We start from the raw sequence: 56,592 nt of genomic DNA on the forward strand, positions 1-56,592 counted from the left end.
TTCAGGGTGTGGATCGCAGCTCAGGCGGAGGAATTAGCCCAAAAGCTCAGTTTGAACTGCGATCCACACCCTGAACTGCGGGCAAAAGTAGGAGCCGGGGCAGGGGTGAGGGGGCAGGGGGCAGGCGGCAGGCGGCAGGGGCAAGCGGGAGGGGCAAGCAGGAAGGGCAGGAATAGGAGAGTTGAGGGGAATAGGCAGACCGGGGCTTGAGTTGATGCAGGGCATACCCCTTAGGGGTATGCTGAGAAAAGCCGCAACGAGAGGACCCGCCATGACCACCGCACCCCGCACCACCGACTACCTCGTCACCGGCATGAGCTGCGGCCACTGCGAGCACGCCATCCGCCAGGAGGTCACCGCAGTGCCCGGCGTCGCCGCGGTCGAGGTCAGCGCCGGCACCGGCCTGCTGCGCGTCGAGCACGCCGAGCAGCTCGACGACGCCGCGATCCTCGCCGCCGTCGACGAGGCCGGCTACACCGCCGCCCGCGCCTGAGCCATGAGCACCAGCACCTACGAGCTCGAGATCGGCGGCATGACCTGCGCCTCGTGCGCGGCCCGCATCGAGAAGAAGCTGAACCGGCTCGACGGCGTCGAGGCCAGCGTCAACTACGCCACCGAGAAGGCGCGCGTCGAAGCCCCGGGCGACCTCGATCCGCAGCAGCTCATCGCCGAGGTCGAGAAGACCGGCTACACCGCGGCGCTCCCCGCACCCCCGTCCAGCGCAGCCGACGCAGCCAGCGCAGCCGACACCGCCGACCCCGAACTCGCCTCCCTGCGGCAACGCCTCATCGGCTCCGTCTGGCTCTCGGTGCCCGTGATCCTCATCTCGATGATCCCCGCCCTGCAGTTCGACTACTGGCAGTGGGCGGCCCTCACCCTCACCGCCCCCGTCATCGTGTGGGCGGCGTGGCCGTTCCACCGGGCAGCCTGGGTCAACCTGAAGCACGGCGCCGCCACCATGGACACGCTCGTGTCGGTGGGAACCTCTGCCGCGTTCCTGTGGTCGCTCTACGCGCTGTTCCTCGGCACCGCGGGTGAGAAGGGCATGACCCACGCCTTCGAGCTCACCGTGCACCCCCACGACGGCGCCGGCAACATCTACCTCGAAGTGGCCGCGGGAGTCACCATGTTCCTGCTGGCGGGGCGCTACTTCGAGAAGCGCTCGAAGCGGCAGGCGGGATCCGCGCTGCGCGCGCTGCTCGAGCTCGGCGCGAAGGACGTCGCCGTGCGGCGCGACGGCGTCGAGACCCGCCTCCCCGTCGAGCAGCTGAGCGTCGGAGACGAGTTCGTGGTGCGCCCCGGCGAGAAGATCGCCGTCGACGGCGTCATCGTCGAGGGCGCCACCGCCGTCGACGCCTCCCTGCTGACGGGCGAGTCCGTGCCCGTGGAGGCCGCCGCTGGCGACACCGTCACGGGCGGCACCGTCTCCACGAGCGGCCGCATCGTGGTGCGGGCCACCCGCGTCGGCAGCGACACGCAACTCGCGCAGATGGCGCGCATGGTCGAGGAGGCGCAGTCGGGCAAGGCCGAGGTGCAGCGGCTCGCGGATCGCATCTCGGGAATCTTCGTGCCGATCGTGCTCGTGATCGCCCTCGCCACGCTCATCGCCTGGTTCGCACTCGGCTTCTCGGCGGCGAGCGCGTTCACCGCAGCCGTCGCCGTGCTCATCATCGCCTGCCCCTGCGCGCTCGGGCTCGCGACGCCCACCGCGCTGCTCGTCGGCACGGGCCGCGGCGCGCAGCTCGGAATCCTGATCAAGGGGCCCGAGGTCCTCGAATCCACGCGCCGCGTCGACACCGTCGTCCTCGACAAGACCGGCACGGTGACGAGCGGGCGCATGGAGCTGGCCGAGGTGGTGCCCGCGCCGGGTCAGGATCGGGCCGAGCTGCTGCGCCTGGTGGGCGGGGTCGAGATCGCGTCGGAGCATCCCATCGCGCAGGCGATCGGGCGCGGCGCCGCCGCAGAGCTCGGGATCGCGACGGCGGATCTGCCGGCCGCGGAGTCGTTCCGGAACGTCGCCGGGCGGGGGGTGACCGCGATCGTCGCGGGCGCAGCGGTCATCGTGGGCCGCACCTCGCTGCTGGAGGACTGGGCCGTGGCCGTCGATCCGTGGCTGCTCGCCGAGAAGCAGCGGCTCGAGAGCACCGGCCGCACCGTCGTCCTCGCGGCGTGGGACGGCGCGGCGCGAGGCCTCCTCGCGGTCGCCGACACCGTGAAGCCCACCAGCCCCGAGGCGATCCGCGCACTCGAACGGCTCGGCCTCGAAGCTGTGCTGCTGACGGGAGACAACCGGGCCGTCGCCGAACGCGTCGCCGCGGAGGTCGGCATCGCGCGCGTCCACGCCGAGGTGCTGCCCGGGGACAAGGTCGAGGTCATCGCGGCGCTGCAGGCCGAGGGCCGCGTCGTCGCGATGGTCGGCGACGGCGTCAACGACGCCCCCGCGCTCGCGCGGGCCGACCTCGGCCTCGCGATGGGCACCGGCACCGACGCCGCGATCGAGGCCGCCGACATCACGCTCGTGCGCGGCGACCTGCGCAGCGCGGCCGACGCCATCCGGCTGTCGCGCCGCACCCTCGCGACGATCAAGGGCAACCTGTTCTGGGCCTTCGCCTACAACGTCGCCGCGATCCCGCTCGCCGCGCTCGGGCTGCTCAACCCGATGATCGCGGGCGCCGCGATGGCCTTCTCGAGCGTCTTCGTCGTGGGCAACAGCTTGCGCCTGCGCCGTTTCAGAAGCCTCTCCCGGTAGGGCGGCGACGGGTAACGTTCAGTGGAGACAGGTATTGGAGGAGCGATGCAGGACGAGTGCGAGCCCGAGTTCAGCGCCGGGCACCCGGAACGGCCCGATGCCGCCGACGGGGGCGGTCACGGCCACTCCCACGACCACGGAATCGGCAGCGGATCCGGAACTCCCGGCACCGCCACCGCGAAGCACCGCAAGCGGCTGATCCTCGTGCTCTCCATCACCCTCGGCGTCTTCGTCGTGCAGGTGGTGGGCGCGTTCATCTCGAACTCGCTGTCGCTGCTGGCCGACGCCGGGCACATGCTCACCGACGCGACCGGCGTCGCGATCGCCCTCATCGCGAGCCTCATCGCCGGGCTGCCCGCCACCTCGAAGCGCACCTTCGGCTATCTGCGCGTCGAGGTGCTCGCCGCGCTCGTCAACGGCATCGTGCTGGGCGTGATCGCGGTGGTCATCCTGGTGCAGGCGATCTCGCGCTTCGGCGCGGAGGTCGAGGTGCACTCGGGGCCCATGCTCGTGGCGGCGGTGATCGGCGCCGTCGCGAACCTGGTCTCGCTGCTGATCCTGCAGGCCGGCCAGAAGGAGAGCCTCAATGTGCGGGGCGCGTACCTCGAGGTGCTGGGCGACCTGCTCGGCTCGGTCGCGGTGATCATCGCCGGCGTCATCATCATGCTCACCGGCTGGAACACCGTCGACCAGATCGCGTCGATCCTCATCGCCCTGCTCATCTTCCCCCGCGCGATCAGCCTGCTGCGCGACGTCGTCGACGTGCTGCTCGAGGCCTCACCCAAGAACATCGACGTCGACGCCGCTCGCGACCACATGCTCGCCGTGCCCGGTGTCACCGAGGTGCACGATGTGCACGCCTGGACCATCACCTCGGGGGTGCCGGCGTTCTCGGCGCACGTCACCGTCTCCGACGCGGCGTGGAGCGAGCGCGACTACCACGCGATCCTCGACGAGCTGCGGGCGTGCCTGCACGAGCACTTCGACACCTCGCACGTCACCCTGCAGCTCGAACCCGCGAGCCACGGCGAGAACTCCTCACATGCACGTGCGTGACTGCGGGCCCCTCAGGTCGGCGAGGAGAGTGGAGCTCCGCGCGCCTCGGCGGCGCGCGGGGCGACGAAGGAGCAACGCGCGAGGGGTCCCCGTCCGGGCGCGGAGACCGGTCTCCGAACCGCGACACGCCCGGCCCTCCCCTCGCGCAGGCGCAGAACCGCGCCGATTCTTATTTTGAGTTATTCAAAACAAGTAGGCTGATGCCATGAGCGCGAACACCCCGGCCCCTCACGAACCGTGGAGCAGCCTGCTCCGCGCGCGCGGGCTGCGCGTCACCGAGGGCCGCCTCTCCGCTCTCGACCACATCGCCGCCCACCCGCACAGCTCGGCCGCCGCCATCCACACGGCCCTCACCGAGCAGCAGCCGTCGCTCTCCCCCCAGTCGGTGCACAACATCGTCAACGACCTCACCCAGCACGGCCTGCTGCGCCGCATCGACCCGCCCGACTCCGGCAGCGCCCTCTACGAGACCCGCCTGCACGACAACCACCATCACGTGCAGTGCATCGTCTGCCACCGCATCGAAGACGTCGACTGCGCCCTCGGCGCGGCGCCGTGCATGCTGCCCCCGCAGACCCACGGCATGCGCATCATCGAGGCCACCGTCACCTTCCGCGGCATCTGCGCCGCCTGCGAACGGCGGGCCGAGACGCGCGAGGCCGATCCCGAGGCCGCAACCGCGGCCGCCGGACCCGCACCAGCCGCCTGATCCGCGCCCCGCCGCGAGCTCGACGCCGAGCCCCTCCGCGGCTCCCCCATGCCCGAACACGTCCGACACACCCCCGAAGAAAGGAACCGGCATTGACTGACGAGCTCAAGTGCCCCGTCGACCACAGCGGCAGGGGCCCCGCCCCCACCGAGGGCACGGCGAAGCCCGCCGCAGGCGCGACCACCAACTCCGACTGGTGGCCCGACCGCCTCAACCTGAAGATCCTTGCCAAGAACCCCGACGTCGCCAACCCCCAGGGTGCCGACTTCGACTACCGCGCCGCCTTCGAGACGCTCGACCTGCCCGCCGTGAAGGCCGACATCGCCAAGGTGCTCACCGATTCGCAGCCCTGGTGGCCCGCCGACTTCGGCAACTACGGCCCGCTCTTCATCCGCATGGCCTGGCACTCGGCCGGCACCTACCGCGTCTTCGACGGCCGCGGCGGCGGCGGCACCGGCCAGCAGCGCTTCGCGCCCCTCAACAGCTGGCCCGACAACGTCGGCCTCGACAAGGCGCGCCGCCTGCTGTGGCCCGTCAAGAAGAAGTACGGCAAGTCGCTCTCGTGGGGCGACCTCATGATCCTCGCCGGCAACGTCGCGCACGAGCAGATGGGCATGCCCACCTTCGGCTTCGCCGGCGGTCGCCCCGACGTGTGGGAGCCGGACGACGACGTGTACTGGGGCTCCGAGGGCAGCTGGCTCGGCGACGAGGCCCGCCTCGGCGACGACGGCAAGGCCAAGCTCTCCGAACCGCTCGGCGCGACCATGATGGGCCTCATCTACGTCAACCCCGAGGGCCCGCGCGCGAGCGGCGACCCCCTCGCCGCGGCGCTCCAGATCCGCGAGACCTTCGCCCGCATGGCCATGAACGACGAGGAGACCGTCGCCCTCATCGCCGGCGGCCACACCTTCGGCAAGACCCACGGCGCCGCCCCCGAGGGCGACCACGTCGCGGCCGAACCCGAGGGCGCCCCCATGGAGCAGATGGGCCTCGGCTGGAAGAGCAGCTTCGGCACCGGCCACGGCAAGGACACCATCGGCTCGGGCCTCGAGGTCACCTGGACCTACCACCCCACGCGCTGGGACAACGAGTTCTTCCACATCCTCTTCGCCTACGAGTGGGAGAAGGTCGACGGCCCCGGCGGCCACCACCACTGGCGCCCGAAGGACGGCGGCGGATCCGACATGGTGCCCGAGGCCGACTTCAGCGGCCGTCGCGAGCCCCGCATGCTCACCACCGACATCTCGCTGCGCGAGGATCCGATCTACCGCGAGATCTCGATGCGCTACCGCGACGACCAGCGCGCCTTCACCGAGGCCTACGCTCGCGCCTGGTTCAAGCTCACCCACCGCGATCTCGGCCCGAAGTCGCGCTACCTCGGCCCCGAGGTGCCCTCGGAGGATCTGATCTGGCAGGATCCGATCCCGGCGCGCAACTACGAGCTGATCGACGCCGCCGACATCGCCGCCCTCGAGCAGCGCATCGCCGAATCCGGCCTGACCGTCGCCGAGCTCGTCTCGACCGGCTGGGCGGCGGCCGCCACCTACCGCGGCAGCGACAAGCGCGGCGGCGCGAACGGCGGCCGCATCCGCCTCGAGCCGCAGCGCGACTGGGAGGTCAACAACCCCGAGCGCCTCGCCCGGGTGCTGCAGGTGCTCGACGGCGTCAAGGCGCAGTTCGACGCCGAGAACGAAGCCACCGGCAAGCGCGTCTCGATCGCCGACCTCACGGTGCTCGCCGGCAACGTGGGCGTGAAGCAGGCCGCCGAGGCCGCGGGCCGCACGGTCTCGATCCCCTTCACCCCGGGTCGCACCGATGCCTCGCAGCAGCAGACCGACGTCGAGTCGTTCGACTACCTCAAACCGGCCGCCGACGGCTTCCGCAACTACGAGAGCCCGCGGGCCCTCGGACGCCCCGCCGAGCAGCTGCTCGTCGACCGCGCCAACCTGCTCACCCTGTCGGCCCCCGAGATGACCGTGCTCGTCGGCGGTCTGCGCGTGCTCGACGCCAACTGGGACGGCTCGAAGCACGGCGTGCTCACCGACCGCCCGGGCGTGCTCACGAACGACTTCTTCGTGAACCTGCTCGATCTGAACACGAACTGGCGCGCGATCGACCCCGAGTCGCGCACCTTCCAGGCCACCGATGAGACCACGGGCGAGGAGACCTGGACCGGCACCCGCGCCGACCTCGTGTTCGGCTCGAACAGCGAGCTGCGCGCGGTCGCCGAGGTGTACGCCAGCGACGACGCCGCCGACCGGTTCGTCGACGACTTCGTGCGCGCCTGGGTCAAGGTCGCGAACCTCGACCGCTTCGATCTGCGGTAGCCGACGCTCGGCCTCGGCGAGGGGATGCCTTCCTGTCGCGAGGATGCCTGAACACCCGTTCACCCGGCATCCTCCCGAAGGGGAGGCATCCCCTCGTCGCACGTCGACGGTGCGGGTGCGGCAATCGCCCCTCAGCCGAACCTCGGGCCGCCCTCCGGCTGCGCCAGATGCCGGGCCACGCGATGCTCGAGCCCGAGGCGCACGCCCGGCCACTCGGGTTGCGTAATCGAGAACACGACCGTGTCGCGCAGGTAGCCGGCCGGTTCCCGCAGGTGCGCGCGCAGGATCCCGTCCTGCCGCGCCCCGAGCCGGGCGATCGCCTCGCGCGACTGCTGATTGTGGAAGCCGGTGCGGAACTCGACGGCAGGGCACCCCCACACCTCGAAGGCGTGCGCGAGCAGCAGCAGCTTCGACTCCGGGTTCGTGCCGGTGCCGTGAGCGCTCTCGGCGTTCCAGGTCGACCCGATCTCGACGCGCGGTGTGGTGGCGTCGATGTGCATGAAGGTGGTCATGCCGATGACGCGGCCGGTGTCGGTTCGGCGCGCGGTGAAGGGGAGCATGGAGCCCTGCCGCTGCAGCTCCAGCCGGCGCTGGATCTCGGCGGCCATGCCGTCCGGGGAGGGCACGCGAGCGTACCAGCGCCGCCACATCTCGCCGTCGCGCACCGCCTCGACGAGCTCGTCGTGGTGCTCGGCGGCGAGGGGTTCGAGCGTGACGAGCCTGCCCCGCAGGGTGCCGGGGTGGTCGAGGGTCATCGGGGGTCTCCCGTCGGTCAGTCGAGCAGCAGCGCCGGCTCCTCGAGCACGGAGGCCACGTCGGCCACGAAGCGCGAGATCACGTCTCCGTCGACGATGCGGTGGTCGAAGGATCCGCCCACGGTGGTGACCATGCGGGGGCGCACTTCGCCGTCGACGACCCAGGGCTTCTGCTTGATCGTGCCCATCGCCATGATGGCGCATTCGCCCGGGTTGAGGATGGGGGTGCCGAAGTCCATGCCGAAGACGCCGATGTTGGTGATCGTGATGGTGCCGTTCTGCATCTCGGCGGGCTGGGTGCGGCCCTCGCGCGCGGTGAGGGTGAGCTGCTCGATCGCCTTCGCGAGGTCGAGCAGGCTGAGCTCTTGCGCATCCTTGATGTTGGGCACCACGAGGCCGCGCGGTGTGGCCGCGGCGATGCCGAGGTTCACGAAGTTGTGGCGGATGATCTCGGTGTCGGTGAAGGTCGAGTTGATCTCGGGGTTGCGGCGGATCGCCCAGAGCATCGCCTTCGCGAAGATGAGCAGCGGAGACACCTTGACCCCGGCGAAGTCGGTGGAGTTCTTGAGGCGCTTCACGAACTCCATGGTGCGGGTGGCGTCGACGTCGGTGAAGACGCCCACGTGGGGGGCTTCGGTCGAGCTGGTCACCATCGCCTTCGCGATCTGCTTGCGCATGCCCTTCAACGGGATGCGCTCCTCGCGGGCCTCGGAGGCCTCGGGCGTCGTGATGTTGCGGAAGAGGCTGGCCTGCGTGGCGTGCCGCACGACGTCGTCGCGCAGGATCTCGCCGGCGATGCCGGTGCCCTGCACCTGCGCGAGGTCGACGCCGAGATCTTTGGCGAGCTTGCGGATGGGCGGCTTCGCGATGATCGGAGCCGCCTCGGCGACGGGGATCGGCGCCTGTGCGCGGGGCGATCCGTGCAGCAGCGGCTCGCCGCCGCGTCGCCGCCGCGAGCTCACCGCACCGCCGGTGCCGTAGCCGACGAGCACGGCGCCGCCCTCGTCCTCGTGCTCGACGCTGGCGGCCGCGTCGGCGACGGCCGCGCGGGTCTCCTCGTCGGCACCGGCCGAAGCGCCGGCCGAAGCGCCGGCGGGCTCGGCGGGGGTGCCGGCCGGATCCTCAGCGGTCGCCCCGGTGGTGACGCGCAGGATGGGATCCCCCACGGGCACCGTCTGGCCGACCTCGGCGAGCAGCGCGGTGACGGTGCCGGTGAACGGCGACGGCAGTTCGACGAGCGACTTCGCCGTCTCGATCTCGCAGATGACCTGGTTGAGCTCGACGGTGTCGCCGGGCGCGACGTGCCAGGTGACGATCTCGGCCTCGGTCAGGCCCTCGCCGACGTCGGGAAGGGGGAACGTCATCTCGCTCATGGTTGCTCCTGGGGTTCGATGTGGTTCAGTCTAGGCGCGGCGGGCGGGGTCGCCGGCTAGTAGTGCATCGTGCGGTCGACGGCTTCGAGCACCCGGTCGGCGTCGGGCAGGTAGAGCCCTTCGAGCCGGGCGGGCGGGAAGGGCACGTCGTACCCGGAGACGCGCAGCACGGGGGCCTGCAGCGAGTAGAAGGCGTGCTCGGCCACGTGCGCGGCGATCTCGCTGCCCACGCTCGCGCCGCCCTGCGCTTCCTGCGCGACGACGAGGCGGCCGGTCTTGCGCACCGAGTCGAGCAGCGGCTCGTAGTCGATGGGCGAGAGGCTGCGCAGATCGACGACCTCGAGGCTGGTGCCCTCGCCCTGCGCGATCTCCGCGGCCTGCAGCAGTGCGGTGACCATCGCACCGTGGCCCACCACGGTGCAGTCGGTGCCGGGACGGGCGACGCGGGTGCGGTGCAGCTCGGCCGAGGGGGCTGCGGGATCGACCTCGCCCTTCTGCCAGTACTTCGCCTTGGGCTCGAAGAACAGCACGGGGTCGTCGCTCTGGATCGCCTGTTGGATCATCCAGTAGGCGTCGTTGGGGGTGGATGGCGCCACGACGCGCAGGCCGGGGGTGTGCGCGAAGTAGGCCTCGGGGCTCTCCTGGTGGTGCTCGACGGCGCCGATGTGGCCGCCGTAGGGCACGCGGATCACCACCGGCATCGAGATCTTGCCGTCATGCCGGTTGGTGATCTTCGCGAGCTGCGTGACGATCTGGTTGAAGGCCGGGAAGATGAAGCCGTCGAACTGGATCTCGATGACCGGCCGGTAGCCGCGCATGGCGAGGCCGATGGCGCTGCCCACGATGCCGGCTTCGGCGAGCGGGGTGTCGAGCACGCGGGCCGAACCGAACTCGGCCTGCAGCTTGTCGGTGACGCGGAACACGCCGCCCAGCGGGCCGATGTCCTCGCCCATGAGCAGCACGCGGTCGTCGGAGGCCATCGCCGTGCGCAGCCCCTCGTTGATGGCGCGAGCGAGCGGCAGGGTGGTGCGCTCGGTGAGTGTGGTGACGGGGCTCACTGCTCCGCTCCTTCCGCGAACGACGCCTCGTAGCGCGCGAGCCACTCCCGCTGCTCCTCGATGCGGGGGTGGGGCTCGGAGTAGACGTGGGTGAACATCGAGTCGGCCTCGGGCGCGGGGAGGGTCAGGATCCCGTCGCGGATCCGCTTCGCCTCGCGATCCGCGGCCTCGCGCGCCTCCTCGAAGAAGGCGTCGTCGACGCCGAGGGAGCGCAGGTGCTGTTCGAGGCGCACGATCGGGTCGCGCTGCTGCCACAGTTCGAGCTCGGCCGCCTCGCGGTAGCGGGTGGGGTCGTCGCTCGTGGTGTGCGCACCGATGCGGTAGGTGAGGGCTTCGATGTAGCCGGGGCCGTGGCCTTCGCGGGCGAGGCGCAGGAAACGGCGGCCCACGGCGTAGGCGGCGAGCGGGTCGTTGCCGTCGATCTGCACGGCGCGCAGCCCGAAGCCGAGCGCGCGGCGGTAGAGCGGGGTGCGCGACTGACGGGCCACGGGCACCGAGATGGCCCAGCCGTTGTTCTGCACCACGAAGACCTCGGGGGTCTGGTAGCTGGCCGCGAAGATCATCGCCTCGTTGGCGTCGCCCTGGCTGGAGGTGCCGTCGCCGTAGAAGACCATGGTGGCCTCGCCGGTCGCGGTGCCGGCCTCGCCCGCGTCGAGCGCCGTGTCGGCGGCGCGGCGCTTGGCGTCGAGCAGCTGGCCGAGCGCGTAGCCGGTGGCGTGCTGGGTCTGCGCGCCGAGCACGAGCGTGTAGAGGTGGAAGTTGCCGTGCGCGGGGTCGGTGACGTCCCAGCCGCCGTGGGTGAGGCCGCGGAACAGCGCGGCCACCTGCACGAGCGGCACGCCCCTGATGTGGGCGATGGCGTGCTCGCGGTAGGCGGGGAAGATGTGGTCCTGCGGTTCGGCGGCGCGACCGAGGCCCACCTGGCAGCCCTCCTGGCCGACGCTCGGCACCCAGAGCGCGAGCTGGCCCTGCCGCTGCAGGTGGGTGCACTCGGTGTCGAAGGCGCGGGTGGAGACCATGTCGCGGTACCACTGCTTGAATTCGTCGATCCCGACGGCTGCGAGCTCGTCGGCGAACTCGGCTGCGGTGGCCGAGGGCGCGTAGGCGCCCGCTTCGTCGAGGAAGCGGATCGGCTCGGGATCCGCCCCACCGTGCAGCGGGCCGTAAGTCGTCTGTTCGCTCATCCTGACCCAGTGTAATGAGCACCCCCGTCACCGCGCGGATATATCCCGGGGTTGGCGGGTCAGGCGTCAGTCGGCGGCGAGGAAGGCGCGCACGATGCGCAGCACCTCGGTCAGGCTTTCGCCCTCGCCGGCCGAGATGCGCACGCCGTGGCCGGCGAACGGTCTCACCAGAGTGCCGGCCTCCGCGAATGCGGCGGCGAGCGCCTGCGCGCTCTCTACACCGCCGCGGTCCCGCCCCTCGGGCACCCAGACGAAGTTGCCCTGCGCCTCTGGCACGGCGAGCCCGAGGTCGCGCAGTCCGGCGGCGAGCGCGTCGCGCCGTCGCGAGATCTCGGCGACGCGCTCGGCGTGCGCGGCGCGGGCCTCGGGGGTGAGGGAGGCGAGCGCCGCGCTCTCGGCGATGCCGGTGACGGAGAGGGGGATCCCCACGCTCGCGGCGGCGGACAGGATCGCCGGGTGCCCGACGCCGTAGCCGATGCGCAGTGCGGCGAGCCCGTACGCCTTCGAGAAGGTGCGCAGCACGACGAGGTTCGGGTGGGCGCGCAGCACGTCCTCGCCGCGCACGGCGTCGGGGGCGTCGACGAACTCGCGGTACGCCTCGTCGAGCACCACCAGGGTGTCGGCGGGGACGCGCGACATGAAACGGTCGAAGTCGGCGCGGCGGATCGCGGGCCCGGTGGGGTTGTTGGGTGTGCAGAGCAGGATCACGCGCGTGCGCTCGGTGATCGCGGCGGCCAGTGCCTCGAGGTCGTGCTCGGCGCCCGCGGTCAGCGGCACTGCGACGCCCGTGGCGCCGGAGGCGAGGCCGAGCGCCGGGTACGCCTCGAAGCTGGGCCAGGCGTAGAGGTACTCGTCGCCGGGGCCCGCGGCCGCGTGCACGAGCTGGTAGAGGATGGCGACGGATCCGGCGGCGAGGTGCACGTGGTCGAGGCTGACCCCGAACTCGCCGGCGAGCGCGGCGCGCAGTTCGGGCATGGCTGCGGCCGCGTACCGGTTGACCTCGCCCGCGCGCTGCGCCACGGCTTCGAGCACGCCCGGCAGCGGCGCGAAGGGGTTCTCGTTGCTCGACAGTTTGAAGCCCGGCTTGGTGGGGGTCGCGCCCTGCCGGTAGGCGGGGGTGGCGAGCACATCGGGGCGGATGCGAACGGGAGGCGCAGCGGTTTCGCTCATGGATCGCAATTCTAGTGAGCGGGTGCGGGGCGGCCCGTCGGCGACGCCGAATCGTCTCGGCCGCGGGGCCGTCACTGGCCGTCGAGGTCGGGGATCTCGGGCAGGTCCCACTGCAGCTCGGGCAACTCGATGGGAGTGGGCGTCGGCGCGGGCGCCGTCGGGATGATCGGCTGCTCGGGCCGCGTGGGCGACGGTTCGGGATCGGGTATCCGCTCGGACGGGACGGGCGGCGCGCACGCCATCACGACCGCGAGGGCGACCGAGGCGGCCGCTGCGGCGATCGCGAAGCGCATCGGCGCGCGGGCCCCGGCCGCCTCCCCGGAGACGGCCGCTCCCAGCTGCCGCTGTCGCAGCAGCAGGGAGAACGCGGGGGGCGCGGCCAGCACGAGCGCGATCACGCCGAGCAGCGGCCAGAACCGGCCCGTCGCGTCGCCCGCCCCGAGCAGGGCCACGAAGAGGGCCGCGAGCAGCGGCACCGGCAGCAGGCCGAGCGCCCCCGTGCCGAGCAGGGCGCCCATCAGCACCGGCCAGGCGGCCCCGACGAGGACGAGTACCACTCCCGCCCGGGCCCACGGAGGCCTCGACCACGTCTGGCGCAGGAAGCCGCGCGGCGCCGAGCGGGTGGTGCCCACGAGCAGCTGGAAGAGGTTCACGCAGATCGCGCCGATCACCGCGAACACCGCCGGGGGCACCGCGATGGCGACGAGCAGCCACGCGGCGAGGGCCGCCACGAGCCGGGTGCGCTCCCACACGGCCGAGGTCATCGCGAACGCGGCCTCACGCTGCTGCGGGTTCTGGGCGAGCACCCCGCTCAGCACCCGCATCGCCTGGGCGTCGGTGCGGGTGTGCACGTCGGAGGCGAGCAGCAGCAGGTCTTCGTGCTCGGGGTCGATCGCGAGCCCCTGCGCGACGAGGTGCGAGAGCTCGCCCTTGTCCGCGATCCCGCCGAGCATCTGGGCCGCCGCCGCGTAGACGCCGGCGTCGTGCGGAGCGAGCGCGACGGCCCGATGCACGTGCGCTCGGATGGGTTCGCGGTGGGACACGTCACCGCGCGGCTCGGCGCGCAGCGCCCACGCCGCGAAGAGGTGCGCGGCGGGCACCTCGGGGGCGAGCGCGAGCGCCCGGTCGATGTGGGGGCGCGCGAGCCGCGGCTGCTCATCCCTGAGCTCGAGCGCCGCGAGAGTGAGGTGCGCCCTCACGTCGTCGGGGTGCAGGGCGAGCGCGCGCTCCGCGGCGCTGCGCCCCTCCTCGGAGTGCGAGCACCGGTACTCGGTCCACCCGAGTTCGGACCAGAGCGCCGCGCTGTCCGGGAACGCGGCGACGCCGCGACGCAGCTCGGCGGCGGCCTCCTCGGCTCGCCCGAAATCCCAGAGCGCCGCGGCGCGCCGCAGATACCCGTTCGGATCCTCATCGGCGGACGAACCCGAAGGCTCCCGGCTCACGGAACCTCCGCGCCGTCGATCGGAGCCGCACCGCCCTGGCCCTGCGGCTGCTGGTTGCGCTGGCGGATCTCCTCGAGCGAGCGGTTCATCCGCTCGATCGCGTCGTCGTCGGGCAGCGAGCTGCGCCGCTCCTCCATCTCCTGCTGCAGCTGCTGAGTGCGCTCGCGCATCTCGAGCTCCATAGGGGTCGGCGGCGGATCGAACTCGGCGGCGTGCCGGTCGGCGAGCAGCCACGCACCGGCGATCCCCGCCGCCGCGCAGGCCAGCGCGGCGAGCACGAGCCACGGCGAGGTGCGCGACGATCCGCGTCGGAGGGAGACCACCCGGCCCGCGCGCAGCAGCAGGGCCACCAGGGGCGGCACGGCGAACGCCGCGGCCACCGCGGCGAGCGCACCCGCGGCTTCGGGCCGCATCTCGATCGGCTTCGCGTAGACCGGCATGAACGCGAGCAGCACCGCAACGCCGACCCGGGCGAGCCCCCACCATCCGTTGCGCAGCTCCTGCCGCGCCGCGGACAGGCCCTCGTCGTCGCGGGGGAACAGCCCCGTCCGCTGCTCCGAGCGGAACCGCGCGAACACGAACAGCACCTCGGCGATCATCAGCAGCCAAGCCGTGAAGCCGATGCCCATCGTGACGCCGCCGATGTAGCTGCCCTGCATCTCGAGATGGCGCTCACCGGATCGCACGCCGAGCGTCAGCGCCCACAGCAGCGTGCCGAGACCGCCGACGGCGGCGAGCGCGAAGCCGATCCACACCCACCACACCGGCGCGTAGAGGCGGCGCATGAAGCGTTTGGGCAACCCCCGCGTGCGAATGGTGAAAAGCAGCACGAACCACGCCATCGGCAGCACCAGCATCGCCTCGGCGAACTTGACCTGGGTGCGCCGGCTGCCGGGCGAGGGCTCGCCGAACACGAGGTAGGCGAATACCGTCAGCATCGCGAGCATCCAGAGTGCGAGGCCCGCGAGCAGCTGCGTGCGACCCCAGACCCGGTCGCTGATCTCTCTCGCGACCGAGCGCTGCACCGGATTGTCGGCGAGCACGCCCGCGAGCAGCCGCAGCGCCGCAGCCTCGTGCGCGGCGCCCATGCCGCCGATGCGCGGACTCGCCTGCCCGGCCCGCTCGCTCTCGCGCTCGGCGGCGAGCAGCCTCAGGCTCTCGGCGTCCGGATCGAGTGCGAGCGCGCGGCCGAGGGTGTCGGAGGCGGCGGCCGAGTCGCCGAGCTCGCGCAGCATGACCGTGGTGCGGCGCAGCGTCTCGACGTCTTCGGGCGCGAGCTGCAGGGCGCGGTCGAGGCTGGCGCGAGCCTCACGACGGCGCAGCTGCTTCGCCTTCCGCGGCCCCCGCGGGTCGGCGATCAGCGCTCGCGCCGCGTTCAGATGAGAGACGGGCCAGTCGGGATACGACTGCTGCAGCTCGCGGGCGTGGGCGAGGCCCTCATCGGCGCGGCCGTCGGCGATGGTCGTCTCGCACAGCGTGTTCAGGGCTCGGGGATCGCCCGGTCGCACCGCCAGGGTGCGGTGCGCGAGCTGCTCGGCCTGCTGCGGCTGCCCGGCGAAGAACAGCTGCCAGCCCAGATAGCCGAGCAGCTCGGAGTCGTCGGGGAACTCGGCGAGGCCACGCCTGAGCTCGGCGATGGCGTCTTCGACGCGGCCGAAGCCCACGAGCGCCTCGGCCCGCTCGAAGAAGCCGGCGGCCGTCTGCGACTCGGCCGCTCCCCCCGCGGGCGCCTCCATCAGAATCGCTTGTACTGCTTGAGCAGTTGCACGAGGTCGTCGTAGCGACCGTCGGTGTTCGCGTAGTTGGCGACGTTGCGCGCGCTGTCGAGCCAGGGCCCGATCGACGGTCTCACCTCTTTCAGGGCGCGGTTCATGTCGCCCATCGAGACCGGCTGCACCGCCCCTGACTTGATGGATGCGGCGAGCGCCTTCTCGGCCGCCGTGTCGCACAGGTGCTTGAGATCGGCGCCCGAGAAGCCCTCGGTCTTGCGGACGAGCACGGGGAGGTCGATGCCCTGGATGGGCCGCTGCTCGAGGTGGCTGCGCAGGATCGCCTCCCGCGCCGGCTCGTCGGGCGGGGAGACGAGCACCATGCGGTCGAAGCGCCCGGGGCGCAGCAGCGCCGCGTCGACGTCCCAGGGCATGTTGGTGGCCGCGAGCACGAACAGGCCGTCGTTGTCGCTGCCCACGCCGTCCATCTCCATGAGCAGCTGGTTGACGAGGTTGCGCAACCACTGCGAGCCCTGCGAGCTGCGCTTGCCGCCCACCGCGTCGATCTCATCGAGGAAGAGCACGGCGGGCGCCTTCTGGCGGGCCTCGGTGAAGGTCTTGTGGATGTTGCCCTCGCTCTCGCCCATCCACTTGCTCAGCACATCGGCGAGGGTGACCGAGATGAAGTGCGCGCCGAGCTCGCCCGCGATCGCGCGCGCCAGGTAGGTCTTGCCGCAGCCGGGCGGGCCGTAGAGCAGCAGGCCGCCGCCGAGGCTCTTCTTGAACGCCTTGGCGATCTCGGGGTGCGCGATCGGGTCGAGGAACGTCTCACGGATGCGCTGCTTCACCTGTACCAGGCCTCCGACGTCGGAGAGCCTCATCGTCTCGCGGCTGACCTCGACGGGCAGCGAGCCGTCGGGCGCCTCGGAGACGCCCACGTCGATCGTGCCGTCGGGGTTCTGGCCCGCCTGCTCGACGATGAACGGGGGCGGCAGCGGATTCTCGAACTGGTTCTCGAGCTGACGCCAGTCGACCCCCGACCCGGGCGTCTCGGGGTGCGAGTCGCCCTGGCCGTGCGGCTGATACGGCTGCGGCCGGGGCGTCTCGGTCGTGTACGCGGCGTGCTCGGGCGGCGACGAGGCACCGGCCGCTCCCTCGCCGGGGACGGTGTCGGACGGCGCCTCGCCGGTCAACCGATCGACGAGGGCGCGCGCACCCGCGTGCCCGGGCGCCTTCGAGAGCACCACCATGGCCTGCCCCAGCCCCTCGTCGCGCCGCCCCGCCTCGGCCAGTCGCTCGGCGTAGAGCGCGCGCAGCTCGGGGTCTTCCGGGGAGGCGGCCACCGCGGCAGCCAGACTGTTCAGCAGTGCGTCGGACATGGTTCGATGCTACCCGCGGCCTCCGACATGCACGGGGCGACGATCCCGCTCGAATGCGATCGCCGTCACTGAGGCGGTGCGCAGCCGAGGCTGTCAGACTGGAGGCATGCGTACCGTCATCCGCGTGCTCGTCAGCGCCTTCGCGCTGTGGCTCACCACGCTCATCGTGGGCGGCAGCGGCCGTCACGGGGTGTGGATCGACCCCATCAGCACAGACGATTACGCACCGATTCTCACCGTGCTGCTGGTCGCGCTCGTGTTCGGGCTCGTGAACGGCACGCTCGGCAAGGTCGTGCGTTTCGTCTCGATCCCGCTCTACATCCTCACCCTCGGCCTGTTCGGCCTCATCGTGAACGGCGTCCTGTTCGCGGTGGTCGCGTGGCTCTCCGACCTCGCCGGCTTCGGGCTGCGGATCGAGACCTTCTGGTGGGGCGTCCTCGCGGCGCTCGTGATGTCGGTCCTCTCGGGGATCCTGAACGCGCTGCTCGGCACCAACCGGAAGCGCGGCCGGGACTGACGGCGACGGCGCCCCGCCCGAAGCCGGAAGATACGGCAGACTGTCGAGCATGGACGCCGTCGATCCGATCCGCCCTTTCCGCATCAGCTTCGTCTGCACCGGCAACATCTGCCGCTCCCCCATGGGCGAGGTGATCTTCCGCGCGCTCGCCGAGCGGTCGGGGGTCGCCGAGCGCTTCCTGGTGTCCTCCCGCGGCACCCAGGGCTACCACGTCGGCGAGCCTGCGGATCCGCGCACCGTCGTCGCTCTGGCCGCAGCCGGCTACGACGGCGCAGCGCACCGCGCCGCTCAGGTCTCCCCCGCCGAAGTCGCCGACCACGACCTGCTGATCGCGCTGGACCGCGGCCACGAGCGCCACCTGCGGCGCCTCGGCGCCGATCCGCAGCGGCTCTCGCGGCTCACCGCGTTCGATCCTGATCGCCCCGCCGAGCCCGACGTGTTCGACCCCTACTACTCCGAGCAGCGGGCCTTCGACGAGGTGCTCGCCCAGGTCGAGCGCAGCAGCACGGCGCTGCTGGAGGATCTGATCCGCCGCCTCTGACCGCGCCCTGCGACGGCTCGCGCCCGCGTCTCGGCGTGCGCGGTCGAGCGCGCACGCGGCGGCGGAACCGCCCTCGCGCCCGCGTGGGAGAATGGAGTCCGGCCCGCGATCCCGAACCACCGAGAGGCACCCATGACCCCGCTTCCCCCGCAGCCCATCAGCCCCCTCGACGGCCGCTACCGCGCCGCAGTCTCCGGCCTCGGCGACACCCTCTCCGAGGCGGGGCTCAACAAGGCCCGGGTGCACGTCGAAGTCGAATGGCTCGCGTACCTCACCGAGCACTCGCTGCTGGGCGCGACGCCGCTGCCCGCGGCCGAGCTGCAGGCGCTGCGCGACTGGGCGGCGAACTTCGGCCAGGCCGAGATCGACCAGCTCGCCGAGACCGAGCGCACCACCCAGCACGACGTGAAGGCCGTCGAGTACCTCGTGCGCGGCAAGCTCGACGAGCTCGACCTCGGCCGCCTCGCCGAACTCACCCACGTGTGCTGCACGAGCGAGGACATCAACAACCTCTCCTACGCGCTGACCGTGAAGCAGGCGATCGCCGACGTGTGGCGCCCGAAGTTCGAGACCGTCATCGCCGAGCTCGCCCGCCAGGCCGAGCAGTACCGCGAACTGCCCATGATGAGCCGCACCCACGGCCAGCCGGCGACGCCGACGACGCTCGGCAAGGAGCTCGCGGTCTTCGTGCACCGCCTGGAGCGGCAGCTCAACCAGATCGACGACGTCGAATACCTCGGCAAGTTCTCGGGCGCCACCGGCACCTTCGCCGCGCACCTCGCCGCGGATCCCCGCACCGACTGGGCGCAGGTCTCGCAGGAGTTCGTGGAGGGCCTCGGCCTCGACTGGAACCCCCTCACCACCCAGATCGAGTCGCACGACTGGCAGGCCGAGCTGTACACGCGGATCGCGCACGCCAACCGCATTCTGCACAACCTCGCGACCGATATCTGGAGCTACATCTCCATCGGCTACTTCCGCCAGATCCCGGTCGCCGGCGCCACCGGTTCGTCGACAATGCCGCACAAGGTCAACCCGATCCGCTTCGAGAACGCCGAGGCCAATCTCGAGCTGTCGAACGCGATCCTCGACTCGCTGGCCGCCACGCTCGTGACCAGCCGCTGGCAGCGCGACCTCACCGACTCGTCGGCGCAGCGCAACATCGGCGTCGGCCTCGGCCACTCGGTGCTCGCGCTCGACAACATCCTCAAGGGGCTCGGCCAGATCGATGCCGCCCCCGAGGCGCTCGCGGCGGATCTCGACGCGAACTGGGAGGTGCTCGGCGAGGCGATCCAGACCGTGATCCGCGCCGAGGTGACGGCCGGCCGCTCCACGATCAAGGATCCCTACGCCGCGCTCAAGGAGCTCACCCGCGGCCGCCGCATCGGCCAGGCCGAGCTCGTCGAGTTCGTGCAGGGCCTCGAGATCGGCGACGAGGCGAAGCAGCGACTGCTCGCGCTCACGCCCGCCACCTATGTGGGCGACGCGGCGCGGCTGCTCGACTACCTGCAGCGCTAGGGTGTGCGGATCCGCGCGATCCGCCGCCCCACCTGATCCGCGCGCCGCGCGCGCGAACGCCCCCGCCAGCTGACGGGGGCGTTCGCGATTTCGCCCTCGCGATTTCGCCCTCGCGATTGGCGCGTCACCGCTTCGTGGCGCATCAGGCGCGATGGCGGCTTCTGGGCGCGGTGCCGTCGACCCCGGTCCCTTGCCGCTTCACGACGAGATGTGCCAGAGTGGAAACATCCGATGAAAGGACCGCAGTGACCGAGAACCTCACGGCCGCCGACCGCTTCGCCCGTCAGCGCGTGCGCCACCGCTTCACCGCTCGCGAGGCCGTCGTGACGGCGGTGAGTTCGCCGGCCGAGCCGTTCATCCGCATCACGCTCTCCGGCCCAGACCTGCACGACTTCGTCTCGGACGGCCCCGCGGATCACGCCAGGCTCTTCTTCCCGCACCCGATCACCGGCGAGCTCGTCGCCCCCGCCCCCGTCGGGCCCGGTGAGGACGGCATCGTACGCCCCGAGGCGCCGATGTTCCCGCGCGACTTCACCCCTCTGAACCTGCGCACCGACCCCGACACGGGCCTGCGCGCCTTCGACGTCGACTTCCTGCAGCACCCCGATCCCGGCCCCGCATCGGCGTGGGCGGCCGCGGCTCAGCCCGGAGATCGGCTCGTGGTGGTGGGGCCCCGCGGCTCGGCGACCGCACCGCAGGGCGCCGACAGGCTGCTGCTGATCGTCGACCCCTCGGCGCTCCCCGCCGCCGCCCGCTGGATCGCCTCCGTGCCCGAGCGCACCGACATCGAGGTCGTCGTCGACGCCTCCCCCGCCGATCTCGAGTGGATCGAGCCCTACCTGCACGAGCAGGGCGGCCGGCCCGTGAACGTCACCGAGGCGTTCGGCACCCTCGCCGACGCCGCCACGGACGCCGGCATCGACGACGGCACCTTCCTCTTCGCGGCGGGCGAGGCCACCCGACTCATCCCGCTGCGCCGCCTGGTGAAGTACGAGTACGGGCTCCCCCGCGAGCAGTACGCTCTCAGCGGCTACTGGAAGCGCGGCATGGTGAACTTCGATCATCACGCCCCCATCGACCCCGAGGATCCCGAGGACTGAGCGGCGGCGCGGGTGGCGGTGCCTGCGGTCCGCGGTGCGGATCGGCGGGCACGCTCGACGGCACGGATCCGCGAGACACGCCCTAGCATGGTGCCATGGGTTCCGTGCAGCGATCGCGCATCTCAGTCACGGCCGTACTCGACGAGTTCTTCTTCGTGTACGCCGGGATCGCGGCCGTCTGGCTGGCCTGGCTCACCCTCACCGAGAGTTTCAGCTTCGGCTGGTTCGGCGTGCTGTCGGTCATCGCCTTCTGGGTGCTGCTCGCCTACCTGGCACTCCCCCGCGTGCACCGCATCCTCACCACCATCTACGTGCCCGACTACTTCATCGGACGCACCCGCACGAGCGACGGTCTGCTGGGCGACCCCATCAACCTCTCGCTGCGCGGCACCGAGCCGCAGCTGCACGAGGCGATGGAGCGCGCGGGCTGGACCCGCGCAGACCCGGTCACGCTGCGCTCCTCGTGGGGCATCGTGGTGTCGACGGTGACGCGCCGCAGCTACGACCGCGCGCCGGTGAGCCCGCTGTTCCTCTTCGGGCGCATGCAGGACGTCGCCTACCAGCAGGAGGTCGCGGGCAACCCTGCGAAGCGCCACCACGTGCGCTTCTGGCGCACTCCCGACGGCTGGCTGCTGCCCGGCGGGGCCCGGGTCGATTGGCTGGGCGCCGGCACCTTCGATCGCGCGGTCGGCTTCTCGCTGTTCACGCTGCAGATCACGCACAAGATCGACGCCGACATCGATGTGGAGCGGGATCACGTCGTCTCGACCGTGCTGAGCGCCAATCCGGCGGCGCACGTCGAGATCCTCGCCGACTTCTCGACCGGCTACCACTCGCGCAACGGCGGGGGCGACACGATCCGCACCGACGGCGACCTGCCGGTCGTCGATCTGACCGGAACCGGAGGCGCCTCGTGACAGATCGGCCCCGCAAGCGCGCGGCGCTGGAACCCGCCGCCGCCCTCTTCGATCGGGAGACGGAGGCTGCGCCGCCGAGCCGCCGGCCGCTCTCCATCTCCGGCGGCACCGCGCTCGTCGTCGCGCGCGCCGCGGGCACCGCGCTGTGGAGTGCGGCGCTGCTGCGCGAGTGGGGGCCGATCCGCGGCGAGCTCGACCTCGATCCGGGTGAGTCCGGCGTTGTGCTCGGAGTGCTGCTCGGTTTCCAGGGGTTCTGGATGCTGCTGCTGCTCGCGCTCGCCTGGCTGGTCTGGCGCGGCGGCAACGGCGCGCGGCTGCTGGTGCTGTTCGGCGCGACCGCGAGCATCACGGCCTCCGCGGTGGCCTACTTCGCGGCCGGCGAGGAGATCACGGTGCGCACCACGTTGCTGACGCTCGCGCTCGACATCCTGATCCTGCTGGCGCTCTCCAGTCGGGATGCGCGCGCCTGGACGCGCCGTCGCCGCGACTGAGACTGGCGAGCCGCTGCGGGCAGCAGGCCGCGAACGGCGTCCGGCGAGGTGCGACGCCAGTCGACGTCAGCCCGCGCAGACCCGGACGATCAGTGCCAGTCTTCGCCCTCGGGTCGGTGCAGATCCTTGCGGGCTTCGAGGTCTTCCTGGCTCGGCTTCCCACCGAGGCCGACGAGCGCGACCATCATCACGGAGACGATGAACCCGACGCCCAGGAAGATGAGCGCGAGCACCCAGTCGCGGGTCGCCATGAGCACGATGACGCCCGCGAAGACGCCCAGCACGGCGGAGAAGCCGACGAGCTCGAGCGGTCGCAGGCGGTCACGGCGCGACGGGGTCACGGGATCCTGCGGTGCGGGCTCGTTGGGCTCAGTCATCGTCTGCTTTCAGTTCGGGGAGCGTGTGGGGGGTCAGCGCGCGTCGGCGGCGGGCTGCGCTGCGGCAGTCGCGCGACGGGTGTCGAACGCGGAGATGCCGAGGAAGACGCCGTTGAGCACGGCGTAGGCGCCGAAGAAGCCGAGCACGGCGACCGGGTCTTCGCGAACGAGCAGTGCCAGCAGCGCCAGCAGCACGCCGGAGGCGCCGAGCAGCGTGGAGTCTTGCCGGCTGCCGGGCTGCACCACGCCGCCGATGAATTCGAGCAGTGCGCTCACGAGCGACCAGGCGGCGATGAGCACCGCGAAGCCGATGGCGGAAGCGGTGAACGGCACGATGACCGCGGCCGCGATCGCGACGATGCCGAGCATGAGCGGCAGCGAGCTGGGGCTCTTCGAGCGACGGGCGACCCACTCGATGAGGTGCGCGACGCCGATGCCCCCGAGGGCCGCCGCGGTGATGCCGAGGTCGAAGCCGAGTCGCTCGTGCATGGTCGCGCTGAACGCGATCGCCAGGCCTGCGATGAGGAGCACAGCCACGCGCACCAGTCGCACGGGGCGGGAGACCGCGACGTGCGGGGTCGTCGGCTCCGCAGCGCTCGGAACAGCAGCGGACATGAGACCCCTTTCTTCGTCTGGAAGTCTATCGCGTCCCGCCGCGAGCTCGCTGAGGGGCCGCCCGGCGTCGCTCACCGTGGGGAGACTCTACGGCCGCGCATCTACGCTTGCGGGATGCGTCCCGGTGAACGGAACCCGCTCCTAGACGCGAGGGGGTCTGCCCTACCGCCGCGCATCTACGCTTGCGGGATGCGCCATAAACTCAGACGCCCTGTGGCATGTCCTGGAAGCGCGAGTAGTGGCCCTGGAAGGCCACGGTGACGGTGCCCGTGGGCCCGTTGCGCTGCTTGGCGAGGATGAAGTCGGCCTCGCCCGCGCGCGGGCTGTCGCGGTCGCCCACGGCCTCGCGGTGCAGCAGGATGACCATATCGGCGTCCTGCTCGAGCGAGCCCGACTCTCGCAGGTCGCTGATGGCCGGCATCTTGTCGGCGCGCTGCTCGGAGGCACGGTTGAGCTGCGACAGCGCGATCACGGGTACGTCGAGCTCCTTCGAGAGCAGCTTGAGCGCTCGCGAGAACTCGCTGACCTCCTGCTGGCGACTCTCGGCCTTCTTGCCGCTCGACAACAGCTGCAGGTAGTCGATGACGACCATCCGCAAGCCGTGCTGCTGTTTGAGGCGGCGGCACTTCGCGCGGATCTCGACGAGGGTGAGGTTGGGGCTGTCGTCGATGAAGAGGGGGGCCTCGGCGACACGGGCCTGCGTGGCTGCGAGCTTCTGGAAGTCGCGGTTGTCGAGCGAGCCCTTGCGGAGCGTCTGCATCGGGATGGAGGCCTCGGCGGCGAGCAGTCGCATGGCGATCTCGGCGCGCCCCATTTCGAGCGAGAAGAAGACGGTGGGAGCGTTCGCGTGCACGGAGGCGTTACGGGCCACGTCCATGGCGAGCGTCGACTTACCCATGGCCGGTCGGGCCGCGATGATGATCATCTGTCCGCCTGCGAAGCCGTTGGTCATGGCGTCGAGTTCGCTGAAGCCGGTGGGCACGCCGAGCATGCCGTCGGCCGCGCCGTTCGCCTTGTTGATCTCTTCGAGGGCGGCGTCGACGGCGAGGTGCAGCGGCACGTAGTCTTCGCCCTGGGCCTCGCCGGTGACGCCGTAGATCTCGGACTGGGCGACGTTGACGAGGTCGATCGTCTCGCCCTCGCCGGCGTAGCCCATCTGCACGATGCGGGTGCCGGCCTCCACGAGTCGGCGCAGCAGCGCCTTCTCGGCCACGATCTCGGCGTAGAAGCCGGCGTTGGCCGCGGTGGGGACGATGCTGGTGAGCGTGTGCAGGTACTCGGCGCCGCCGGCGCGCTGCAGCTCGCCGGCCTTGGTGAGCTCGTCGGTGACGGTGATGACGTCGGTCGGCTCGCCGCGCGAGTAGAGCGAGAGCACTGCCTCGTAGATGACCTCGTGCTTGGGCACGTAGAGGTCGGATCCCTTCAGCATTCCGGTGACGTCGGCGACGGCGTCCTTCGAGAGCAGCATGCCGCCGAGGGCGCTCTGCTCGGCGAGCAGGTCGTAGGGCGGGGTGCGCTCGTGGCCGCGGGGCTCGTCTGCCTCGAATGGATCCGAGATGCCCAGGTGTGCGATCGACACTCGACGACTCCTTTTGTGTTGTCCGGGTCTGTTACCGATTGATGAGACACCAGACCCCCGACATTCACGGTACGAGCACCGCAGGGGCGACTCAACCGACCGCAAATCAGGCCTGTGGATAACTAGGTGTATAACTTGCCCATTTGAGCCACATCTTTTCCACACCGCTGGGGACAACTTGTGGAAAAGATTGAAGGTGGGGCGGTTTAATGCCTTTTGACCTGGTATTTTACGTTTCCACAGGGGAAAAGTTATTCAAGTTTCAGGTAGAGCTTGAGGCTTCCGCGGCGGGCGGGCATGTGGACAACTAGCGGGAAAACTCGCTCCTGTCAAAGCTTTTCGACAGCCCGCGCGCGCTGCGGCGTTCATCCGCCCGTCACCCCCCGGAAATCCGGCCGGAGAGCCCGCAAGACCCCGCTCGCAGCGCCGCCAGGACGCCCCCGCGCGCACGAAAGCGGGGCGGGATCCCGAAGGATGCCCGCCCCGCTCGAAACGCCGGGATCAGCGCTGCGCGATGACCTGCAGGGTCACCTTGGCGTCGACGCCCTCGTGCAGGTGCACGACGGCCTCGTACTCGCCGGTCGACTTGATGGTCGGCACGGTGATCTTGCGCTTGTCGATCTCGCCGAGGCCCGCCTCGGAGACCGCTGCGGCCACGGCCGCGGGCTTCACCGAGCCGAACAGGCGGCCCTCAGCACCGGTCTTCGCGAACAGGCGGATCTTGCCCTCCTGCAGCTTGGCCTTGAGCGCCTGCGCGTCCTCGGCCGAAGCGAGCGCGCGAGCATCGCGCGCGGCACGGAGCTGCGCGACCTGAGCCTCGCCACCGCGAGTCCAGTGCACCGCGTAGCCCTGCGGCACGAGGTAGTTGCGTGCGTAGCCGTTCTTGACGTCGACGACGTCACCGGCGGAACCGAGGCCCTGGACCTCGTTCGTGAGAATTACCTTCGCCATGATGTTCTTCCTTCGCGGCTCAGCGGCCGGAGCCGGCGTAGGGGAGGAGCGCCATCTCGCGGGCGTTCTTCACGGCCTTCGCGATCAGTCGCTGCTCCTGAACGGACACGCCGGTGATGCGGCGGGCGCGGATCTTGCCGCGCTCAGAGATGAACTTGCGCAGCGTCGCGACATCCTTGTAGTCGATGACGCCGACGGTCTGCTTCTTCGCGGGTGCGAGGGTCTTGGCGTTCTTACCCCGACCCGGCTTGCGGCCTGCGCCGCTGGACTTGCCTGCCATATTTGGTCTCTTTTCGTGATGCGATCCGGCTGGCCGGATCAAGAAGTTGTCTGCCTAGAAAGGCTGCTCGTCGTCGAAGCCGCCACCGAAGTCGTTGCCGCCGCCGGAAGAAGCACCGCCCTGACCGGAGTTGGTCCAGGGGTTGCCTTCCTGCTGCTGCGCAGCGGGGCGACCCCAGCTGCTCTGACCCTGAGGCTGCTGGCTGCCGCCGCCGAAGCCGCCGACCTGGCCGCGCGACTGACCGCGGCTGACCTGAGCGGTGGCGAAGCGCAGCGACGGACCGACCTCTTCGACCTCGAGGTCGAGCGAGGTGCGCTGCTGCCCCTGGTTGTCGGTGTAGCTGCGCTGCGTGAGGCGGCCCTGCACGATGACGCGCATGCCCTTCGTGAGCGATGCCGCGATGTTGTCGGCGTATTCGCCGTACGCGCGGCATCCGAGCCACAGCGGTTCGCCGTCAGACCAATCGCCCGACTGACGGTCGCGCACGCGCGGCGTCGAGGCGATCCGGAAGGTCACCCACGACTTGCCGGCCTGGCTCACGCGAGGCTCGGGGTCGGCAACGAGGTTGCCGACGACGGTGATCAGCGGCTCGCCGGCCATGAGCTACGCGCCCACCTTCGCGGCACGAGCGGCCTTGGCCTGCTCGCGCTTGGCCTGAGCAGCGCGCTGAGCGATGAGCTCGTCGGCGCGGAGCACCTTGGTGCGCAGCACGGCCTCGGAGAGACCCAGCTGACGGTCGAGCTCGGCGGTAGCCTCGGGGGTCGCGGAGAAGTTCACCACGACGTAGATGCCTTCGGCCTGCTTCTTGATCTCGTAGGCGAGACGGCGCTTGCCCCAGATGTCGACGTTCTCGATCTCGCCGCCCGCGTTGCGGATGACGCCGAGGAACTTGTCCATGCTGGGGGCCACGGTGCGCTCGTCGATACCCGGATCGAGGATCACCATGAGTTCGTACGGATGCATTACTGACCCACCTCCTTCGGACTTCACGGCCACAGGATTTCTGTGGCAGGAGGGTGTTTATGCGGTGTGCCCGTGCACTGAGCAGATCGCTCTGCACGCAGACAACTAGAACAGCTTAGCACCTTCGCGCTGCGGCCGCCCGGTCAGTTCGAGACGGGACGGAACCGCTCGACTCGGCGGATCGGCTCGCGCTGTCCGCCGACGTGCACGATCTCCTCGCCGTCGACGGTCAGCTGCGTGCCGTGCGCGCGCAGCGCGGCGACCTTGCGCTCGAACCAGGGGGAGATGTCGTATTCCTCGACCCGGTCGGCGGGATCGGCATCCGGCACGATCTCCCAGAACGGCAGGTCGAGCGCGTGGGCGACGGCTCGCGACAGCCGGTGCGCGAAGCGGTGGTCCGGGTGGCCGTAGCCGCCCCCGTCGTCGTAGCTCACGATGGCCTGGGCGCCCGCCAGATAGGCGGCGGCGAGCAGGTCGTTGAGCGCTTCGACGGCGGGCGCACCGGTGAGGGCGTCTCCGCTCGCCTCGGACGCGGCCGTCGCACGACCATCGGGGCCCCAGGCCATGCCCGAGTCCTCGTAGATGGTGGGGGGCAGGCCCTCGGCGCGCGCGGGTTCGACGCCGAGGAAGGCGTGGCGCTCCACGCCCAGCATGCCGAGCGCCGTCTTCAGCTCGTTCTGCCGCACGACCGCGAGGCCGTGCGAGCCGGCGAGCGCCTGCAGCGGCCCCGGCGTCACCTCGCCCTGCTCGCCGCGGGTCAGGGTGACGAGCAGCGGCTCGAGCCCGACCTCGGCGAGCGCGGCGAGCGTGCCGCCGGTGCAGATGGTCTCGTCGTCGGGGTGCGCGTGCACGAACATCACGCGCGACCGCCCGCCGAACCAGGCCTTCGGGTCCACCGTTTGCTCACTCATCGCACTCTCCACCTTCGTTGCGTCGTTCGGGTCTCGCGGTTCTTTCGGATCAGCTCGCTCGGATCCCTCCGAAACGACGTCCTCGTCCGAACCATCGGGCCGGCTCAGTTCTGCTGCGCGTACCAGGCGCGCAGCCGCTCCTCGGCCGCGGCCTCTCCGATGGGCCCCTCGTCGAGGCGCACTTCGAGCAGGTACTTGTAGGCGCGTCCCACGAGCGGCCCGGGCGGGATCTCGAGCAGGGCCATGATCCGCTCGCCGTCGAGTTCGGGCCGTACGGCGGCGAGCTCCTCGGCCTCGGCGAGTTCGCCGATGCGGCGCTCGATGTCGTCGTAGGCGTGGGCGAGGCGCTCGGCCTTGCGCCGATTGCGGGTGGTGACGTCGGCGCGGGTGAGGATGTGCAGACGGTCGAGCTCGTCGCCGGCGTCGCGCACGTAGCGGCGCACGGCCGAGTCGGTCCACTGCTGATCGCTGTAGCCGAAGAAGCGCAGGTGCAGCTCGACGAGGCGGGCGGTGCGTTTGATGGTGTCGTTGTCGAAGCGCAGTTCGCGCAGGCGCTTCTTCACGAGCTTCGCGCCCACCACGTCGTGGTGGTGGAAGGTGACGCCGCCGTGCTCGAAGCGCCGCGTGGCCGGCTTGCCGATGTCGTGCAGCAGCGCAGCGATTCTGAGCACCACATCGGGGGAGGGCTCGTGCCCGCGCTCCTCTTCCAGCTCGATCGCCTGCCGCAGAACGGTGAGGCTGTGCTCGTAGACGTCCTTGTGGCGGCCGTGGTCGTCCTGCGTGGAGGTGAGCGCCGTGAGCTCGGGCAGGAAGCGGTCGACGAGCCCCGTCTCCACGAGCAGCCGGATGCCCGGCACCGGGTCGGGGGTCGACAGCAGCTTCACGAACTCGTCGCGCACCCGCTCGGCGGAGATGATGTCGAGGCGCTCGGCGAGCTCCCACATCGACGCCTGCGTCTCCGGCACCACTTCGAAGCCGAGCTGCGATGCGAAGCGCGCGGCGCGCAGCATCCGCAGCGGGTCGTCGGTGAACGATGCTTCGGGGGAGCCGGGGGTGCGGATCCGCCCGGCGAGCAGATCCTCGATGCCGTCCGACACGTCGACGAGGCGCATCTCGGGCAGCATGAGCGCGAGCGCGTTGATGGTGAAGTCGCGGCGCACGAGGTCGCCCTCGATCGTGTCGCCGAAGCTCACTTCGGGTTTGCGCGAGTCGTCGCGGTAGGTCTCGGCGCGGTAGGTGGTGATCTCCACGGTCTCGCCGTGCAGCCGGGCTGCGATCGTGCCGAAGTCGCGGCCCACGTCCCACACGTTCTTCGTCAGCGTGTCGAGGATCGCGCGCGTCTCATCGGGGTGGGCGGAGGTGGTGAAGTCGAGGTCGGTGACCGATCTGCCGAGCAGCGCGTCGCGCACGGGGCCGCCGACGAGCGCGAACTCGTGGCCGCGGTCGGCGAACGCCTGGGCGAGGGTCGCGACCGGAGCGGAGGCCGCGATGGTGCGCAGCGCCAGCATGGATTCGGCGAGGGAGGGCATCCAACAAGGGTACCTGGGCACGCGTGTCGGGGGTGCTCCCTAGACTGGTGCCCATGTCGTCATCCGCCAGGTCTCGCGCGCGCTCGCTCATCGCGGCAGCGCTCTCGCTGGGCCTGCTGGGCGCCCCTGCGGCGGCGAAGGCGGCGACCGAGATGCCGGCCGCGAAGGCCGCCGATGCGACGGTGCTCGCGTCTCCGCGCGAGCCCGTGCTCGGCAGTGATGCGACGGAGCTGCAGGTCGACGTGCTGATCGACAATCGTGGTGCGCAGCCGCTGGCCGAGACCACGGTCGAGCTGGCGCTCGATCCGCGCCCGATCGAGTCCACCGACGACCTCGACGGCGTGTTCCCGCAGCACCCGCTCGATCTCGGGGAGGCGCAGCTCGGGGCCACTGCGGCCGGCACCGAGCAGACCACCACGATCACGGTGCCGCGCGACCGGCTGCCCTTCACCTCGGACACCCCCTCGGGCGTGTATCTGCTGCGGGTGTCGGTCTCGCCCGATCTCGATGCCACCGTGCCGCTCGTGTGGCAGGGCGGCACGTGGCCGGGCAAGGGCGGCGAGGGCCGACCCGTGCGACTCGGCATGATCGTGCCGATCGTGCTGCCGAGCGACATCCACACGCTGCCCACCCGTTCGCAGCTCGCGGAGCTGCAGCCGGGCTGGTCGCAGCTGCTCGACGAGGCGCGCAGCGCGCAGGCGACGCTCGCGATCGACCCCCGGGTCGTGGCCGGTATTCGCGCCTACGGCGACGAGGCGCCCGAGCCGACCCGGCAGTTCCTGGCGCGGCTCGAGGCGAGCACGCTGCCGAATTTCCTGCTGCAGTTCGGCGATGCGGATCCCTCGGCCCAGGCCGACCTCGGCTTCTCCGCCCTGATGCAGCCGACCAACCTCGATTTCGTGACGCGGTTCGGCACCTTCACCGCCGAGACGGCGCCCGGCGATGGGGAGCCGGCTCCGAGCGGGTCCTCCGACGGTGCATCCGGGGCCGCCGTGGAGTCGGGGGCGACCGCGGGCGACGGACCCGCGGCGGGAGCCGCTGAGGACGGTGCCACCGGCAGCGAGGGCGATACCGGCAGCAACGGAGACGATACCGGCGCCGAGGGGGACGAGGGCGACGCGGCGGCGGCTCCCTCGCTCGCGCAGCTGCTGCAGTGGGACACCGTGAAGCCCACCGCCTGGCCCGCTGAGGGATCGGTGGATCAGGCCACGCTCGACTTGCTGCGCGCGTCGAACATCGCCACCGTCGTGCTCGACTCCGAGAACGTCGACCGTTCGAGCGGCGGCCCCCGCGTCGCACTCGAACAGGGCACCGCGGTCATCACCGACGCAATGCTGGCCGACTCCGCGCGCACGGCGCTCGGAGCACCGAGCGAGGTGGGGCGCGCCGCCGGCCTCTCCCGGCTCGCGGCGCAGCTGCTGCTCGCGGCGCAAAGCGGATCCGGAGACCTCGTGCTCGGTCTCGATCGTGGCGCGGTCGGCGATACCGGCGATCCGGCCCTGCTCATCGAGCAGTTGCGCGCGCTCGACTGGGTCACCCCGACGCCCATCGCCGGGCTCGACGAGGGCACGGCGCTGCTGCGCGGCTCCGACACGCTCGAGGAGCGTCGCGAGCTGCTGCGGGCCGCGGTCGGCCGCGAGTCGTCGGTGAACGAGCTCGGCGCCGTGCTCGTGAACCCCGAATACCTGAGCGGATACCAGCGCACCCGCCTGCTCGAACTGTTCGCCACCCGATACGCGGCGCCCGGCGTCGACTTCGCCGAGGTCGCGGGGCAGTACCGGGAGCGCGACGCCGAGCTGCTGCAGGGCGTGCACGCGATCACGACCGAGCGCATGCAGCTCGTGGGCGCCTCGACCCGGGTGCCCGTGCAGCTGCACAACTCGCTGCCGTTCGAGGCCGTCGTCGACGTGCAGGCCGTTCCCTCCTCGGCGGGCCTCGCGGTCGAAGAGCCCCGCTTCGCGGGAGTCCTCGTGCCGCCGGAGGGCAACGAGCGGGTGCTCGTACCCGTGCACAGCCGCGTCTCGTCGGGGGAGTCGGGTCTCGTCGTGACGGTCGCGGCCGCTTCCGGCGATCTGACCGTGTTCACCGGCACACTGCCCATCTCGATCCGCAGCGGAGTGGAGACGGTCGCGCTCACCGTGCTGGGTGTGCTCGCCTCGCTGCTGCTCGGCTTCGGCATCTACAGAAGCGTGCGCCGGCGCCGCCGCAGCGCCGCTGCCTGAGCGCGCCACGGTCCCCGCGGAATAGCCCGCGCCTAGGATTGGTTGTACCACCCGCGGCGGCCGACGGCCCGCCTCCCACTCAGCATCGTGCGCGAGGAGCTCCATGCACCAGATCATCATCATCGGTTCCGGCCCGGCCGGTTTCACCTCGGCCATCTACGCCGCCCGCGCGGGCCTGAAGCCGGTGCTCTTCGCGAGCTCGGTCGGCATCGGCGGCGAGCTGATGAACACCACCGATGTCGAGAACTTCCCCGGCTTCCCCGAGGGCATCCAGGGCCCCGACCTCATGCAGCGCATGCAGGAGCAGGCCGAGCGCTTCGGCACCGAGGTCGTCTACGACGACATCGTCGACGTCGACTTCTCGGGTGACGTCAAGCGGGTCACCGCGGGCGACGGCAGCGTGCACGAGGCCCGCACCGTGATCTACGCGACCGGTTCGGCGTACCGCAAGCTGGGGCTGTCCGACGAGGACCGCCTCTCCGGTCACGGCGTCTCCTGGTGCGCCACCTGCGACGGCTTCTTCTTCCGCGAGAAGACGATCGCTGTGGTCGGCGGCGGCGACTCCGCGATGGAGGAGGCCACCTTCCTCACCCGCTTCGCCGAGAAGGTCTACGTGATCCACCGGCGCGAGGAGCTGAAGGCGTCGAAGATCATGCAGCAGCGCGCCTTCGACAACGAGAAGATCGAGTTCATCTGGAACTCCGAGGTCGCCGCGATCCACGGCGCAGATGAGGTCACCGGCCTCACGCTGCGCAGCACCGTCGACGGCACCGAGCGGGAACTCCCGCTGCAGGGCCTCTTCATCGCGATCGGCAACGACCCGCGCACGCATCTCGTGCACGGCAAGCTCGATCTCACCGACGAGGGCACCATCGCCGTCGAGGGCCGCAGCTCGCGCACCTCGGTCGCCGGTGTCTTCGCGGCGGGCGACGTGGTCGACCCCACCTACCGGCAGGCCATCACGGCCGCAGGCTCGGGCACGGTCGCCGCGCTCGACGCCGAGCACTACCTGGCCGCCCTCGACGGCTGAGCCCCCCACCCGCGTACGAAGGAGAAGAACCATGTCAGAACCCATCAACGTCGACGAGCAGACCTTCGACAAGGTCGTCCTGCAGAGCGACATCCCCGTGCTGGTCGACTTCTGGGCGGCATGGTGCGGCCCGTGCCGTGCCGTAGCGCCCGTGCTCGACCAGATCGCGGCCGAGCAGGACGGCAAGCTGCGCATCGTCAAGCTGAACGTCGATGAGAACCCCAACCTCGCGGCGCAGTACCGCATCACTTCCATCCCCGCGATGAAGGTGTTCAAGAACGGCGAAGAGGTGCGCGAGATCATCGGCGCCATGCCGAAGCCGATGATCGAGGAGCACCTCAACGGGATCATCTGAACCGGCTCGCACCGCCGCTCCCGTTTGCGCTGATCGCGGTCAGTTGCGAAGGGAATGAACATCGAACCCCGCCCGGGCAAGCTCCTGGGCGGGGTTCGTCGTGCTGGTCGGGCGCAACGCATCCAGCGCTGCACGAGCGTTCCCGCCGAGCCCGGGAATCGTCGCGGCTACTCGGCGAGCGCCGCCAAACGATCGATCGACGCCCGCAACGACTCCGCCGTCGTCGCCCGCGCCCGGGCGAACCGCGACTCATCGGTGAGCTGCGACCAGTCGTAGACGTGCCGCACCAGCGTGCCAGCCGCAGCCGGTTCGAGCTCCCAGCGCCACACGTGCCCCCGCGGTTCCTCGCCCGCCGGAGCCGGCTTCCACGCGATCCGCCGCCCCTCCTCGAACTCGATCACGTGATTCTCGCGGCCCTCGCCGTTGTGAATGCGCATCACGAACACCTCGCCCACGCCGCGGACCCGCTGCCCCCCGGGAGCCTCGACCAGGTTGTCGTTGCCATCCCAGCGAGGTTGCTGCGCCGGATCTGCGATCAGCTCGAAGATGGCGGCCGCATCGGCGGCGATCACACGTTCAGCGGTCACGATGCGGCTCTGCTCAGTCATGCCGCCAGTCAATCACACCGGGGGAGCCGCCGCCGTTCGCCGGCCTTCGGCCGCATCGCGGGGGACTCAGCTGAAGCCGGGGTCTCCGAGCTCCGACAGAATGCGCTTGAGGTCGGCGATCGTCGCGAAGTCGATGATGATCTGCCCCTTCTTCGCGCCCAGCTTCACCGCCACCCGCGTGTCGAAACGATCGCCCAGACGATCCGCGATCTCACCGAGCTGCGCCTGCACGCCGCCCGCCCGCGGCTTCGGCACCCGACGCTTCGGCTCCTCCGACGCCGCAGCCTCCGCCGCCCGCACCGACAGGCCCTCGTTGACGATCTTCTCGGCGAGACGCTGCATCGACTCGCCATCGCCGTCGAGCGACAGGATCGCCCGCGCGTGACCCGCCGACAGCACGCCCGCAGCCACCCGGGCCTGCACCTGCTCGGGCAGGCGCAGCAACCGGATCGTGTTGGAGATCTGCGGGCGCGAACGGCCGATCCGCTCAGCCAGCTGCTCCTGCGTGATGCCGAAATCGGCGAGCAGCTGCTGATACGCCGACGCCTCCTCCAACGGATTCAGCTGCGCACGGTGCAGGTTCTCGAGCAGCGCGTCGCGCAGCATGTGCTCATCGGCGGTGCTGCGAACGATCGCGGGGATCGTCTCCAGCCCCGCACGCTTCGAGGCGCGCAGACGTCGCTCGCCCATGATCAGCTCGTACCGGGGCTCGCCCTCCGCCGGGGCGGGCTCGATCGCGCGCACCACGATGGGCTGGAAGACGCCGAACTCGCGCACGCTGTGCGTCAGCTCCTCCAGCGCCTCCTCGTCGAACTCGGTGCGAGGCTGCGAACGGTTGGGCACCACCTCGGCGACCGGCAAGCGCGTCAGCTGCGCGCCGGGCACCTCCTGCAGACGCGGGGCGTCGGTGGTCTCCGGCGCCGTATCTGTCGCCTCTTCGCTCTCGGCGGCGGCAACAGCGGCCGCGCCGTTGTTCGCGGGGAAGAACACGTCGACCGGGCGCTCCCCCGTCGAAGGCGCCTGCGGAATGAGCGCGCCGATCCCGCGGCCGAGCCCGCCTCGCTTCTTGGTCGCCATGCCTACGCCTCTCCGTCTTCGTGTGAGTCTGCCGCCTGCGGCGCACCCGCGCCGCGCTCCGCCATCTCGGCAGCCGCCTCCAGGTACGCGAGCGCACCGATCGAACCGCCGTCGTACGCGTGCACCGTCTGCCCGTAGCTCGGAGCCTCCGAGATCCGCACCGAACGCGGAATCACGGCGCCGAGCACCTGCTCGGGGAAGTGCGAACGCACCTCGCCGGCGACCTCCTGCGCGAGATTGGTGCGCGCGTCGTACATGGTGAGCAGAATCGTGGAGATCGCAAGCCCCGGGTTGAGGTGCTTCTGGATCAGCTGGATGTTGCCGAGCAGCTGGCTCAAGCCCTCCAGCGCGTAATACTCGCACTGGATCGGGATCAGCACCTCGTCAGCGGCGACGAAAGCGTTGACCGTCAGCAGCCCGAGCGACGGCGGGCAGTCGATGAACACGTAGTGGTAGGCGTGCTCGGCCTGCGCGAGGAAGCTCTGCAGAGCCGTGCGAAGGCGCTGCTCGCGCGCCACCAGGGAGACCAGCTCGATCTCGGCACCGGCCAGGTTGATCGTCGACGGCACGCAGAAGAGATTCTCGTGATCGGTGGTCGGCTGCAGCGCGTCATCGAGGCTGCTGTCTCCCAGCAGCACGTCGTAGACGCTCGTCACCTCCGGACGGTGCGGCACACCGAGCGCGGTGGAGGCGTTGCCCTGCGGATCGAGATCGATCACCAGCACCCGGGCACCGCGGCGAGCCAGCGCCGAAGCCAGATTCACCGTGGTGGTGGTCTTGCCGACGCCGCCCTTCTGGTTCGACACCGTGATGACGCGCGGCGCCGCGGGAAGCGGCGAGACCGTTTCGGCCAGTTTGCGGCGTCGCCGGATCTTGTCGACGAGGTGATCGCCGACGAGCGTCTTCTCCGCTTCAGCCATGAGTACCGATTTTAGCCCGAAACACGCGTGTGGTCTCGGCCAGCTGCCCGGCGCCGAGCTCCTCCACCGCAACCTCGCGCACCCGATGCTTGCGCAGCACCTTCTCGGCGGCGTCGATCTCGCTCTGCACCGAGGTGCCCTTGAGGAACAGCATCTCGCCGCCGTCGCGCAGCAGGGGAGCGGTGAGCGGCACGAGCTTGCGCAGCGCCGTCACCGCACGCGCGGTGACCTGGTCCACCTCGAAGGCGCCGTGGTACTCCTCGGCACGGCCCCGCAGCACCTCGACATTGTCGAGCTGCAGGCGCTCGACCTGCTCGTTCAGCCAGTTGCAGCGGCGCTCCATCGGCTCGATGAGCCTGAACTCCGCGTCGGGGCGCACGATCGCCAGTACCAGGCCCGGCATCCCGCCCCCCGTGCCGATATCGGCGACCTTCGCCCCCGCCGTGACGAGCGGAGCGAGAATCGCACTGTTCAGCAGGTGACGCGTCCAGAGGCGCGGCGGTTCGAGCGGTCCGATCAGACCGAGCTCCTCGCCGCGCGCGCCGAGATCCCGCGCGAAGTCGCGCAGCACCTCGATGCGGTCGCCGGCGATCTCCGCTGCGGCGGTCGGTTCGACCTCAAGCTGGGTCTCGCTCACTGCGCCCCCTTCGCGTTCGTGTGTGCAGTCGTGCTCAGGCAGCGAGCCCGCAGCGGCGTTTCACGTGAAACGCGCGCGCAGCCCCTCAACCGCGGCTGATGACGAGCCGGCGGTCTTTGCCCTCGCCGCGCGACTCCGAGAAGTACCCGCGCTCGGCGACGTCGTCGTGCACGAGCTTGCGCTCGTACGACGACATCGGCTCCAGCTCGACCCGCTCCAGGCCTGCGGCGATCTGGGCGATCGCAGCGTCCACCATGCCCTTGAGCTCGACCGCGCGCGCGTTGCGCGATCCGCCCACATCGATGATGAGCCGCGAGAAGCGCCCGGTCTTCGCCTGCACCGCAAGACGAGTGAGATCCTGCAGCGCCTGCACCGCGTCCGGAGTCGCGAGGCGATCCAGGTCGGTGCCGCCCCCGTTGACCGCGACATAGGCGCGCCCGTTCGCGACGTCGATGTCGATGTCGCCGCCGAGATCGGCGATGTCGAGCAGCCCCTCGATGTAGTCGGCAGCCAGATCGCCGTCGGATTCCAGCTCTTCGACAGCCGGCTCCGCGTGCGCGCGGTCGGCGATGGCCTCGTCAGTGCTCACAGTGCCCTCACTTTTTCTTCTTCTTGGCGCGCTTCGCGCTGACGGGCTGCTGGCGCTGCCCCAGTTGCTTCGGCTGCTCGGCGACCTCAAGGGCCTTCACCTCGTCGTCGGTCAGCTTACCCTTCGCCTTCAGGCGGGCCTGACGTGAGCGCCAGGCATCGCTGCCCGGGGTGGGCATGTTGCGGATCACGATGAACTGCTGGCCCATGGTCCACAGGTTCGACGAGAACCAGTAGATGTTGAGCGCGAGCGGGAACGCGACGCCCGAGAACAGGAAGGCGAACGGGATGATGTAGAGCAGGATCCGCTGCTGACGGTACATCGGCGAGTTCTTCGTCTCGTCGGAGACGTTCTTCGACATGATCTGCAGCTGCGTGAAGAACTGCGAGACGATCATCAGCACCATGATCGTGCCGAGCAGTGCGACAACCATCCAGTTGCCGCTCTCCCAGCCCTGGGTGAAGGTCATCTTGAGCGGCGCGCCGAAGATCGAGGCCGCGTTGAAGCTCTCGGTGAGATCCTCGGTCATGAAGCCGATGCCGGTCTTGTTCTCGGCCGCGTGCCGCAGCACGTAGAAGAGCGAGAAGAAGATGGGCATCTGGATGAGGATCGGCAGGCACGAGGCGAAGGGGTTGGTGCCGTGCTTCTTGTACAGCGCCATCGTCTCGCGGCTCATGGCCTCGCGCGAGAACTGATCCTTCTTGCCCTTGTACTTGTCCTGGACCTTCTTCAGCTCAGGAGCGATCTCCATCATGCGGCGCTGCGACTTGATCTGCCGCACCATCACCGGGATGAGCGCCGAGCGCACCACGACCACCAGGCCGATGATCGACAGCACCCAGGTCACACCCGAGGCGGGATCCAGGCCGAGCGCGGTGAAGAGCCAGTGCCAAGCCCACAGCACGAGCTCGACGAGCCAGCGCAGCGGCCAAAGTATCGTTTCGAAGAAGTCCACCGGGATCAGGCCTTTCGCTCGATGGGGCGGACGAAGCCGCGCTGATTGATCACAAAGTTCTGGCGCCGCCCGGGCGAGACGTCATCGACGCCGCCGGGGCTGAACGGGTTGCAGCGCAGCAGACGCCAGATCGTCAAAATCGATCCGACGATGAATCCGCGCAGTTGATACGCCTCCACAGCGTATCGGGAACACGATGGGTAATACCTGCAGACCTGGCCGTAGAGCGGCGAGATGAAGCGGCGGTAGAGGTGCATGAAGCCGATCATCAGATTCCGCGGCAGGAACCAGAGGTCGTAGGCCAGGCGCCTCATCTCGGTTCCCCTCCGAGCACGTCGCGCTCGACCCTGTCGAGCGCGCGGTTCATCTCCCGCTCCAACTCGGCGAACGGGACCTCCGCCGCAGCCGGCAGAGCGCGGAAGACGATATCCGCACCCCGCATTCCGAGCTGGATACGGCGCTCGACCACAGTCTTCATGCGCCGCCTCACCAGATTTCGGGTGACCGCGTTGCCGACAGCCTTGGAGATGATGAAACCGAAACGGGCCGGGGCGGGCTGAGTCGCCTCGGCGGTGCTGCGGTCTACGTTCCCGTCGGAGGGGCTGAGCTCTGCGGGATTTCCGGCGTCGGGGCCTCCCTGAGAACGCAAAACCGCGTGGGTGATGCAGAACGCACCACCCACGCGGCGGCCGGTTCGCACGACGAACCGGTAATCCTCACCCCGGGTAACGCGATGCCGCTTGGCAGGCACGATGGTCCAGGGAAGAAGAGACGACTACGCGGTGAGCTTCGAGCGGCCCTTGCCGCGACGAGCCGCGACAATGGCGCGGCCGGCACGCGTGCGCATGCGGGCGCGGAAGCCGTGCACCTTGGCGCGACGACGGTTGTTGGGCTGGAACGTACGCTTGCTCATGAAAGACTCCGTGACTTATGGAACAGATCCCCGCAGCTCGGAGCGTCGAGGAAGTCGGAATTGGGCAGGGCTGCAATGGCTGCCGCCCATACAAGGTCTTTACTTTACGCCCAATTCGGGCCGCAGTCAAAGCGGATTCCTGTCGTTCCTCGCCGCGCACCGCCCGCGCAATTCCAGACTTGCCTGTGGACAAATCTGTGACTAACGTGGGCGCAGGTGTTCGTCCGGCCCGAACTCCCCAGTAATCCCGGGGATTCACGCTCGTCAAGCTGTGGATAAAGCTGGGCATAACATATCTTCTTCCAGCTACGAGACCGAACCGAGTATCCGCGTGACAGACGACGAACTGCAAGAAGTCTGGGGCCGAGTCACCCAGACCGTCATGGCCGATCCCGCCGTTGGTCCGGCCGTCGGCGCGCAACTGGCTCTCGCAGTTCCCCGAGGCATCGCCGCCGGAACCCTCTACCTCGCCGTGCAGCTCGAGTTCACGCTCAAGCTCCTCGAGAACCGCCTGCGCCCCGCGATCATGAACGCCATCGCAGGCATCCCCGAAGCGCAGGAGATCGAGAACTTCGTGGTGATCGTCGACGAGGACGCCCACCCGGCGCTCGATCCCGAACCGGAGCCCACAGCCGCGCCGGCAGCGGCTCCGCTGCACGGACTCGATACTGACCCGGGCCTGCACGCCAGTGCACCGCTGCGCCACGATGCCCATCGCCCCGTCTCCGAGCCGCGCAGCCGGCACGGGATCGACGAGCAGCTCGACAGCCGCCTCAATGAGAAGTACCGCTTCGACAGCTTCGTCATCGGACAGTCCAACCGATTCGCCCACGCGGCTGCGGTCGCCGTGGCCGAGGCGCCGGCACGCGCCTACAACCCGCTCTTCATCTACGGCGACTCCGGTCTGGGCAAGACGCACCTGCTCCACGCCATCGGTCACTACGCCCGCGAGCTGTTCCCCAGTGTTCGCGTGCGCTACGTCAGCTCCGAAGACTTCACGAACGACTTCATCAACTCGATCGCGAACAACCAGGGCGCCGCCTTCCACGCCCGCTACCGCAGCGTGGACATCCTGCTCGTCGACGACATCCAGTTCCTCGAGGACAAGGTCGAGACGCAGGAGGCGTTCTTCCACACCTTCAACACCCTGCACGATCACAACAAGCAGGTCGTCATCACGAGCGACGTGCAGCCGAAGCAGCTGCGCGGTTTCGAGGAGCGGATGCTGTCCCGCTTCGAGTGGGGTCTGCTGACCGACATCCAGGCGCCCGACCTCGAGACGCGCATCGCGATCCTCCGTAAGAAGGCGCAGCGCGAGAGCCTGGAGATCGATCACAACATCCTCGAGTTCATCGCCAGCAAGTTCTCCTCGAACATTCGAGAGCTCGAGGGCACCCTGATCCGCGTGACCGCTTATGCGAGTCTCAATCAGCAGCGCATCGACATGCCGCTCGTGCACACCGTGCTCAAGGATCTCATCACCCTCGACGCCGACAACGAGGTGCAGCCCTCCGACATCATCAGCCGCACCGCCGAGTACTTCGATCTGTCGGTCGACGACCTGTACGGCCCCACGCGCGCCCAGCAGATCGCGACGGCGCGGCAGATCGCGATGTACCTCTGCCGTGAACTGACCCCGCTGTCGCTGCCGAAGATCGGGCAGCTCTTCGGGGGGCGCGACCACACGACCGTGATGTACGCGCACAAGAAGATCTCGCAGCTCATCGCGGAGCGGCGATCGATCTACAACCAGGTGACCGAGCTCACGACGCGCATCAAGCAGGGCTCCCGCTGAGGGCTTCGTCCGCCGCTTGCGGCGGACGAATTTATCCACAGTTTTCCACCGCCCTGTGAATAGATGGGGAGAAGTCGCACAAATCTGTGGAGGGAAGCGGGGCGCCTGTGGAAACTGGTGAACGACAAGAATTCCGCGTCATTCTGCCGATCCCCACTCATCCCGCCTTCGCCAACAACTCACAGACCTGTAGTTCTCTACGGAATACTGGGATGTCGCGAGTTATCCACAGTATCCACAGCTGTTAACACTGTTAACATCCCAATTCTTGTTAACGGGCACTCGATCACGCAGACCGGCTGGGGATCGACCGATCGTTCCAGCCTCACACGAAGCCGGCGGATGCCCCTCGCCTCCGAGTATGCAAAGATTGTGAACCGATGAGATTCACGCGCTCATGTGCGTGGGAGGGAAGCCAGATGCGATTCACCGTCAACCGTGACGTGTTCAGCGACGCCGTGTCGTTCGCGGTGAAGCTGCTTCCGCAGCGTCCCACCCAGCCGCTGCTGAGTGGCGCACTCATCGAGGCAGAGGGCGATCAGCTCACGGTCTCCTCTTTCGACTACGAGGTCTCCGCACGCACGAGCGTGACCGCCGATGTGTCAGAAGCGGGTCGCGCACTGGTCTCCGGTCGCCTGCTGAGTGAGATCGCTCAGCGCCTTCCGCACGCGGATGTGGAGCTGTCGCTCGTGGAGAACCGGGTCGAGGTGCGGTGCGGATCGGCGTCCTTCCGCCTGCCGGCCATGCCGGTGGAGGAGTACCCCCAGGTCCCCCAGATCGATTCGATCTCCGGTTCGGTGCCGGCCAATCTCTTCGCCGATGCGATTGCCCAGGTGTCGCTGGCGGCATCGAAGGACGATGTGACCCCCGTGATCGCGGGCGTGCAGTTCGAGGTGAGCGAGAACTCCCTCACCCTCACTGCAACCGACCGATACCGCGTCGCTACCCGCAGCATCGACTGGGAGAACCAGAGCGGCCAGAGCGATCTCAGCGCGCTTGTGCCTTCGAAGATCGTGACCGAGGTCGGCAAGACCTTCTCCGGCGACGGTCAGGTGCAGGTTTCCATCATCAAGGACGACGAGCGCGAGCTCATCGCCTTCACCGGCGGATCGAAGACCGTGACCTCGCTGCTCATCAAGGGCAACTACCCTCCGGTGGGCCGGCTCTTCCCGAGCGGTGTCGACAACTACTCCGTGGTGAACACGGCGGAGCTCGTCGAATCCGTCGGACGCGTCGGTCTGGTGCTGGAGCGCGAAGCCGCGCTGCGGTTCTCCTTCGCGGAGGGCACCGTCACGCTTGAAGCAGCCGGAACCGAGTCGGCGCAGGCGGTCGAGACCGTTGATGCCCACCTCGTCGGCGAGGACATGGTGGTTTCGCTGAAGCCTCAGTTCCTGCTCGATGGTCTGCGTTCGACCCACTCCGAGTTCGCTCGCATCGCATTCACGCGCACCGACAATCCCGGGAAGCCGGGACCGGTGCTCATCACGAGCCAGCGGAGCAAGGACGACGCCGACGAGGAGAGCTTCCGCTACCTGCTGCAGCCGAACCTGCTGCTGCGATAGGGGAGGGGAGCGATGCGGGTCGCGCATCTCTCGCTCGGTGATTTCCGCAACTACGCAACCGCCGAGCTCGAACTGACCGCCGGCCCGAATCTCTTGGTGGGCCGCAACGGCCAGGGGAAGACGAACCTGGTCGAGGCGATCGCATACTTCGCGATTCTCCGCTCGCATCGGGCGACGGGCGACGGGCCGATGATCCGAGCGGGTGCTGACTCCGCGATCGCCCGGCTGAAAGTTGAAGCGGCGCAGCGCGATGTGCTGCTCGAACTGCAGTTGAACCGCGATCGCCCGAACCGTGCGCAGGTCAACCGCAACTCCGTACGTCCCCGAGAGGTGACGAGGTGGTTCTCTGCGGTCTCATTCATGCCGGAAGACCTCGGAATCGTTCGTGGAGAGCCCTCAGGACGGCGGCGCTTTCTCGACGATGCACTCGTTTCGCGTCATCCGGTCGCTGCAGGCGCTCTTGGTGACTACGAACGGGCGGTGCGTCAGCGCACTTCGCTGCTGAAATCAGCGCGTCGAGGTGGAGATGCTCTCGAATCGACGCTGAGCATCTGGGATGAACAGCTCATCGAATACGGGGTGCAGATCATGCTCGCCCGTCGCGAGCTCGTGCGCGACCTCGGCGAACCGCTGCGCGCTGGATATCGGGCGCTGGTCGATGAGGATCACGCTCCGACACTGGGTCTTCAGGAGTCGGTGGAGGGGGCACTCCCCGATGTTTCACGTGAAACGCGCAGCGCTGAGGAACTTGCGGATGTTTCACGTGAAACGCTCGCCGAGGAGTTCCGGGCTGCGTTGCGCGCTGTGCGCGGGCGCGAGATCGAGCGAGGCGTCACCCTGGTGGGGCCGCATCGGGATGATCTGCTGCTGAGCCTGAACGGTCTCCCCGTTAAGGGATACGCCAGTCATGGCGAATCGTGGTCGTTCGCACTCTCGCTGAAGATCGCCCTTGCAACGGTGCTGCGAGCCGAATCGCCCGCGGGTGATCCCGTCATCATCCTCGATGACGTATTCGCTGAGCTCGACTCGCGGCGGCGTGAGCGGCTGATGTCGGCGGTGAACGACTTCGAGCAGGTCATCGTGACGGCCGCAGTAGAAGACGATGTGCCCGACGGCGTAGCCTGGCATTGTGTCCGTATCGAGGCGGGCAGGATTGTCGAGGAGGACGCGTGACGTCGCCAGCGGAGAACGGCTTTGCCACCGAGGCCTATCTTCGCGCCAAGTCCATCTGGCGCGGTGCGCCGCTGCGGCGGAGAAACCGGCGCAGGATGGACGAGGACGCGCCCGGGGGGCGACCGTTCGGCGGTGGCCGTGATCCTCGAGCGCTCGGAGAGGTGCTGCTGGTCATGGCGAACGACATGGGCTGGAGTGTCGAGCTGGAGCAAGCCCGGCTCTTGGCCGAGTGGCCCGAGTTCGCGGGGGAGGCGACCGCGGAGCACACCGAGGTGATCGGCATCAGCAACGGCGTGCTGCAGATCCAGTGCGACTCGACGACCTGGGCCACTGAGTTGCGCCGCCTTCGAGCGGAAATGCTGACGCGCTTGCTGCGGGATTACCCCGATGCGGAGGTCCGTGATCTGCGATTTCTTGCCCCGGGGGCCCCGAGTTGGCGGCACGGACCGCGAACCGTCAAGGGTCGAGGCCCCCGCGATACCTACGGGTAGCAGTGCTCAGAGCGTGCCGGCGCGCTCGGGAGTAGGCTTGCCCGGAGGGCTTCGCGCGGCCTCGACTACGGTTGGCATTCGTCTGCGGTGCGAGAACCCGGGCCTCCGCTTTCGCTGTTCTCGAAGACCGATGCGCAGAGGGGTTCGCTTCTCTGCGCAGAGCGCGGAGAGCGCCTCTGAGCCGCGTGATCATGTCACCGCCCCTGAAGTGGGGGTCGATCCACCTTCGGATATGGCCTCCAGCGGCCCGCCGCGGGCCTTTTCTCGGCCTGTTCTTGATAGACTGGCGTGCGGAAGTGTCCTGAGCGTAAAAACACGCTGAGAGGGCCGGAAAAGGATCATTGAAGGCATGAGTTCAGAACAGGCCGCGACTGCGGAAGACTACGGCGCCGGTGCAATCCAGGTGCTCGAGGGCCTCGAGGCAGTACGCAAGCGTCCTGGCATGTACATCGGTTCCACGGGTCCGCGTGGTTTGCACCACCTCGTCTATGAGATCGTCGACAACTCCGTCGACGAGGCGCTGGCCGGCCACTGCGACACCATTGACGTGACCATCCGGGAAGACGGGGGAGTGCGCGTCGTCGACAACGGGCGCGGCATCCCGGTCGATCCTCACTCATCCGATCCCTCGAAGTCGACCGTCGAGGTCGTGCTCACCGTGCTGCACGCCGGCGGCAAGTTCGGCGGCGGCGGTTACGCCGTCTCGGGCGGCCTGCACGGCGTCGGCTCGTCAGTGGTGAATGCCCTCTCCAGCCGTTTCGAGGTCGAGGTCAAGCGGCAGGGTTTCACGTGGAACATGTCGTTCACGGGCAGCGTGCCCGATGCGCCGCTCGCCCAGGGCGAGCCGAGCGAGGAGACCGGCACTACCATCACGTTCTGGCCGAGCGCCGAGATCTTCGAGACCGTCGAGTTCGACTACCCGACGCTGCGCACGCGGTTCCAGCAGATGGCCTTCCTGAACAAGGGCCTCAAGATCATCATCACCGATCTGCGGCCGCAGGATCCCGTCGAGAACGAGGAGGGCGAGCTCGTTGCGCCGCCTGCTCCGCACGACGAGTTCCTGTACGAGAAGGGCATCGAGGACTACGTCCACTACCTGAACTCGGCCAAGCGCGCAGAACTCGTGCACGACGAGATCATCTCCTTCGAGCTCGAAGACACGGAGCGCAAGATCTCGGCCGAGATCGCGATGCAGTGGACCACGGCGTACACCGAGAGCGTCCACACCTACGCGAACACGATCAACACCCACGAGGGCGGCACTCACGAGGAGGGCTTCCGGGCGGCGCTCACCACGCTCGTCAACAAGTACGCCCGAGAGAAGAACATCCTGCGCGAGAAGGACGACAACCTCTCCGGCGACGACGTGCGCGAGGGCCTGACCGCCGTCATCTCGGTCAAGCTCGGCGAGCCGCAGTTCGAGGGCCAGACGAAGACCAAGCTCGGCAACACCGAGGCGAAGGCGTTCGTGCAGAAGGTCGTCGGAGATCAGCTGGGAGACTGGTTCGAGCGCAACCCCAGCGCGGCGAAGGAGATCATCCGCAAGGCCATCCAGGCCGCGACCGCGCGCCTCGCCGCACGGAAGGCGCGGGAGACCGCGCGCCGCAAGGGCCTCCTCGAGTCGGGCGGCATGCCCGGCAAGCTCAAGGACTGCTCCTCGAAGGATCCCTCGATCTCCGAGATCTTCATCGTGGAGGGCGACTCCGCAGGCGGTTCCGCCGTGCAGGGCCGCAACCCCGCGACGCAGGCGATTCTGCCGCTGCGCGGCAAGATCCTGAACGTCGAGAAGGCCCGACTCGACCGCGCGCTCGGCAACGCCGAAGTGCAGGCGATGATCACCGCCTTCGGCGCCGGCATCGGCGAGGAGTTCGATCCCGAGAAGGCCCGCTATCACAAGATCGTGCTCATGGCCGACGCCGATGTGGACGGGCAGCACATCACCACGCTGCTGCTGACGCTGCTCTTCCGGTACATGCGTCCGCTCATCGACCTCGGCTACGTCTACCTCGCGCAGCCCCCGCTCTACCGCATCAAGTGGGTCAACGCCGAGCACGAGTACGCCTACAGCGACTCGGAGCGCGACGCCCTGCTCAAGCTCGGCGCCGAGAACGGCAAGCGCCTCCAGAAGGAGAGCGGCGTGCAGCGCTACAAGGGCCTCGGCGAGATGAACTACGAGGAGCTCTGGGAGACCACCATGAGCCCCGAGACCCGAACGCTGCGGCAGATCACCATGGACGACGCGGCAGCCGCCGACGAGATCTTCGCCACCCTGATGGGCGAGGACGTCGAGGCGCGCCGAGGCTTCATCCAGCAGAACGCGAAGGACGTGCGTTTCCTTGACATCTGAGAACACCACCCCCGAGAACCTCGAGCAGGAAGCCGGCGAAGAGGCGAACCACGGCAGGATCGACCAGGTCGACCTGCAGCTCGAGATGCAGCGCTCCTACCTCGACTACGCGATGAGCGTGATCGTCGGTCGCGCTCTGCCCGATGTGCGCGACGGCTTGAAGCCCGTGCACCGGCGCGTGATCTACACGATGTACGACGGCGGCTACCGCCCGGACAAGGCGTTCTCGAAGTGCACCCGTGTCATCGGCGACGTGATGGGCCAGTTCCATCCGCACGGCGACAGCGCGGTCTACGACTCGCTCGTGCGACTCGTGCAGCCGTGGGCGATGCGCTACCCGCTCGCGCTCGGACAGGGCAACTTCGGATCTCCCGGTAACGACGGCGCGGCCGCGCACCGTTACACCGAGACGAAGATGTCGCAGCTCGCCATGGAGATGGTGCGCGACATCGACGAAGAGACCGTCGACTTCCAGGACAACTACGACGGCCGCACGCAGGAGCCGACCGTGCTCACGGCGCGCTTCCCGAACCTGCTCGTCAACGGCTCGGTCGGCATCGCGGTCGGCATGGCCACGAACATCCCCCCGCACAACCTGCGAGAGGTCTCCGAGGCCGCGATCTGGCACCTCGAGCATCCCGACGCGAGCCGGGAAGAACTGCTCGAAGCGCTCATGGCGCGGGTCAAGGGCCCCGACTTCCCGACGGGCGCCCAGATTCTCGGCACCAAGGGGATCCGCGAGGCCTACCGCACGGGGCGCGGATCGATCACCATGCGCGCCGTGGTCAACATCGAGGAGATCCAGGGCCGCACCTGTCTCGTCGTCACCGAGCTGCCGTACCAGGTGAACCCCGACAATCTCGCGGTGAAGATCGCCGACCTCGTCAAGGACAACAAGGTTCAGGGCATCGCCGACATCCGCGACGAGACGAGTGGCCGTACCGGCCAGCGCCTGGTCGTGGTGCTGAAGCGCGATGCGATCGCGAAGGTCGTGCTGAACAACCTGTACAAGCACACGCAGCTGCAGGAGAACTTCGGCGCGAACATGCTCGCCATCGTCGACGGCGTGCCCCGCACGCTCGCGCTCGACGGCTTCATCACGGCCTGGGCGAAGCACCAGATCGAGGTCATCGTGCGCCGCACCGAGTTCCGTCTGCGGAAGGCGGAGGCCGAAGCCCACATCCAGCGCGGCTACCTGAAGGCGCTCGACGCGCTCGACGAGGTCATCGCGCTGATCCGCCGCTCTCCCACGGTGGAGGAGGCTCGAGAAGGCCTCATGGCGCTCCTCGACGTGGACCAGATCCAGGCCGACGCGATCCTCGGACTGCAGCTGCGCCGCCTCGCGGCGATGGAGCGGCAGAAGATCCTCGATCTCGCCGCGAAGCTCGAAGCGCAGATCAAGGAGTACGAAGGCATCCTCGCCTCGCCCACCGAGCAGCGCGCGATCGTGATCGAGGAGCTCGGCGAGCTCGTCCACAAGTACGGCGACGAGCGCCGCACCACGATCCTGCACGGTTTCGACGGCGACATGTCGATGGAAGACCTCATCCCCGAAGAGGAGATGGTGGTCACTGTCACGCGCGGCGGTTACGTGAAGCGCACCCGCATCGACAACTACCGCTCGCAGCACCGCGGCGGCAAGGGCGTGAAGGGCGCGCAGCTGCGCGCCGATGACATCGTGGAGCATTTCTTCGTCACGACCACGCACCACTGGCTGCTGTTCTTCACGAACACGGGCCGCGTCTACCGGGCCAAGACCTATGAGGTGCCCGAGGGCGGCCGGGATTCCAAGGGCCAGCACCTGGCGAACCTGCTGGCGCTCGCTCCGGAGGAGACCGTCACGCAGATCCTCGACATTCGCGACTTCACCGAGGGCTGGTTCCTGGTGCTCGCGACACGCGACGGCCTGGTGAAGAAGACCGCGCTCACCGAGTACGACACCAATCGCACGGGCGGCATCATCGCCATCAAGCTCCGCGAGGGCGACGAGCTGGTCTCGGCGCTCATCGCGGAGTCGAGCGATGACGTGCTGCTCGTGTCGAAGCACGGCATGTCGGTGCGCTTCACGGCCTCCGACCAGGCGCTCCGGCCGATGGGCCGCTCCACGAGCGGTGTACGCGGCATGAACTTCCGCGACGGAGACTCGCTGCTGTCGGCCTCGCGGATCGACGGCGTCGAGGGCTACGTCTTCGTCGTCACCGAGGGGGGCTACGCCAAGCGCACCGCGGTCGACGAGTACCGGGTGCAGAACCGCGGCGGCTACGGCATCAAGGTCGCGAAGCTCGATGAGAACCGCGGCGATCTCGTGGGTGCGCTCATCGTGGAGGAGACGGACGAGGTGCTCGCGGTGCTCGCCAGCGGCAAGGTCGTGCGTTCCGCGGTGGCCGAGGTCCCGGCGAAGGGGCGCAACACCATGGGCGTCGTCTTTGCGCGATTCCCAGAGCGGGACCGTATCATTGGCATCGCGCGAAACACGGAGCGCGGGCTCGACGATGAAGAGTCCGAGTCCCTGGGCACCGAGAACGCAGAGAACAAGGAAGACGTGAATGAGTAACACTGTCGCCGACAAGCTGGCAAAGAAGACCCGCAAGAAGGCCCCCGCGAAGCAGGTTCGCCTGAAGCTCGTCTACATTGACTTCTGGTCGGCGGTGAAGTTCTCGTTCCTGGTGTCGCTGTGCGTGGGCATCGTGAGCGTGGTCTCTGCGATCCTCATCTACACAGTGCTCATGCAGACGGGCGTGTTCTCGCAGGTCGATGCCCTGTTCATGGACATCGTGGGCGAGGACAACAGCCTGATGAAGTTCATCGGCTTCTCGCAGGTGCTCGGCTTCTCGGTGGTAGTCGGGATCCTGAACACCATCGTGGGCACGGCGCTCGGTGCGATCGGCTCGCTCATCTACAACCTGCTGGTGCGCGTGCTGGGCGGTTTCCAGCTGGGCTTCACCAGCAACTGAGCGGCGCGATTCGCGCGCGCGACCACGGCAACTCGCCCGGCGTTCGATCTCGATTTCTGATTTCGGGCCGAATCGGATAATGTTGTTGCTTGGTCAAGGGGCTATAGCTCAGGCGGTTAGAGCGCTTCACTGATAATGAAGAGGTCCCAGGTTCAAGTCCTGGTAGCCCCACCAAAATCGTAAGGGCGGTCGAGAAATCGGCCGCCCTTTCTCGTATCCGGGCTACTCGGCCGCAGGGTCGGCCGCAGGGGAGTCTGATGGGGCCTCTGCGGGGTTCGCCCAGTCGGCGCGCGTGAGCGAGATCTCGCTCGCCATGTCGGTGAGGAAGCGCGTGACGACCGCCCGTTCCTCGCTGGTGAGGCGGGCGGCGGCGTAGAAGCGCCGCGCCTGCTGACGCCCCACGGTCTGCTTGGCCGACGATTCGGTCTCCGGGGTGATGTCGATCATGAAGGCGCGCCGGTCGCTCGGGTGCATGCTGCGGACGATGTGCGCGTCGCGTTCGAGCCGGTTGAGCAGCTTCGTGGTCGAGGCGGGGGAGATGCGCAGGTGCGCGGCGAGCATGCCGGGGGTGACGATGTCTCCCTGGCGCTTCGCGACGATCAGGTAGTGCAGGGCGCGCATGTCCTGCTCGCTCAGCTTCATGTATTTGCGCGACGCTTCGGAGAGCTTCGTCTCTGCCTCGCGCAACCGCGCGAGGGCGTTCATGAGATCGGCGATCTCGTCCATGGCCGCCGGGGGCACGTTCGAGACGTCGACGAGGTCGCTGCTGCCCGCTTTCAGGCCGACCCGGTAGAGATTCTCCGAGATCCGGTCGACGGTCTCGTCGGAGGGATGATCCATACGGTAATCCTAGAGTTCGTTTGCGATATCTCCGAAAAAGTATCCTTGCGTGTAATATCTCGAAAGCGCAATAATGTCTTGAAGGCAAAGTTTACTCGCTCGGAAGGAGGATCGCATGGATCAGATCGAACTCGTCGTGCTGATGGGGGACGACGGCTGCGCCACAGGCACCGCCCCGAAGAGCGACGTGCATACGGGAGAGACGCCGCTCCACCTCGCGTTCTCGTGCTACCTCCTGGATGACGCCGGCCGCCTGCTCCTCACCCGCCGAGCGCTCGCCAAGCGAACCTGGCCCGGGGTGTGGACCAACAGCTTCTGCGGTCACCCCGGCCCCCGCGAGGACCTCGAGACCGCGGTGCATCGACGCGCGGCCCAGGAACTGAACGTCGAGGTCGAGCGCATCGACCTGCAGTTGCCCAACTTCCGCTACCGGGCGATCGACGCGAGCGGCATCGTCGAGAACGAGATCTGCCCCGTCTTCACCGCGGTCGCGCGCGGACCACTGCTGCCCGAGCCATCTGAGGTCGCAGAGTGGATCTGGGTCGAACCCAGCGCCGTGATCCGCTCGCTCGAGACCACGCCGTTCGTGTTCAGCCCCTGGCTCAGGGAACAGCTGCCCGCGCTCGTGACCGTCGGGGCGTTCGGGGGAGCGCAGAACCGTGGCTGACATCGTGCAGGAGCGCCGCAGCGCGGAGCTCGTCAGAGCCGAGATCGAGCAGCAGCTGCGGGAGCTGCTCGACGTCGCCCGAGCGAGCGCGGTGCCGTTCGGCACGCACTTCGGCAAGCTCTGGGATCTCGGAGCAGAGTGCCTGCTCGGGGGCAAGATGCTGCGACCGCGGCTGCTCATGGGCGCCTACGACGCGATCGCCGATCCGCCCGCCGACCGCACCGCGCACCGCGCCGCCGCTCTGCGCATCGCCGCCGCTACCGAGCTGCTGCACTTCTCGTTCCTGCTCCATGACGACGTGATCGACGAGGATCTCAACCGCCGGGGAGCGCCGAACCTGATCGGACGCCTGCTGCACGAGGCGATCCTCGCAAGCGGCGAGGAGGCCGGCACCGCGAACGAGCGAGCCCTCCACTGGGCGCGCAGCAGCGGTATCCTCCTCGGCGATCTCATGCTCTCCGAGGTGCACCAGGCCTTCGCGAGAGAGCCGCTCGCCGATGACACCCGGCGTCGGCTCCTCGACCTGCTGCGACGCACGACGACCGAATCGGTGGTCGGCGAGCACGCCGACGTCGGACTGGGCGACCGCATCATCCCGTCCGATCTGAACACCGTGCTCGAAATGAGCCGCTTGAAGACGGCGACCTACACCTTCGAACTCCCGCTGCGGGCCGCGGCGGTGCTCGCCGGTGCCCCCCGCCGGCTCGAGGAAGCGCTGGGCGAGGTCGCCCGCCACCTCGGCGTGGCGTTCCAGCTGCAGGACGATCTGCTCTGCGCGTTCGGCGACAGCCGCGAGCACGGCAAGGACGTCTTCTCCGACTTCCGCGAGGGTAAGGAGACGGCTATCATCGCCTACGCTCGGATGACCGGAGCCTGGCCGAGCATCGAACCGCTGCTGGGGTCGCCCGAGTTCGGAAAGGCGGAGGCCGAGGCCATCCGCACCCTGCTCGTGCAGTGCGGTGCGGAGGGCTTCGTGCGGGCGATGGTCGACGATCGCATCCGGTTGGCGGTCGAGATCGTGTCGCGCGAGGCCGCGACGATGCCCCTCGAACTCCGCGGCTTCCTGCTCGGCATCGTCGATTCGCTGGACGGGAGGCGAGTCTGATGCCGGCGACCGACCGCCTCGACGCGCTCGACCGCTACACCGCGGCCTGCGAAGATGCCGCCGGGCGGATCATCCGCACCTACTCGACGTCGTTCGGCACGGCGACGGCGCTGCTCGGCGCGCGCCACCGACGCCACGTGCGCAACCTCTACGCGCTGGTGCGGGTCGCCGACGAACTCGTCGACGGGGTCGCCGAGCAGGCGGGTGTCGGGGCTGCCGAGCAGCGAGAACGACTCGACGCGCTGGAGCGCGAAACCGAGGACGCCGTGCGCTCCGGCTACAGCAGCAATCCGATCGTGCACGCCTTCGCCCGGACGGCGCGCGAGGCCGCGATCGGCGCCGACCTCACGCGGCCCTTCTTCGCGTCCATGCGGATGGATCTGCCCCTCGACCCCGCAGCCGCGCAGAGCGCTGAACCGAGCCCGGCCGGCATCCGCGCCTTCGACGAGGCGGATCACGCCGTCTACGTGCACGGCTCGGCCGAGGTGGTGGGGCTCATGTGCCTGCGGGTCTTCCTGCGAGACGAGGCTCGCAGTGCCGAGCAGCTGCGGCGGCTGGAGCACGGCGCGAGGCAGCTGGGCGCCGCCTTCCAGAACGTCAACTTCCTGCGAGACCTGGGCGATGACACGGAGCGCCTGGGCCGGGGCTACCTGAGCGGCGACATCGAACTGACGCCGGAGTTGCAGCAGCGGTGGATCCGCACGATCCGCTCGCAGCTCGCCGACGCCGAAGCCGTGCTCCCGCTGCTGCCGGCCGATGCGCGAGGCGCGGTGGGCTGCGCCCTGCGGTTCTTCGCGAGGCTGACGGAGCAGATCGCGCGCACTCCCGCCGAGGGGCTTCGCGAGCGACGCGCCCGCGTCTCGAACCCGGTGAAGGCTTGGCTCGCGCTGCAGGCGATCGTGTCGGCACGCAGGGTGGTGCTCGCATGACGCGCACCATCGTCATCGGAGGCGGCATCGCAGGCCTCGCGACCGCCGCGCTGCTCGCCCGTGACGGGCACCGGGTGCGTGTGCTGGAGCAGCGCGCGCAGATCGGAGGCCGAGCCGGCAGCCTGCAGATCGACGGCTTCCGCTTCGACACCGGGCCGTCGTGGTACCTCATGCCGCGGGTGTTCGATCACTTCTTCGAACTGCTCGGCACCAGCGCCGAAGAGCAGCTCGATCTGCGAATGCTCGACCCGGGATACCGGGTGTTCGGCGAACCGCAGGCGGACGGTCGTGTGCCGGAGATGACCGTGCCGCACGGGCGCGCGCGCGTCGAGGCCGCGTTCGAACGGCGCGAGCCGGGCAGCGGCCGGCGCCTGCGCCGGTATCTCGACTCGGCGGGCCGCGCGTCCGAGATGGCCGAGCGATTCTTCCTCTACAACCCGTTCACCCGCTGGCGGTCGCTCGCCGCGCCGGAGGTGCTGCGAGCGGCGCCGCAGCTGCTCGGGCTGCTGGGCACCTCGCTCGCACGCTTCGCAGGCAAGCGTTTCGCCGATCCGCTGCTGCGCCAGGTGCTCGGCTACCCGGCGGTGTTCCTCGGCACCGATCCCGATCGCGCACCGGCGATGTACCACCTGATGAGCGCACTCGATCTCGATGAGGGGGTGCAGTACCCGGTGGGCGGCTTCTGGCGCCTCGTCGAACGCGTGGAGCAGCTGGCGCGCGATGCGGGCGTCGAGATCGTCGCCGAGGCGCGAGCCACCGAGATCCTGACGCGCCGATCCCGGGAGCGCGCGGTCGCGAGCGGCGTGCGCTGGGTCGACGCGGACGGCACCGAGCACGTCGAGCACGCCAACTTCGTGGTCTCGGGGGCCGATCTGCACCACACCGAGACGGCGCTGCTGCCGCCCGAGCTGCGCAGCTACCCCGAGGCCTGGTGGGACCGTCTGGAGAGCGGGCCGGGCGCCGTCATCGTGCTGCTCGGCGTGCGCGGGTCGCTGCCGCAGCTCGAACACCACTCGCTCTTCTTCACGCGGGACTGGCAGGCCAACTTCCGCGCCATCTTCGGGGAGCAGCCGAGCGTGCCGGATCCCGCGTCCATCTATGTCTGCCGCCCGAGCGCGACCGATGGCGACGTGGCGCCCGAGGGGCACGAGAACCTGTTCGTGCTGATCCCCGTGCCCGCCGATACGGGGATCGGCGCCGGGGGAGCAGACGGCGACGGCGATCCGCGCGTGGAGCGGGCGGCGGATGCCGCGATCCGCCAGATCGAAGAGTGGGCTGGGATCCCCGATCTGCGGGAGCGGATCGTGGTGCGGCGCACCATCGGCCCGGCCGACTTCGCCGAGCAGTACCACTCGTGGCGGGGAGGCATGCTCGGCCCGGCGCACGTGCTGCGCCAGAGCGCCATGTTCCGAGCCCAGAACGCGTCGAAGCGGGTGCAGGGCCTGTTCTACGCCGGGGCCACCACGGCTCCGGGCGTGGGGGTGCCGATGTGCCTCATCAGCGCCGAGCTGGTGCTCAAGCGGATCCGGGGGGATCACTCCGCCGGCCCGACGGCGCCGCGCCCGTCGCCCGCGCCACAGCGGTCGGAGGCGGTGCGATGATGTCGTTCGTCTACCTCGCATGCCTCCTGATCGGCATCGCCTGCATGCTGCTCATCGATCGTCGCTTCCGCCTCTTCTTCTGGCGCGACGCGGCCGCGGCCGCTCTCGTCACCCTCGCAGGCACGGGTTTCCTGCTGCTGTGGGACGCCGCCGGCATCGCCGCCGGAATCTTCCTGCGGGGCGGATCGGAGATCGCCTCAGGCATCGTGCTCGCGCCCGAGCTCCCGCTCGAGGAGCCCGTCTTCCTCGTCTTCCTCGTGCTCTGCACGATGGTGCTGTACACGGGGGCCGCGCGGCTCATCGCGCGTCGCGCCGAGAGGCGGGCCCCATGATCTATGCGCTGCTCTCGGCCGGGTTCCTGGCCGTGGCGGTGCTCGGCGGTGTGCTCTTCGCGCGCGCCGCGGGTCCGTCCCGGCCGGTGTGGGGTGCGGTGGCGGCGGCCGGTGCCGCGCTGCTCGTGCTCACCGCCGTCTTCGACACGCTCATGATCGGCGCGGGGCTCTTCACCTACGAGGCAGGGCTCGTGTCGGGGGTGCGCGTGGGGCTCGCGCCCGTCGAAGACTTCGCGTACCCGCTCGCGGTGGTGATCGCGCTGCCGGCGCTCTGGGCGCTGCTGACGCGTCGCCAGGCGGTGCCCGCGGGCGCGCTGCTCCGGCAGGCCTGGATCGCTTCTCGCCCGGTGAGCTGGGTGAACACCGCCTTCCCGTTCGCAGCGGCCATGCTGCTCACCACGCGCGAGATCGACTGGCTGCTCGTCGTGGGAACGCTCTACTACCTCGTGCCCTACAACCTCGCGATGTACGGCATCAACGACGTCTTCGACTACGCCTCTGACGTCAAGAACCCCCGCAAGGGCGGCATCGAGGGCGCACTGCTGCCGCCCGCGTTCCACCGGCCCCTGCTCTGGCTCGCGCTCGCGAGCAACGTGCCGTTCCTGATCGTCCTGCTGGCCGCCGGCACTCCCGCCTCGGCCGTCGCCATCGCGGTGAGCACCTTCGCGCTCGTCGCCTACTCGGCTCCCGGCCTGCGCTTCAAGGAGCGCCCCGTGCTCGACTCCCTCACGTCGAGCGCGCACTTCGTGACGCCCGCTGTCGTGGGGCTCGCGCTTGCGGGTGCGCACGTCGACAGCGGCCTGCTGATCGCTCTCGCCGCGTTCTTCATCTGGGGCGTCGCGGCGCACGCATTCGGCGCGGTGCAGGACATCGTGCCGGATCGCGAGGCGTCGATCGGCTCCATCGCGACGGCCTTCGGTGCGGCGCGCACCGTGCGGCTCGCGCTCGTGCTGTGGCTCGCGGCGGGGCTGCTCATGCTCGCGGTGCCGTGGCCCGGCCCCCTGGCCGCGGTGGTCGCGATCCCCTATCTTCTGAATTGTGCCCCGTACATGCGGGTGTCGGATGCCGAGTCCGGCCGCACCAATCGGGCATGGCGCCGGTTCATCTGGCTCAACTACCTCTCAGGTTTCCTCGTCACCCTGATCCTCATCCTGTTCTGGAGCGTCTCATCATGAACGAGTCATCCCGGCGCCACGCGGCGCCTCTCGCACCCGACACCGCGCGGCGCAGCCGCGTGCCGCGCTGGCTGAGGATCCTGCTGCCCGCCCTGCTCATCCTCGTCTGGTTCGCCGGTGCGGGCGTGGGCGGCCCGTACTTCGGCAAGGTGAGCGAGGTGTCGTCGAACGATCAGACCTCCTACCTGCCCGAGTCGGCCGATGCGACGCGGGTGCAGGAGCGTCTGGGCGACTTCAGCGAGCAGAACGCCATCCCGGCGGTCATCGTGTTCGCCGGTTCGGAGCGCCTGAGCGATGCCCAGGTCGAGCAGCTGCAGACGGCGGTGGACGACCTCGCGAGCATCGACGGCGTGCTGCCGGACGCGTCACCGATGATCCCGTCGGAGGACGGCCTCGCGCTCGAGGTGTTCGTGCCCGTCGACAGCTCCTCCGAGGTGGGTGACGTCGTCTCCGAGATGTCGGCGCAGCTGCGGGCGGCGGCACCCGACGGCGTCGAGTCGTTCGTGACGGGCCCGGCCGGGTTCACGGCCGACCTCGTCGAGGCCTTCTCCGGCATCGACGGCATCCTGCTGCTCGTCGCGCTCATCGCGGTGTTCATCATCCTCATCGTCGTGTACCGCTCGTTCCTGCTGCCGGTCGCCGTGCTCGCCACGAGCCTGTTCGCACTCACGGTGGCGCTGCTCACGGTGTGGTGGCTCGCGAAGGCCGGCGTGCTGCTGCTCAGCGGGCAGACGCAGGGCATTCTCTTCATCCTCGTGATCGGTGCCGCAACCGACTACTCGCTGCTCTACGTGTCGCGCTACCGCGAAGAGCTGCGCGTGCAGCAGGACAAGTGGACGGCGACGATGCGCGCGATCCGCGGCTCCTTCGAACCGATCCTGGCGTCCGGCGGCACCGTCATCGCGGGTCTGCTCTGCCTGCTCTTCAGCGATCTGAAGTCGAACAGCTCGCTCGGGCCCGTCGCGTCGATCGGCATCGTCTTCGCGATGCTCTCCGCGCTGACGCTGCTGCCGTCGATCCTCTTCGCCTTCGGCCGCGCCGGGTTCTGGCCGCGGCGCCCGAAGTACGAGCCCGAGGTGGTGGCGGCCGAGGGCGGGGTGCCCTCGCGGGGGCTG

General features: G+C 69.4%; 55 protein-coding genes and 1 tRNA gene (1 of these 56 only partly in view). 29 read left to right on the forward strand and 27 right to left on the reverse strand.

From position 1 onward, the window contains the following. The first annotated feature begins 271 nt into the window (after positions 1-271). From H629_RS0108765 to katG, 5 genes are all read left to right on the forward strand, one after another. Positions 272-493 (forward strand): heavy-metal-associated domain-containing protein, encoded by a 222-nt coding sequence (locus H629_RS0108765; protein WP_024356898.1) that lies wholly within the window; start codon positions 272-274, stop codon positions 491-493. A gap of 3 nt (positions 494-496) precedes the next feature. Further along, complete coding sequence (locus tag H629_RS0108770; RefSeq protein ID WP_024356899.1) at positions 497-2,749, forward strand: heavy metal translocating P-type ATPase; 2,253 nt, start codon at positions 497-499, stop codon at positions 2,747-2,749. A 45-nt stretch (positions 2,750-2,794) separates the two neighbouring features. Next, complete coding sequence (locus tag H629_RS0108775; RefSeq protein ID WP_024356900.1) at positions 2,795-3,805, forward strand: cation diffusion facilitator family transporter; 1,011 nt, start codon at positions 2,795-2,797, stop codon at positions 3,803-3,805. A gap of 205 nt (positions 3,806-4,010) precedes the next feature. Next, complete coding sequence (locus tag H629_RS0108780) at positions 4,011-4,514, forward strand: Fur family transcriptional regulator (protein ID WP_024356901.1); 504 nt, start codon at positions 4,011-4,013, stop codon at positions 4,512-4,514. 92 nt (positions 4,515-4,606) lie between these two features. Beyond that, positions 4,607-6,841 carry a catalase/peroxidase HPI gene (gene katG, locus H629_RS0108785; RefSeq protein ID WP_024356902.1) on the forward strand — a complete coding sequence of 745 codons (2,235 nt, stop codon included), beginning with the start codon at positions 4,607-4,609 and terminating at the stop codon, positions 6,839-6,841. Positions 6,842-6,972: 131 nt separating this feature from the next. On the opposite strand, the gene H629_RS0108790 is transcribed toward katG, so the two are convergent. The 8 genes from H629_RS0108790 to H629_RS0108825 form a co-directional block, all read right to left on the reverse strand. Next, positions 6,973-7,596: a GNAT family N-acetyltransferase gene (locus H629_RS0108790; protein ID WP_024356903.1), complete on the reverse strand. Its 624-nt coding sequence runs from the start codon at positions 7,594-7,596 to the stop codon at positions 6,973-6,975. A gap of 17 nt (positions 7,597-7,613) precedes the next feature. Beyond that, a complete protein-coding gene (locus H629_RS0108795; RefSeq protein WP_024356904.1) occupies positions 7,614-8,969 on the reverse strand; it encodes a dihydrolipoamide acetyltransferase family protein in 1,356 nt (451 codons plus the stop codon). Positions 8,970-9,025: 56 nt separating this feature from the next. Further along, positions 9,026-10,027, reverse strand: a complete 1,002-nt coding sequence (locus H629_RS0108800; protein ID WP_024356905.1) for an alpha-ketoacid dehydrogenase subunit beta — start codon at positions 10,025-10,027, stop codon at positions 9,026-9,028. Continuing rightward, a complete protein-coding gene (locus tag H629_RS0108805; protein ID WP_024356906.1) occupies positions 10,024-11,211 on the reverse strand; it encodes a thiamine pyrophosphate-dependent enzyme in 1,188 nt (395 codons plus the stop codon). Before H629_RS0108805 ends, H629_RS0108800 begins: the two co-directional genes overlap by 4 nt. A 66-nt stretch (positions 11,212-11,277) precedes the next feature. Then, positions 11,278-12,381, reverse strand: coding sequence for a histidinol-phosphate transaminase (locus tag H629_RS0108810; RefSeq protein ID WP_024356907.1), 1,104 nt, complete (start codon positions 12,379-12,381; stop codon positions 11,278-11,280). Between the two features lie 71 nt (positions 12,382-12,452). Next, on the reverse strand, positions 12,453-13,823 hold the full coding sequence (locus tag H629_RS0108815) for a tetratricopeptide repeat protein (protein ID WP_024356908.1): 1,371 nt from the start codon (positions 13,821-13,823) through the stop codon (positions 12,453-12,455). Further along, positions 13,820-15,559 (reverse strand): tetratricopeptide repeat protein, encoded by a 1,740-nt coding sequence (locus H629_RS15380; RefSeq protein ID WP_024356909.1) that lies wholly within the window; start codon positions 15,557-15,559, stop codon positions 13,820-13,822. The genes H629_RS0108815 and H629_RS15380 overlap by 4 nt, the downstream gene beginning before the upstream one ends. Then, entirely contained in the window at positions 15,559-16,911 is a 1,353-nt protein-coding gene (locus H629_RS0108825; protein WP_024356910.1) for an AAA family ATPase, read from the reverse strand. The genes H629_RS15380 and H629_RS0108825 overlap by 1 nt, the downstream gene beginning before the upstream one ends. A 106-nt stretch (positions 16,912-17,017) precedes the next feature. Here H629_RS0108825 and H629_RS0108830 point away from each other — a divergent pair, with 106 nt between their 5' ends. The 6 genes from H629_RS0108830 to H629_RS14570 all read left to right on the forward strand — a co-directional run bounded on the left by H629_RS0108830 (position 17,018) and on the right by H629_RS14570 (position 21,995). Then, a complete protein-coding gene (locus H629_RS0108830) occupies positions 17,018-17,428 on the forward strand; it encodes a phage holin family protein (protein WP_024356911.1) in 411 nt (136 codons plus the stop codon). 49 nt (positions 17,429-17,477) lie between these two features. Continuing rightward, positions 17,478-17,969, forward strand: a complete 492-nt coding sequence (locus tag H629_RS0108835; RefSeq protein WP_024356912.1) for a low molecular weight protein-tyrosine-phosphatase — start codon at positions 17,478-17,480, stop codon at positions 17,967-17,969. A gap of 132 nt (positions 17,970-18,101) precedes the next feature. Continuing rightward, positions 18,102-19,487 (forward strand): adenylosuccinate lyase, encoded by a 1,386-nt coding sequence (gene purB, locus H629_RS0108840; RefSeq protein ID WP_024356913.1) that lies wholly within the window; start codon positions 18,102-18,104, stop codon positions 19,485-19,487. A gap of 245 nt (positions 19,488-19,732) precedes the next feature. Then, entirely contained in the window at positions 19,733-20,587 is an 855-nt protein-coding gene (locus H629_RS0108845) for a siderophore-interacting protein (RefSeq protein WP_024356914.1), read from the forward strand. 95 nt (positions 20,588-20,682) lie between these two features. Further along, positions 20,683-21,504, forward strand: coding sequence for an LssY C-terminal domain-containing protein (locus tag H629_RS0108850; protein WP_024356915.1), 822 nt, complete (start codon positions 20,683-20,685; stop codon positions 21,502-21,504). Next, a complete protein-coding gene (locus tag H629_RS14570; RefSeq protein ID WP_024356916.1) occupies positions 21,501-21,995 on the forward strand; it encodes a hypothetical protein in 495 nt (164 codons plus the stop codon). Before H629_RS0108850 ends, H629_RS14570 begins: the two co-directional genes overlap by 4 nt. An 89-nt stretch (positions 21,996-22,084) precedes the next feature. On the opposite strand, the gene H629_RS0108860 is transcribed toward H629_RS14570, so the two are convergent. The 9 genes from H629_RS0108860 to H629_RS0108900 all read right to left on the reverse strand — a co-directional run bounded on the left by H629_RS0108860 (position 22,085) and on the right by H629_RS0108900 (position 29,200). Beyond that, the gene (locus H629_RS0108860) at positions 22,085-22,372 is read right to left on the reverse strand and encodes an ABC transporter ATP-binding protein (protein WP_024356917.1); all 288 of its coding nucleotides are present in this window, start codon (positions 22,370-22,372) and stop codon (positions 22,085-22,087) included. A 33-nt stretch (positions 22,373-22,405) separates the two neighbouring features. Further along, complete coding sequence (locus H629_RS0108865) at positions 22,406-22,987, reverse strand: DUF308 domain-containing protein (protein WP_024356918.1); 582 nt, start codon at positions 22,985-22,987, stop codon at positions 22,406-22,408. Positions 22,988-23,189: 202 nt separating this feature from the next. Next, positions 23,190-24,566: a replicative DNA helicase gene (gene dnaB, locus H629_RS0108870; protein ID WP_024356919.1), complete on the reverse strand. Its 1,377-nt coding sequence runs from the start codon at positions 24,564-24,566 to the stop codon at positions 23,190-23,192. 501 nt (positions 24,567-25,067) lie between these two features. Further along, positions 25,068-25,517, reverse strand: coding sequence for a 50S ribosomal protein L9 (gene rplI, locus H629_RS0108875; RefSeq protein WP_024356920.1), 450 nt, complete (start codon positions 25,515-25,517; stop codon positions 25,068-25,070). Positions 25,518-25,536: 19 nt separating this feature from the next. Beyond that, positions 25,537-25,797 carry a 30S ribosomal protein S18 gene (rpsR, locus tag H629_RS0108880; protein ID WP_017884085.1) on the reverse strand — a complete coding sequence of 87 codons (261 nt, stop codon included), beginning with the start codon at positions 25,795-25,797 and terminating at the stop codon, positions 25,537-25,539. 54 nt (positions 25,798-25,851) lie between these two features. After that, a complete protein-coding gene (ssb, locus tag H629_RS0108885; RefSeq protein WP_024356921.1) occupies positions 25,852-26,397 on the reverse strand; it encodes a single-stranded DNA-binding protein in 546 nt (181 codons plus the stop codon). 3 nt (positions 26,398-26,400) lie between these two features. Continuing rightward, a complete protein-coding gene (rpsF, locus tag H629_RS0108890; protein ID WP_017884087.1) occupies positions 26,401-26,760 on the reverse strand; it encodes a 30S ribosomal protein S6 in 360 nt (119 codons plus the stop codon). A 143-nt stretch (positions 26,761-26,903) separates the two neighbouring features. Beyond that, the gene (locus H629_RS0108895; RefSeq protein ID WP_029746783.1) at positions 26,904-27,671 is read right to left on the reverse strand and encodes a PIG-L deacetylase family protein; all 768 of its coding nucleotides are present in this window, start codon (positions 27,669-27,671) and stop codon (positions 26,904-26,906) included. A 104-nt stretch (positions 27,672-27,775) separates the two neighbouring features. After that, positions 27,776-29,200, reverse strand: coding sequence for a CCA tRNA nucleotidyltransferase (locus H629_RS0108900; RefSeq protein WP_024356923.1), 1,425 nt, complete (start codon positions 29,198-29,200; stop codon positions 27,776-27,778). Between the two features lie 53 nt (positions 29,201-29,253). Here H629_RS0108900 and H629_RS0108905 point away from each other — a divergent pair, with 53 nt between their 5' ends. The 3 genes from H629_RS0108905 (at position 29,254) to trxA (ending at position 32,807) form a co-directional block, all read left to right on the forward strand. Continuing rightward, positions 29,254-31,422 carry a DUF6049 family protein gene (locus H629_RS0108905; protein ID WP_024356924.1) on the forward strand — a complete coding sequence of 723 codons (2,169 nt, stop codon included), beginning with the start codon at positions 29,254-29,256 and terminating at the stop codon, positions 31,420-31,422. A gap of 103 nt (positions 31,423-31,525) precedes the next feature. Then, a complete protein-coding gene (trxB, locus tag H629_RS0108910; protein ID WP_024356925.1) occupies positions 31,526-32,452 on the forward strand; it encodes a thioredoxin-disulfide reductase in 927 nt (308 codons plus the stop codon). A 31-nt stretch (positions 32,453-32,483) separates the two neighbouring features. Beyond that, positions 32,484-32,807, forward strand: a complete 324-nt coding sequence (gene trxA / locus H629_RS0108915; protein WP_017884092.1) for a thioredoxin — start codon at positions 32,484-32,486, stop codon at positions 32,805-32,807. A gap of 167 nt (positions 32,808-32,974) precedes the next feature. Here the strand turns inward: trxA and H629_RS0108920 are convergent, their stop codons facing one another. The 9 genes from H629_RS0108920 to rpmH all read right to left on the reverse strand — a co-directional run bounded on the left by H629_RS0108920 (position 32,975) and on the right by rpmH (position 38,506). Then, on the reverse strand, positions 32,975-33,415 hold the full coding sequence (locus tag H629_RS0108920) for an SRPBCC family protein (protein WP_024356926.1): 441 nt from the start codon (positions 33,413-33,415) through the stop codon (positions 32,975-32,977). Between the two features lie 66 nt (positions 33,416-33,481). Next, complete coding sequence (locus tag H629_RS0108925) at positions 33,482-34,492, reverse strand: ParB/RepB/Spo0J family partition protein (protein ID WP_024356927.1); 1,011 nt, start codon at positions 34,490-34,492, stop codon at positions 33,482-33,484. A gap of 2 nt (positions 34,493-34,494) precedes the next feature. After that, a complete protein-coding gene (locus H629_RS0108930) occupies positions 34,495-35,412 on the reverse strand; it encodes a ParA family protein (protein ID WP_024356928.1) in 918 nt (305 codons plus the stop codon). Then, positions 35,405-36,049, reverse strand: a complete 645-nt coding sequence (gene rsmG / locus H629_RS0108935) for a 16S rRNA (guanine(527)-N(7))-methyltransferase RsmG (protein ID WP_024356929.1) — start codon at positions 36,047-36,049, stop codon at positions 35,405-35,407. The genes H629_RS0108930 and rsmG overlap by 8 nt, the downstream gene beginning before the upstream one ends. A gap of 85 nt (positions 36,050-36,134) precedes the next feature. Further along, on the reverse strand, positions 36,135-36,638 hold the full coding sequence (locus H629_RS0108940) for a Jag family protein (protein WP_024356930.1): 504 nt from the start codon (positions 36,636-36,638) through the stop codon (positions 36,135-36,137). 7 nt (positions 36,639-36,645) lie between these two features. Then, positions 36,646-37,593 (reverse strand): membrane protein insertase YidC, encoded by a 948-nt coding sequence (gene yidC / locus H629_RS0108945; protein ID WP_024356931.1) that lies wholly within the window; start codon positions 37,591-37,593, stop codon positions 36,646-36,648. Positions 37,594-37,598: 5 nt separating this feature from the next. Then, entirely contained in the window at positions 37,599-37,907 is a 309-nt protein-coding gene (gene yidD, locus H629_RS0108950) for a membrane protein insertion efficiency factor YidD (RefSeq protein ID WP_024356932.1), read from the reverse strand. Next, positions 37,904-38,344, reverse strand: a complete 441-nt coding sequence (gene rnpA / locus H629_RS14820) for a ribonuclease P protein component (protein WP_076623979.1) — start codon at positions 38,342-38,344, stop codon at positions 37,904-37,906. Before rnpA ends, yidD begins: the two co-directional genes overlap by 4 nt. A 24-nt stretch (positions 38,345-38,368) precedes the next feature. Further along, on the reverse strand, positions 38,369-38,506 hold the full coding sequence (rpmH, locus tag H629_RS0108960) for a 50S ribosomal protein L34 (RefSeq protein WP_010155609.1): 138 nt from the start codon (positions 38,504-38,506) through the stop codon (positions 38,369-38,371). A 325-nt stretch (positions 38,507-38,831) separates the two neighbouring features. On the opposite strand from rpmH, the gene dnaA reads away from it, so the two are divergent. The 8 genes from dnaA (at position 38,832) to H629_RS0109000 (ending at position 49,002) form a co-directional block, all read left to right on the forward strand. Next, positions 38,832-40,301, forward strand: coding sequence for a chromosomal replication initiator protein DnaA (dnaA, locus tag H629_RS0108965; protein ID WP_024356934.1), 1,470 nt, complete (start codon positions 38,832-38,834; stop codon positions 40,299-40,301). Between the two features lie 419 nt (positions 40,302-40,720). Continuing rightward, positions 40,721-41,863, forward strand: a complete 1,143-nt coding sequence (dnaN, locus tag H629_RS0108970; RefSeq protein ID WP_024356935.1) for a DNA polymerase III subunit beta — start codon at positions 40,721-40,723, stop codon at positions 41,861-41,863. 12 nt (positions 41,864-41,875) lie between these two features. Then, on the forward strand, positions 41,876-43,036 hold the full coding sequence (gene recF / locus H629_RS0108975; protein ID WP_024356936.1) for a DNA replication/repair protein RecF: 1,161 nt from the start codon (positions 41,876-41,878) through the stop codon (positions 43,034-43,036). Beyond that, entirely contained in the window at positions 43,033-43,527 is a 495-nt protein-coding gene (locus H629_RS0108980) for a DciA family protein (RefSeq protein WP_024356937.1), read from the forward strand. The genes recF and H629_RS0108980 overlap by 4 nt, the downstream gene beginning before the upstream one ends. 349 nt (positions 43,528-43,876) lie before the next feature. Then, positions 43,877-45,874: a DNA topoisomerase (ATP-hydrolyzing) subunit B gene (gyrB, locus tag H629_RS0108985; RefSeq protein ID WP_024356938.1), complete on the forward strand. Its 1,998-nt coding sequence runs from the start codon at positions 43,877-43,879 to the stop codon at positions 45,872-45,874. Next, positions 45,864-48,428, forward strand: coding sequence for a DNA gyrase subunit A (gyrA, locus tag H629_RS0108990; RefSeq protein ID WP_024356939.1), 2,565 nt, complete (start codon positions 45,864-45,866; stop codon positions 48,426-48,428). Before gyrB ends, gyrA begins: the two co-directional genes overlap by 11 nt. Further along, complete coding sequence (locus H629_RS0108995) at positions 48,421-48,828, forward strand: DUF3566 domain-containing protein (RefSeq protein ID WP_024356940.1); 408 nt, start codon at positions 48,421-48,423, stop codon at positions 48,826-48,828. The genes gyrA and H629_RS0108995 overlap by 8 nt, the downstream gene beginning before the upstream one ends. A 97-nt stretch (positions 48,829-48,925) precedes the next feature. Then, positions 48,926-49,002, forward strand: a tRNA-Ile gene (locus tag H629_RS0109000). A 48-nt stretch (positions 49,003-49,050) separates the two neighbouring features. On the opposite strand, the gene H629_RS0109005 is transcribed toward H629_RS0109000, so the two are convergent. Beyond that, positions 49,051-49,668: a MarR family winged helix-turn-helix transcriptional regulator gene (locus tag H629_RS0109005; RefSeq protein ID WP_024356941.1), complete on the reverse strand. Its 618-nt coding sequence runs from the start codon at positions 49,666-49,668 to the stop codon at positions 49,051-49,053. Positions 49,669-49,783: 115 nt separating this feature from the next. Between H629_RS0109005 and idi the strand changes: the two genes are divergently transcribed. The 7 genes in view from idi to H629_RS0109040 are tightly spaced (each overlapping or abutting the next) and all read left to right on the forward strand, a layout consistent with a single transcriptional unit that may run on beyond the window. Beyond that, positions 49,784-50,335 carry an isopentenyl-diphosphate Delta-isomerase gene (gene idi / locus H629_RS0109010; protein ID WP_024356942.1) on the forward strand — a complete coding sequence of 184 codons (552 nt, stop codon included), beginning with the start codon at positions 49,784-49,786 and terminating at the stop codon, positions 50,333-50,335. Beyond that, entirely contained in the window at positions 50,328-51,440 is a 1,113-nt protein-coding gene (locus tag H629_RS0109015) for a polyprenyl synthetase family protein (RefSeq protein WP_024356943.1), read from the forward strand. The genes idi and H629_RS0109015 overlap by 8 nt, the downstream gene beginning before the upstream one ends. Further along, positions 51,440-52,369 carry a phytoene/squalene synthase family protein gene (locus H629_RS0109020; RefSeq protein ID WP_029746790.1) on the forward strand — a complete coding sequence of 310 codons (930 nt, stop codon included), beginning with the start codon at positions 51,440-51,442 and terminating at the stop codon, positions 52,367-52,369. Before H629_RS0109015 ends, H629_RS0109020 begins: the two co-directional genes overlap by 1 nt. Continuing rightward, a complete protein-coding gene (gene crtI, locus H629_RS0109025; protein ID WP_024356945.1) occupies positions 52,366-53,970 on the forward strand; it encodes a phytoene desaturase family protein in 1,605 nt (534 codons plus the stop codon). Before H629_RS0109020 ends, crtI begins: the two co-directional genes overlap by 4 nt. Next, complete coding sequence (locus tag H629_RS0109030) at positions 53,970-54,302, forward strand: lycopene cyclase domain-containing protein (RefSeq protein WP_024356946.1); 333 nt, start codon at positions 53,970-53,972, stop codon at positions 54,300-54,302. The genes crtI and H629_RS0109030 overlap by 1 nt, the downstream gene beginning before the upstream one ends. Beyond that, positions 54,299-55,477 (forward strand): prenyltransferase, encoded by a 1,179-nt coding sequence (locus H629_RS0109035; protein WP_024356947.1) that lies wholly within the window; start codon positions 54,299-54,301, stop codon positions 55,475-55,477. The genes H629_RS0109030 and H629_RS0109035 overlap by 4 nt, the downstream gene beginning before the upstream one ends. After that, a protein-coding gene (locus H629_RS0109040; RefSeq protein WP_024356948.1) for an MMPL family transporter crosses the window boundary here: on the forward strand, positions 55,474-56,592 show its 5' portion. The gene runs 1,089 nt beyond the window's last position; the window shows 1,119 of its 2,208 coding nt (coding positions 1-1,119); its start codon is at positions 55,474-55,476; its stop codon lies off the right edge, out of view. Before H629_RS0109035 ends, H629_RS0109040 begins: the two co-directional genes overlap by 4 nt.

The sequence above is a fragment of the Leucobacter chironomi DSM 19883 genome (assembly GCF_000421845.1).
Classification (GTDB): Bacteria; Actinomycetota; Actinomycetes; order Actinomycetales; family Microbacteriaceae; genus Leucobacter; species Leucobacter chironomi.

Excerpts from the sequence above, each read along its gene's own strand:
- H629_RS0108780 (WP_024356901.1), top strand. The coding sequence starts at position 4,011 with ATGAGCGCGAACACCCCGGCCCCTCACGAACCGTGGAGCAGCCTGCTC.
- H629_RS0108925 (WP_024356927.1), bottom strand. The coding sequence starts at position 34,492 with ATGGCGACCAAGAAGCGAGGCGGGCTCGGCCGCGGGATCGGCGCGCTC.
- H629_RS0108835 (WP_024356912.1), top strand. The coding sequence starts at position 17,478 with ATGGACGCCGTCGATCCGATCCGCCCTTTCCGCATCAGCTTCGTCTGC.
- H629_RS0108900 (WP_024356923.1), bottom strand. The coding sequence starts at position 29,200 with ATGCCCTCCCTCGCCGAATCCATGCTGGCGCTGCGCACCATCGCGGCC.
- H629_RS0109020 (WP_029746790.1), top strand. The coding sequence starts at position 51,440 with ATGCCGGCGACCGACCGCCTCGACGCGCTCGACCGCTACACCGCGGCC.
- H629_RS0108795 (WP_024356904.1), bottom strand. The coding sequence starts at position 8,969 with ATGAGCGAGATGACGTTCCCCCTTCCCGACGTCGGCGAGGGCCTGACC.
- idi (WP_024356942.1), top strand. The coding sequence starts at position 49,784 with ATGGATCAGATCGAACTCGTCGTGCTGATGGGGGACGACGGCTGCGCC.
- trxB (WP_024356925.1), top strand. The coding sequence starts at position 31,526 with ATGCACCAGATCATCATCATCGGTTCCGGCCCGGCCGGTTTCACCTCG.
- dnaN (WP_024356935.1), top strand. The coding sequence starts at position 40,721 with ATGCGATTCACCGTCAACCGTGACGTGTTCAGCGACGCCGTGTCGTTC.
- trxA (WP_017884092.1), top strand. The coding sequence starts at position 32,484 with ATGTCAGAACCCATCAACGTCGACGAGCAGACCTTCGACAAGGTCGTC.
- H629_RS0108995 (WP_024356940.1), top strand. The coding sequence starts at position 48,421 with ATGAGTAACACTGTCGCCGACAAGCTGGCAAAGAAGACCCGCAAGAAG.
- H629_RS0108765 (WP_024356898.1), top strand. The coding sequence starts at position 272 with ATGACCACCGCACCCCGCACCACCGACTACCTCGTCACCGGCATGAGC.
- rpmH (WP_010155609.1), bottom strand. The coding sequence starts at position 38,506 with ATGAGCAAGCGTACGTTCCAGCCCAACAACCGTCGTCGCGCCAAGGTG.
- H629_RS0108790 (WP_024356903.1), bottom strand. The coding sequence starts at position 7,596 with ATGACCCTCGACCACCCCGGCACCCTGCGGGGCAGGCTCGTCACGCTC.
- H629_RS0108920 (WP_024356926.1), bottom strand. The coding sequence starts at position 33,415 with ATGACTGAGCAGAGCCGCATCGTGACCGCTGAACGTGTGATCGCCGCC.
- H629_RS0108810 (WP_024356907.1), bottom strand. The coding sequence starts at position 12,381 with ATGAGCGAAACCGCTGCGCCTCCCGTTCGCATCCGCCCCGATGTGCTC.
- H629_RS0108860 (WP_024356917.1), bottom strand. The coding sequence starts at position 22,372 with ATGACTGAGCCCAACGAGCCCGCACCGCAGGATCCCGTGACCCCGTCG.
- H629_RS0108865 (WP_024356918.1), bottom strand. The coding sequence starts at position 22,987 with ATGTCCGCTGCTGTTCCGAGCGCTGCGGAGCCGACGACCCCGCACGTC.
- H629_RS0108830 (WP_024356911.1), top strand. The coding sequence starts at position 17,018 with ATGCGTACCGTCATCCGCGTGCTCGTCAGCGCCTTCGCGCTGTGGCTC.
- H629_RS0109005 (WP_024356941.1), bottom strand. The coding sequence starts at position 49,668 with ATGGATCATCCCTCCGACGAGACCGTCGACCGGATCTCGGAGAATCTC.
- H629_RS0108805 (WP_024356906.1), bottom strand. The coding sequence starts at position 11,211 with ATGAGCGAACAGACGACTTACGGCCCGCTGCACGGTGGGGCGGATCCC.
- purB (WP_024356913.1), top strand. The coding sequence starts at position 18,102 with ATGACCCCGCTTCCCCCGCAGCCCATCAGCCCCCTCGACGGCCGCTAC.
- gyrB (WP_024356938.1), top strand. The coding sequence starts at position 43,877 with ATGAGTTCAGAACAGGCCGCGACTGCGGAAGACTACGGCGCCGGTGCA.
- H629_RS0108850 (WP_024356915.1), top strand. The coding sequence starts at position 20,683 with ATGGGTTCCGTGCAGCGATCGCGCATCTCAGTCACGGCCGTACTCGAC.
- H629_RS0108895 (WP_029746783.1), bottom strand. The coding sequence starts at position 27,671 with ATGAGTGAGCAAACGGTGGACCCGAAGGCCTGGTTCGGCGGGCGGTCG.
- rplI (WP_024356920.1), bottom strand. The coding sequence starts at position 25,517 with ATGGCGAAGGTAATTCTCACGAACGAGGTCCAGGGCCTCGGTTCCGCC.
- H629_RS0108770 (WP_024356899.1), top strand. The coding sequence starts at position 497 with ATGAGCACCAGCACCTACGAGCTCGAGATCGGCGGCATGACCTGCGCC.
- H629_RS0108930 (WP_024356928.1), bottom strand. The coding sequence starts at position 35,412 with ATGGCTGAAGCGGAGAAGACGCTCGTCGGCGATCACCTCGTCGACAAG.
- ssb (WP_024356921.1), bottom strand. The coding sequence starts at position 26,397 with ATGGCCGGCGAGCCGCTGATCACCGTCGTCGGCAACCTCGTTGCCGAC.
- H629_RS0108825 (WP_024356910.1), bottom strand. The coding sequence starts at position 16,911 with ATGTCCGACGCACTGCTGAACAGTCTGGCTGCCGCGGTGGCCGCCTCC.
- yidD (WP_024356932.1), bottom strand. The coding sequence starts at position 37,907 with ATGAGGCGCCTGGCCTACGACCTCTGGTTCCTGCCGCGGAATCTGATG.
- rpsF (WP_017884087.1), bottom strand. The coding sequence starts at position 26,760 with ATGCATCCGTACGAACTCATGGTGATCCTCGATCCGGGTATCGACGAG.
- H629_RS0108775 (WP_024356900.1), top strand. The coding sequence starts at position 2,795 with ATGCAGGACGAGTGCGAGCCCGAGTTCAGCGCCGGGCACCCGGAACGG.
- H629_RS0109030 (WP_024356946.1), top strand. The coding sequence starts at position 53,970 with ATGTCGTTCGTCTACCTCGCATGCCTCCTGATCGGCATCGCCTGCATG.
- H629_RS15380 (WP_024356909.1), bottom strand. The coding sequence starts at position 15,559 with ATGGAGGCGCCCGCGGGGGGAGCGGCCGAGTCGCAGACGGCCGCCGGC.
- H629_RS0109035 (WP_024356947.1), top strand. The coding sequence starts at position 54,299 with ATGATCTATGCGCTGCTCTCGGCCGGGTTCCTGGCCGTGGCGGTGCTC.
- rpsR (WP_017884085.1), bottom strand. The coding sequence starts at position 25,797 with ATGGCAGGCAAGTCCAGCGGCGCAGGCCGCAAGCCGGGTCGGGGTAAG.
- recF (WP_024356936.1), top strand. The coding sequence starts at position 41,876 with ATGCGGGTCGCGCATCTCTCGCTCGGTGATTTCCGCAACTACGCAACC.
- H629_RS0108905 (WP_024356924.1), top strand. The coding sequence starts at position 29,254 with ATGTCGTCATCCGCCAGGTCTCGCGCGCGCTCGCTCATCGCGGCAGCG.
- crtI (WP_024356945.1), top strand. The coding sequence starts at position 52,366 with ATGACGCGCACCATCGTCATCGGAGGCGGCATCGCAGGCCTCGCGACC.